The sequence below is a fragment of the Cupriavidus sp. FW305-F7 genome (assembly GCF_058782875.1).
Genome location: NZ_JBYSYC010000010.1, coordinates 71,758 through 129,428, shown reverse-complemented (window position 1 = coordinate 129,428; position 57,671 = coordinate 71,758). Strand labels below are relative to the sequence as shown.

General features: G+C 62.0%; 40 protein-coding genes and 4 tRNA genes (1 of these 44 running past the window's edge). 24 read left to right on the top strand and 20 right to left on the bottom strand.

The window, feature by feature from the left end:
- The 13 genes from AC3WL8_RS12015 to AC3WL8_RS11955 form a co-directional block, all read left to right on the top strand.
- A protein-coding gene (locus tag AC3WL8_RS12015) for an acyl-CoA dehydrogenase family protein (protein WP_153953829.1) crosses the window boundary here: on the top strand, positions 1–308 show its 3' portion. Its footprint begins 760 nt before the window's first position; 308 of the gene's 1,068 nt are visible here — the last part of the coding sequence; the start codon falls outside the window, past its left edge; its stop codon occupies positions 306–308.
- Between the two features lie 20 nt (positions 309–328).
- Positions 329–1,480, top strand: coding sequence for an acetyl-CoA C-acetyltransferase (locus tag AC3WL8_RS12010; protein WP_153953828.1), 1,152 nt, complete (start codon positions 329–331; stop codon positions 1,478–1,480).
- Positions 1,481–1,490: 10 nt separating this feature from the next.
- Positions 1,491–2,366, top strand: coding sequence for an SDR family oxidoreductase (locus AC3WL8_RS12005; RefSeq protein WP_013952305.1), 876 nt, complete (start codon positions 1,491–1,493; stop codon positions 2,364–2,366).
- Between the two features lie 11 nt (positions 2,367–2,377).
- Positions 2,378–3,541 carry an acyl-CoA dehydrogenase family protein gene (locus tag AC3WL8_RS12000; RefSeq protein ID WP_211979697.1) on the top strand — a complete coding sequence of 388 codons (1,164 nt, stop codon included), beginning with the start codon at positions 2,378–2,380 and terminating at the stop codon, positions 3,539–3,541.
- Positions 3,538–4,740, top strand: a complete 1,203-nt coding sequence (locus AC3WL8_RS11995) for an acyl-CoA dehydrogenase family protein (RefSeq protein WP_492378310.1) — start codon at positions 3,538–3,540, stop codon at positions 4,738–4,740. Before AC3WL8_RS12000 ends, AC3WL8_RS11995 begins: the two co-directional genes overlap by 4 nt.
- Positions 4,737–5,540 carry an SDR family oxidoreductase gene (locus AC3WL8_RS11990; RefSeq protein WP_013952308.1) on the top strand — a complete coding sequence of 268 codons (804 nt, stop codon included), beginning with the start codon at positions 4,737–4,739 and terminating at the stop codon, positions 5,538–5,540. The genes AC3WL8_RS11995 and AC3WL8_RS11990 overlap by 4 nt, the downstream gene beginning before the upstream one ends.
- 40 nt (positions 5,541–5,580) lie before the next feature.
- Positions 5,581–6,036 (top strand): MaoC family dehydratase, encoded by a 456-nt coding sequence (locus AC3WL8_RS11985; protein WP_010813969.1) that lies wholly within the window; start codon positions 5,581–5,583, stop codon positions 6,034–6,036.
- 13 nt (positions 6,037–6,049) lie between these two features.
- Positions 6,050–7,252, top strand: a complete 1,203-nt coding sequence (locus tag AC3WL8_RS11980; protein WP_492378309.1) for an acetyl-CoA C-acyltransferase — start codon at positions 6,050–6,052, stop codon at positions 7,250–7,252.
- Between the two features lie 71 nt (positions 7,253–7,323).
- Positions 7,324–8,289, top strand: a complete 966-nt coding sequence (locus AC3WL8_RS11975; RefSeq protein ID WP_013952310.1) for a WD40/YVTN/BNR-like repeat-containing protein — start codon at positions 7,324–7,326, stop codon at positions 8,287–8,289.
- A gap of 38 nt (positions 8,290–8,327) precedes the next feature.
- Positions 8,328–10,769, top strand: a complete 2,442-nt coding sequence (locus tag AC3WL8_RS11970; RefSeq protein WP_211979699.1) for an efflux RND transporter permease subunit — start codon at positions 8,328–8,330, stop codon at positions 10,767–10,769.
- A 71-nt stretch (positions 10,770–10,840) separates the two neighbouring features.
- On the top strand, positions 10,841–12,034 hold the full coding sequence (locus AC3WL8_RS11965) for an NADH:flavin oxidoreductase (RefSeq protein ID WP_492378319.1): 1,194 nt from the start codon (positions 10,841–10,843) through the stop codon (positions 12,032–12,034).
- 75 nt (positions 12,035–12,109) lie between these two features.
- A complete protein-coding gene (locus tag AC3WL8_RS11960) occupies positions 12,110–13,210 on the top strand; it encodes a 3-ketosteroid-9-alpha-monooxygenase, oxygenase component (RefSeq protein WP_013952313.1) in 1,101 nt (366 codons plus the stop codon).
- Between the two features lie 26 nt (positions 13,211–13,236).
- Positions 13,237–14,028 (top strand): SDR family oxidoreductase, encoded by a 792-nt coding sequence (locus AC3WL8_RS11955; RefSeq protein ID WP_153953821.1) that lies wholly within the window; start codon positions 13,237–13,239, stop codon positions 14,026–14,028.
- Between the two features lie 71 nt (positions 14,029–14,099).
- Here the strand turns inward: AC3WL8_RS11955 and AC3WL8_RS11950 are convergent, their stop codons facing one another.
- The 4 genes from AC3WL8_RS11950 to AC3WL8_RS11935 form a co-directional block, all read right to left on the bottom strand.
- Entirely contained in the window at positions 14,100–14,222 is a 123-nt protein-coding gene (locus AC3WL8_RS11950) for a hypothetical protein (RefSeq protein ID WP_013952315.1), read from the bottom strand.
- A 106-nt stretch (positions 14,223–14,328) separates the two neighbouring features.
- Positions 14,329–15,708: a DUF1329 domain-containing protein gene (locus AC3WL8_RS11945; protein ID WP_013952316.1), complete on the bottom strand. Its 1,380-nt coding sequence runs from the start codon at positions 15,706–15,708 to the stop codon at positions 14,329–14,331.
- 309 nt (positions 15,709–16,017) lie between these two features.
- Entirely contained in the window at positions 16,018–17,145 is a 1,128-nt protein-coding gene (locus AC3WL8_RS11940) for an acyl-CoA dehydrogenase family protein (RefSeq protein ID WP_492378308.1), read from the bottom strand.
- A 13-nt stretch (positions 17,146–17,158) separates the two neighbouring features.
- The gene (locus tag AC3WL8_RS11935) at positions 17,159–18,352 is read right to left on the bottom strand and encodes an acyl-CoA dehydrogenase family protein (RefSeq protein WP_492378307.1); all 1,194 of its coding nucleotides are present in this window, start codon (positions 18,350–18,352) and stop codon (positions 17,159–17,161) included.
- 344 nt (positions 18,353–18,696) lie between these two features.
- Here AC3WL8_RS11935 and AC3WL8_RS11930 point away from each other — a divergent pair, with 344 nt between their 5' ends.
- The 3 genes from AC3WL8_RS11930 to AC3WL8_RS11920 all read left to right on the top strand — a co-directional run bounded on the left by AC3WL8_RS11930 (position 18,697) and on the right by AC3WL8_RS11920 (position 22,527).
- Positions 18,697–20,217 (top strand): class I adenylate-forming enzyme family protein, encoded by a 1,521-nt coding sequence (locus AC3WL8_RS11930; RefSeq protein WP_492378306.1) that lies wholly within the window; start codon positions 18,697–18,699, stop codon positions 20,215–20,217.
- Between the two features lie 57 nt (positions 20,218–20,274).
- Positions 20,275–21,246 (top strand): Bug family tripartite tricarboxylate transporter substrate binding protein, encoded by a 972-nt coding sequence (locus AC3WL8_RS11925; RefSeq protein ID WP_211979704.1) that lies wholly within the window; start codon positions 20,275–20,277, stop codon positions 21,244–21,246.
- Between the two features lie 103 nt (positions 21,247–21,349).
- A protein-coding gene (locus AC3WL8_RS11920; protein WP_492378305.1) for an IS3 family transposase occupies positions 21,350–22,527 on the top strand; the annotation gives its coding sequence in 2 pieces (ribosomal slippage) (positions 21,350–21,617 and positions 21,617–22,527; 1,179 coding nt in all).
- 3 nt (positions 22,528–22,530) lie between these two features.
- Here AC3WL8_RS11920 and AC3WL8_RS11915 read toward each other — a convergent pair.
- From AC3WL8_RS11915 to AC3WL8_RS11895, 5 genes are all read right to left on the bottom strand, one after another.
- On the bottom strand, positions 22,531–25,275 hold the full coding sequence (locus tag AC3WL8_RS11915; protein WP_492378304.1) for a hypothetical protein: 2,745 nt from the start codon (positions 25,273–25,275) through the stop codon (positions 22,531–22,533).
- A gap of 401 nt (positions 25,276–25,676) precedes the next feature.
- Complete coding sequence (locus AC3WL8_RS11910; protein WP_492378303.1) at positions 25,677–26,240, bottom strand: Wadjet anti-phage system protein JetD domain-containing protein; 564 nt, start codon at positions 26,238–26,240, stop codon at positions 25,677–25,679.
- A 133-nt stretch (positions 26,241–26,373) separates the two neighbouring features.
- Positions 26,374–27,867, bottom strand: coding sequence for a hypothetical protein (locus AC3WL8_RS11905; RefSeq protein WP_492378302.1), 1,494 nt, complete (start codon positions 27,865–27,867; stop codon positions 26,374–26,376).
- Positions 27,868–32,766, bottom strand: coding sequence for an AAA domain-containing protein (locus tag AC3WL8_RS11900; protein WP_492378301.1), 4,899 nt, complete (start codon positions 32,764–32,766; stop codon positions 27,868–27,870).
- Positions 32,767–32,909: 143 nt separating this feature from the next.
- Positions 32,910–33,119 (bottom strand): hypothetical protein, encoded by a 210-nt coding sequence (locus AC3WL8_RS11895; RefSeq protein ID WP_492378300.1) that lies wholly within the window; start codon positions 33,117–33,119, stop codon positions 32,910–32,912.
- Positions 33,120–33,968: 849 nt separating this feature from the next.
- Between AC3WL8_RS11895 and AC3WL8_RS11890 the strand changes: the two genes are divergently transcribed.
- The 3 genes from AC3WL8_RS11890 to AC3WL8_RS11880 all read left to right on the top strand — a co-directional run bounded on the left by AC3WL8_RS11890 (position 33,969) and on the right by AC3WL8_RS11880 (position 38,778).
- Positions 33,969–34,889, top strand: a complete 921-nt coding sequence (locus tag AC3WL8_RS11890; protein ID WP_492378299.1) for an HNH endonuclease — start codon at positions 33,969–33,971, stop codon at positions 34,887–34,889.
- 104 nt (positions 34,890–34,993) lie between these two features.
- Complete coding sequence (locus AC3WL8_RS11885; RefSeq protein WP_492378298.1) at positions 34,994–37,111, top strand: DUF4357 domain-containing protein; 2,118 nt, start codon at positions 34,994–34,996, stop codon at positions 37,109–37,111.
- Positions 37,112–38,475: 1,364 nt separating this feature from the next.
- Positions 38,476–38,778 carry an XRE family transcriptional regulator gene (locus tag AC3WL8_RS11880; RefSeq protein ID WP_492378297.1) on the top strand — a complete coding sequence of 101 codons (303 nt, stop codon included), beginning with the start codon at positions 38,476–38,478 and terminating at the stop codon, positions 38,776–38,778.
- A 1,534-nt stretch (positions 38,779–40,312) separates the two neighbouring features.
- On the opposite strand, the gene AC3WL8_RS11875 is transcribed toward AC3WL8_RS11880, so the two are convergent.
- Positions 40,313–40,948, bottom strand: a complete 636-nt coding sequence (locus AC3WL8_RS11875) for a hypothetical protein (protein WP_492378296.1) — start codon at positions 40,946–40,948, stop codon at positions 40,313–40,315.
- A 387-nt stretch (positions 40,949–41,335) separates the two neighbouring features.
- Here AC3WL8_RS11875 and AC3WL8_RS11870 point away from each other — a divergent pair, with 387 nt between their 5' ends.
- Positions 41,336–41,986 carry a recombinase family protein gene (locus AC3WL8_RS11870; protein ID WP_492378295.1) on the top strand — a complete coding sequence of 217 codons (651 nt, stop codon included), beginning with the start codon at positions 41,336–41,338 and terminating at the stop codon, positions 41,984–41,986.
- Positions 41,987–42,152: 166 nt separating this feature from the next.
- On the opposite strand, the gene AC3WL8_RS11865 is transcribed toward AC3WL8_RS11870, so the two are convergent.
- Positions 42,153–42,590, bottom strand: a complete 438-nt coding sequence (locus AC3WL8_RS11865; RefSeq protein ID WP_492378294.1) for a hypothetical protein — start codon at positions 42,588–42,590, stop codon at positions 42,153–42,155.
- A 2,065-nt stretch (positions 42,591–44,655) separates the two neighbouring features.
- On the opposite strand from AC3WL8_RS11865, the gene AC3WL8_RS11860 reads away from it, so the two are divergent.
- Complete coding sequence (locus tag AC3WL8_RS11860; protein WP_492378318.1) at positions 44,656–45,651, top strand: peptidoglycan-binding domain-containing protein; 996 nt, start codon at positions 44,656–44,658, stop codon at positions 45,649–45,651.
- Positions 45,652–45,756: 105 nt separating this feature from the next.
- Positions 45,757–46,875 (top strand): plasmid replication initiator TrfA, encoded by a 1,119-nt coding sequence (gene trfA / locus AC3WL8_RS11855; RefSeq protein WP_492378293.1) that lies wholly within the window; start codon positions 45,757–45,759, stop codon positions 46,873–46,875.
- Positions 46,876–47,256: 381 nt separating this feature from the next.
- Here the strand turns inward: trfA and AC3WL8_RS11850 are convergent, their stop codons facing one another.
- From AC3WL8_RS11850 to AC3WL8_RS11835, 4 genes are all read right to left on the bottom strand, one after another.
- Positions 47,257–49,035, bottom strand: coding sequence for a hypothetical protein (locus tag AC3WL8_RS11850; protein ID WP_492378292.1), 1,779 nt, complete (start codon positions 49,033–49,035; stop codon positions 47,257–47,259).
- Between the two features lie 841 nt (positions 49,036–49,876).
- Positions 49,877–50,515, bottom strand: a complete 639-nt coding sequence (locus AC3WL8_RS11845) for a hypothetical protein (protein WP_492378291.1) — start codon at positions 50,513–50,515, stop codon at positions 49,877–49,879.
- 159 nt (positions 50,516–50,674) lie between these two features.
- Positions 50,675–52,123: a hypothetical protein gene (locus AC3WL8_RS11840; RefSeq protein WP_492378290.1), complete on the bottom strand. Its 1,449-nt coding sequence runs from the start codon at positions 52,121–52,123 to the stop codon at positions 50,675–50,677.
- Between the two features lie 76 nt (positions 52,124–52,199).
- Positions 52,200–52,502: a hypothetical protein gene (locus AC3WL8_RS11835; protein ID WP_492378289.1), complete on the bottom strand. Its 303-nt coding sequence runs from the start codon at positions 52,500–52,502 to the stop codon at positions 52,200–52,202.
- Between the two features lie 814 nt (positions 52,503–53,316).
- Between AC3WL8_RS11835 and AC3WL8_RS11830 the strand changes: the two genes are divergently transcribed.
- Positions 53,317–53,403 (top strand) — tRNA-Leu (locus AC3WL8_RS11830).
- A 93-nt stretch (positions 53,404–53,496) separates the two neighbouring features.
- Here the strand turns inward: AC3WL8_RS11830 and AC3WL8_RS11825 are convergent.
- Complete coding sequence (locus AC3WL8_RS11825) at positions 53,497–54,591, bottom strand: YeiH family protein (protein WP_013957349.1); 1,095 nt, start codon at positions 54,589–54,591, stop codon at positions 53,497–53,499.
- Positions 54,592–54,689: 98 nt separating this feature from the next.
- Here AC3WL8_RS11825 and AC3WL8_RS11820 point away from each other — a divergent pair, with 98 nt between their 5' ends.
- Positions 54,690–55,619, top strand: coding sequence for a LysR family transcriptional regulator (locus AC3WL8_RS11820; RefSeq protein WP_211979957.1), 930 nt, complete (start codon positions 54,690–54,692; stop codon positions 55,617–55,619).
- An 18-nt stretch (positions 55,620–55,637) separates the two neighbouring features.
- On the opposite strand, the gene AC3WL8_RS11815 is transcribed toward AC3WL8_RS11820, so the two are convergent.
- The 4 genes from AC3WL8_RS11815 to AC3WL8_RS11800 form a co-directional block, all read right to left on the bottom strand.
- Positions 55,638–56,870, bottom strand: coding sequence for a cation:proton antiporter domain-containing protein (locus tag AC3WL8_RS11815; RefSeq protein WP_013957351.1), 1,233 nt, complete (start codon positions 56,868–56,870; stop codon positions 55,638–55,640).
- Positions 56,871–57,263: 393 nt separating this feature from the next.
- Positions 57,264–57,337: transfer RNA gene (locus AC3WL8_RS11810), tRNA-Cys, on the bottom strand.
- 120 nt (positions 57,338–57,457) lie between these two features.
- Positions 57,458–57,533: transfer RNA gene (locus AC3WL8_RS11805), tRNA-Gly, on the bottom strand.
- A gap of 61 nt (positions 57,534–57,594) precedes the next feature.
- Positions 57,595–57,670 (bottom strand) — tRNA-Gly (locus AC3WL8_RS11800).
- Position 57,671: the final 1 nt, after the last annotated feature.

Here is a 57,671-nt window from a genome sequence, read left to right as displayed (position 1 = left end):
AGCTTGAATTCGCCCGGCCGGTGCTGCTGCGCGCCGCCGCGGCGCTGGCGCATGGCCTGCCCGATGCGGGCCTGCATGTCTCGCACGCCCGCGTGGCCGCCGCGCGCTGCGCCTGGAGCGCGGCGCGCCAGGCCATCCAGGTGCATGGCGCAATGGGCTACACCTGGGAGCTGGACCTGCAGATCTTCACCAAGCGGGCCTGGGCCCTGGCGGGAAGCTGGGGCGACCGTGCCTTCCACAAGGCGCGCATTGGCGCGCACATCCTTGACGGCGCGCATGACATCGGCGCTGGCGCCACCTTCGCCTGAATCCAAAGAGAGCAAAGACCATGAAAGACGCCTATATCGTTGATGCCCTGCGCACGCCCACCGGGCGCCGCAAGGGCGGACTGTCGCACATGCACGGCGCCGACCTGGGCGGCTTCGTGCTGGCCGAGCTGGTGCGCCGCAACGGCATTCCCGCCGAGGACTATGACGACGTGGTGTTCGGCTGCGTCGACACCATCGGCCCGCTGGCCGGCAATATTGCCCGCAGCGCGTGGCTGGCTGCCGGCCTGCCGCTGACGGTGCCGGGCGTGACCGTGGACCGGCAGTGCGGCTCCTCGCAGCAGGCCGTGCACTTTGCCGCGCAGGCGGTGATGAGCGGCACGCAGGACGTGGTCATTGCCGGCGGCGTGCAGACCATGACCCAGATCCCGATCTCGTCGGCCATGCTGGCGGGGCAGGCGCTGGGTTTTGCCGACCCGTTCTCGGGCAGCAAGGGCTGGCAGGCACGCTTTGGCGATGCGCCGGTGTCGCAATTCCATGCCGCGCAGCGCATTGCCGATCACTGGAAGTTGTCGCGCGAGGCCATGGAAGTCTACGCGCTGGAAAGCCACCGGCGCGCCGCTGCGGCCATCGAAGGCGGCCGCTTTGGGCGCGAGATCGTGCCGTGCGAAGGCGTGAAGCATGACGAGACCCCGCGCCCCGATACCACGCTGGCCAGGATGGCTGCGCTGGAACCGCTGATGCCCGGCAGTTCGCTGACCGCGGCCGTGTCCAGCCAGACCGCCGATGCCGCCGCCGCGCTGCTGATCGTCTCGGAAGACGCGCTCAAGCGCTACCAGCTCAAACCGCGCGCGCGCATCGCGCATATGAGCGTGCTGGGAGATGACCCGCTGTGGATGCTGACCGCGCCTATCCCTGCGACCAAACGCGCACTGGAGCGCAGCGGCCTGCGCCTGGCCGATATCGACGTGGTCGAGATCAATGAAGCGTTCGCCTCGGTGGCGATGGCATGGCTGGCCGAGACCGGCTACGCGGCCGAGCGCACCAACCCCAACGGCGGCGCCATCGCACTGGGCCACCCGCTGGGCGCCACCGGCGCGCGCCTGATGACCACGCTGCTGCATGAGCTGGAACGAACCGGCGGGCGCTACGGCCTGCAGACCATGTGCGAAGGCGGTGGCCTGGCCAACGTCACCATCATCGAACGCTTGTAAGGAGACCGCCATGGGAATCTGCGACGCACGCACCGTCATCATCACCGGCGCCGGCGGCGGGCTGGGCCGTGCCTATGCGCTGGCCTTCGCCGCCGAGGGCGCCAATGTGGTCGTCAACGACATCCGGCTCGAGGCGGCCGAGGCCGTTTGCGCGGAGATCCGCGCGGCCGGCGGCAGCGCACTGGCCAGCGCTGACGACATCACGCAACTGGCCATCGCGCAGCGCATCGTCGATGCCGCGGTCGAGGCCTTCGGCGAGGTGCATGTGCTGGTCAACAACGCCGGCATCTGCCGCGACCGCATGTTTGTCAGCCTGACCGAAGCGGACTGGGACGACGTCATGCGCGTGCACCTGCGCGGCCACTTCTGCCTGGCCAACCTGCTCGCCAAACGGTGGCGCGATGCCGCCAAGGCCGGCCGCGCCGTCGATGCGCGCATCATCAACACCAGCTCCGGCGCAGGCCTGCAGGGTTCGGTCGGACAGTCGAACTACGCCGCCGCCAAGGCCGGCATTGCCGCGCTCACGCTGGTGCAGGCCGCCGAGCTGGGCCGCTATGGCATCACCGCCAATGCCCTGGCGCCGGCGGCGCGCACCGGCATGACCGAAGACGTGTTCGCCGACATGATGCGGGCGCCGGCCGCCGGCTTTGACTACTATGACCCGGCCAACGTCGCGCCGCTGGTGGTGTGGCTGGGCAGCGCCGCGTCCGCGCAGGTCAACGGGCGCATGTTCGAGGCGGCCGGTGGCATGGTCTCGGTGGCCGACGGCTGGCGCAGCGGACCTAAGACCGACAAGGGATCGCGCTGGCAGCCGGCCGAACTGGGCGCAGCCGTGGCGGAACTGCTGGCGCAGGCGCAGCCGCCCCAGCCGGTCTACGGCAGCTGAGCGCGACGGCCATGGACTTCTCCCTTAGCGTCGAACAGCAGATGGTCCGCGACAGCGCGCGCGACTACCTCGCCGCGCACAGCGATTCGGAGGCGGTGCGGCGCGTGACCGAGGTAGGCCCGGCGCACGACGAGGCCCTGTGGCAAGCGGTCGCGGGCGAACTCGGCTGGTGCGGCATCGCACTGCCCGAAGCCGTGGGCGGCGCCGGCCTGGGCGCGCCCGGGCTGGTGCTGCTGCAGGAACAACTGGGCCAGCGCCTGGCCTGCGTGCCGTTCTGGTCCGCCGTGTGCGTGGCCGCCCCCTGGCTGCAGGCCAGCCTGGGCCCGCGTGGCAGCGCGCAGTGGCTGGAACGGCTGGCCTGTGGCGAGCTTCGTGCCGCCGCGGTGCTGCCGGACGATGGCCGCTGGCAGTATGACGGCGCCGTGATTGGCGCGCAGGCAAGCACGGATGGCTTCGTGCTGCGTGGCTGCGCTGCCCAGGTGGCCGATGCCGTCGGCGCTGACTGGCTGCTGGTGCCGGCCCGACTCGAAGACGGCGTGCCTGCGCTGTTCCTGCTGGAACCGACAGCACTGGCACAGGATGCGCGATTCATGCTGGCGCCGCTCGATACGCTGGACCGCACGCGGCCGCTGGCCGCGCTGCGGCTGGACGGGCTGCCGGTGCCCGCCAGCGCTTGCCTGGCGCGCGCGGACGCGGCGGCCTCCGGCCTGGCCCATGCCTGGTGGCACGGCAAGCTGATGCTGGCGGCGGAGCAGCTTGGCGCGGCCCAGCAATGCCTGGACCTGACCGTGGCCTATGCCTCGGAACGGATCCAGTTCGGCCGCACCATCGCTTCATTCCAGGCGGTCAAGCACCGCTGCGCGCAGATGATGGTGCTGGTCGAGGCAGCGCGCTCGGCAGTGTATGGCGCGGCGCAGGCGTGGGAAACGAGCGATGTGGCCGATGGTACCGGCATCCGCCTCGACATCGCCGCCGCATCCGTGGCCGCCGACGATGCCCTGCGCTTCTGCGCGCAGGAGGCCATCCAGTTGCATGGCGGTGTCGGCTTCACCTGGGAGTACGACCCCCAGCTCTATTTCAAGCGCGCGCAGGCCGCCAGCCACTGGCTGGGCGGTGCCGGCGCGGCGCTGGCGTATCTCGCAGCAAATGGCCCGCACGCCTGGAGGACAGCATGACAGCGAATCACGAGGCGGCATTTCGCGCCGAAGTCGCGCAGTGGATGGCCGCCAACCTGGCCGGCGAGTTCGCCTGCCTGAAGAACCGCGGCGGCCCCGGCGACGAAGAGGCCTATCCCGAACTGCGCAAGGCATGGGAGCGCCGGCTGGCCGAAGGCGGCTGGACCGGCCTGGGCTGGCCGCGCGCGCATGGCGGGCGCGAGCTGCCGGTCATGCAGCAGGTGATCTTTCATGAGGAATATGCGCGGGCGGCGGGGCCGGGGCGCATGGGCCATATCGGCGAGGGGCTGATCGGCCCGACCCTGGTCGCCTTCGGCACCGAGGACCAGAAGGCGCGCCTGCTGCCCGGCATCCTGAATGGCACCGCGTTCTGGTGCCAGGGGTATTCGGAGCCTGGGGCGGGCTCGGACCTGGCCAATGTGCGCACGCGGGCGGAGCGCGATGCGGCCAGTGGCGACTGGCTGGTGAGCGGCCAGAAGGTGTGGACCTCGCTCGCGCACGATTCGGACTGGATCTTCGTGCTGGCGCGCTGCGAGCCCCGCTCGCGCGGCAGCAAGGGCCTGATCTTCCTGATGCTGCCGCTGGACCAGCCCGGCATCGAGATCCGGCCGATCCGCCAGATGGGCGGTGGCGCCGAATTCAATGAGGTGTTCTTCGACGGCGCGCGTGCCGCCGCCGCCGATGTGCTGGGCGCGCCCGGCGATGGCTGGCGCATCGCCATGGCGCTGCTGGGCTTCGAGCGCGGCATCTCCACGCTGGGCCAGCAGATGCAGTTCACGCATGAACTGGAATGGGTGGCGCAGACCGCGCGCGACAACGGCAGCAGCCGCGACGCGCTGGTGCGCCAGCGCATTGCGCGCGCCTGGGCCGGCCTGCGCGTGATGCGCGCCAATGCGCTGCGCATGCTGGCAGGCGCGGCGCAGGCAGGCCAGGACGGTGGCACCGCGCTGCAGCGCGAGGCGCTGATCTACAAGTACTACTGGTCCAACTGGCACCGCGACCTGGGCCAGCTGGCGCTGGACGTGCTGGGCCCGCTGGCCAATGTGCTGGACGCCGGCGACACGCGCCGCACGCGGCTGCAGCAGATGGCGCTGTTCTCGCGCGCCGACACCATCTACGCCGGCACCAACGAAATCCAGCTCAACATCATCGCCGAACGCGGCCTCGGCATGCCGCGCGAAGCACGAGGACAGCCATGACCCTGAACACCGAAATCCCCAGCGCCCCAGCCTATGTGCCGGGCCATCAGCTGCTCGCCGGCAAGAGCGTGCTCATCACCGCGGCGGCGGGCGCCGGCATCGGCTTTGCCGCCGCGCGCCGCTGCGCGGAGGAGGGCTGCCGCGCGCTGATGATCTCCGATGTTCACCAGAAGCGGCTGGACGAAGCGGTCGGGCGCCTGCGCGCGGAAACCGGCCTGCAGGCGATCCATGGCCAGCTTTGCGATGTGTCGGATGAAGCGCAGGTGCGCGCACTTGTGGCCGCCGCCGAAGAAGTTTTGGGCGGAACCGACGTACTGATCAACAACGCCGGCCTGGGCGGCTCGCGCCGCCTAGTTGATATGGACGATGCCGAGTGGTCGCGCGTGATCGATATTTCCCTCACGGGCACCTTCCGCATGACGCGCGCGATGTTGCCGCACATGCAGGCGCGCCGGCGCGGCGCCATCGTCAACAACGCCTCGGTGCTGGGCTGGCGTGCGCAGAAGGAGCAGTCGCACTACGCCGCGGCCAAGGCCGGGGTGATGGCGCTGACGCGCTGCAGCGCGATGGAGGCCGCCGAATTTGGCGTGCGCATCAATGCGGTGGCGCCCAGCATCGCGCTGCATGACTTCCTGAAGAAGTCGGCGCCGGCCGACCTGCTGCGCCAGCTCAGCGAGCGCGAAGCCTTCGGGCGCGCGGCCGAGGTGTGGGAGGTGGCCAATGTGATGGTGTTCCTGGCCAGCGACTATGCCTCGTACATGACGGGCGAGGTGCTGCCGGTGAGCAGCCAGCGGGCTTGAAGGGAAACAGTTGGGACCGGGAACAACGCAGGAACCAGACATGCCAAGAATCTTCCGTTCTGCCGAAGACATCCACGCCGCCGTCGGCCAGCGCCTCGGCGAAAGCGCCTGGACCCAGATCACCCAGGAACAGGTCAACCAGTTCGCCAATGCCACCGGCGACCACCAGTGGCTGCACGTGGACCCTGAGCGCGCCGCGCAGGGCCCATACGGCGCCTGCATCGCGCACGGCTACCTGACGCTGGCGCTGGTCAACCAGTTCCTGCCGGAACTGGTCACGGTCGAAGGCATGAAGTGGGGCGTCAACTACGGCTGCGACAAGGTGCGCTTCCCGGCGCCGGTGCGCGTGGGCGCGCGCGTGCGCGGCGTGGGCGAGCTGGTGCGGGCCGAGACCTTGCAGGGCGGCGTGCAGTCGGTGGTGCGCATGACCGTGGAAATCGAAGGCGGGGACAAGCCGGCCTGCGTGGCCGAGACCATCAGCCGCTATTACTTCTGAACAGGAATCCAGAATGAAAGAAGCAGTCATTGTCGCCGTCGCGCGCACACCGATCGGCAAGGCCTTCCGCGGTGCCTTCAACGACACCGAGGCCCCGGTGCTGGGCGGCCACGTGGTGCGCGCGGTGGTGGAGCGCGCCGGCGTGGATCCGTCCGAGGTGGAAGATGTGCTGATCGGCGCGGCCGCGCAGCAGGGCACCCAGGGCTACAACCTGGGCCGCCTGTGCGCGGTGGCGGCCGGCCTGCCGGACAGCGTGCCCGGCATGACCATGGACCGCATGTGCGGCTCGGGCCTGATGACGATCGCGGTGGGCGCCCGCGCGATCCAGTGCGGCGAGGCCGACATCATCGTGGCCGGCGGCGCGGAATCCATCTCGCTGACGCAGACCAAGCACAAGAACAGCTACCGCGCCCAGTCCGAAGCGGTGCTGGCGCGGCAGCCGGCAGCCTATATGGCAATGATCGAGACCGCCGAGGTGGTGGCACGCCGCTACGGCATCAGCCGCGCCGAGCAGGATGCCTACGCCTGGCGCAGCCAGCAGCGCACCGCCGAGGCACAGCGGCGCGGTGCCTTCGACGACGAGATCGTGCCGCTGGAAACGCGCCGCGCGCTGTTCGACAAGGCCGGCACGCTGACCGGCCACGAGACCGTGCGGCTTGCGCACGACGAGTGCAACCGGCCCGATACCACGGCCAGCAGCCTGGAGGCGCTGAAGCCGGTCTGGAGCGGCGGACAGGCTGTGGCCGCCGGCGAGCACATCACCGCCGGCAATGCTTCGCAACTGTCGGACGGCGCCGCCGCGGTGCTGCTGATGAGCGCCGACGAGGCCCGCCGCCGCGGCCTGCGCCCGCTGGGACGCTACCGCGGCATGGCGGTGGCGGGCTGCGCGCCGGACGAGATGGGGATTGGCCCGGTGTTCGCCGTGCCCAGGTTGCTCGAGCGCCATGACATGACGGTGGCGGATGTGGGCCTGTGGGAGCTGAACGAGGCCTTTGCCTGCCAGGTGCTGTACTGCCAGCAGAAGCTGGGCATCCCGGATGCGCGGCTGAACGTCAACGGCGGCGCGATCTCGATCGGCCATCCGTTCGGCATGTCGGGTGCGCGCATGACCGCGCACGCGCTGATTGAAGGCCGGCGCCGCGGCGTGCAGCAGGCGGTGGTGACCATGTGCATCGGCGGCGGCATGGGCGCCGCCGCGCTGTTCGACATCCTGTAATCACAAGCAGCCCCTGCAGGGACCGGCCCGCAACGAGGCCGCCTGCCATCACTCCAACCGGAGGAGACATCATGAAACGACTGATCGGCGTCGCCATGTCGCTGGCCGTGCTGGCCACCGCGGTATGGGCCTTCGCGCCGCGCCCGCTGCCGCCGTTCGCGGCTACGACGCTGCGCCCGGACGGCCTGCAGGTCAACGGCATCGCGCGCGCCGGCGAGCGCCTGGTGGCGGTGGGCGAGCGCGGCCAGATCCTGTTCAGCGACGACCAGGGCCGCAACTGGCGCACGGCCGTCGTGGATCATCCGCAAGGCGCCGCGCTGACCCAGGTGGTCTTTGCCGACAGCCGCCACGGCATGGCGGTCGGGCACAGCGGCTGGATCCTGCGCACCGAAGACGGCGGTGCCCACTGGCAGCAGGTGGCCTTCGACGCGCGCTCGTCCGATCCGCTGCTGGGCGCCTGGGCGCAGGCGGGCGGCCCGTGGTTCGCGGTCGGCAGCTTTGGCCGCTTCCTGGTCTCGCGCGACCAGGGCAGGCACTGGGAGGCGGCCGCAGACAAGGCCATGCAAGACCGCCACCTCAACGGCATTGCCGGCGATGGGCAGGGACGCCTGATGCTGGTCGGCGAAGCCGGCCTGGTGCTGCGCTCGCCCGACGGCGGCAGCCGCTGGGAGGTGGTGAAGTCCCCCTACGAGGGTTCGCTGTACGGCGTGCAGCCGCTGCGCGACGGCGCCTGGCTGGCTTTCGGCATGCGCGGCAACGCCTTGCGCAGCGAGGACTTCGGCGCCACCTGGCAGGCCGCGGACACTGGCCTCAAGACCTCGTTCTTCGGCGGCGTCGAGCTGCCCGATGGCCGCATCGTGCTGGCCGGGCAGGGTGGCACGCTGGTGATGTCCGCCGACGGCGGGCGCCAGTTCACCGCCTTGCCCGCCGGCAGCCCGCAGACCCTGGCCGCGCTGGCCCCTGCCGGCAAGGACACGCTGGCGCTGGGCGGCAATGGCGGCCTTGCCGGCGCCACGCTCGCCGCCAACCCCCGCTGACCCTGCCTGACCCTGGCTAACCGAATGCGAGAACGATCATGACCCGCCCCCATTCCTCCGGCCGCCTGGGCCGCCTTGTCGATGCCTGTGCCAGCCTGCTGATGCACCGGCGCCGCCTGCTGCTGGTGCTGTGCCTGGCCGTGACCGTGGCGCTGGGCGTCTCGGCCACGCGGCTGCGGCTCGATCCCGGCTTCAACAAGATGATCCCGCTGCAGCACCGGTACATGCAGGTGTTTACCAAGTACGCGAGCACCTTCTCCGGTGCCAATACGGTGCTGCTGAGCCTGCGCTGGAAGGGCGACGGCGACATCTATAACGCGGCCTTCATGGACAAGCTGCGCCGCGCCACCGATGACGTGTTCTTCATTCCCGGCGTGGACCGGTCGCGCGTGTTCTCGCTGTTCACGCCCAATGTACGCTACACCGAGGTGACGGAGGCGGGCTTTCGCGGCGACGTGGTGGTTCCGGGGCGCTTCTCCGGCACGCCGGCCGAGCTCGATAAGGTGCGCCGCAACGTGGCGCGCTCCGGCCAGATCGGCCGCCTCGTCAGCAACGACCTGAGGTCCGCGCTGATTCGCGCGGAGCTGCGTGAGACCGATCCGGCCACCGGCAAGACCATCGACTACGGTTCGGTCGCACGCCAGCTGGAGAAGATCCGCGGGGAATTCAGCGGCACCGACGTCGAGGTCAATATCGTCGGCTTTGCCAAGCTGGTGGGCGATGTGGAAGAGGGCATCGCCGGCGTGATGGGCTTCTTCGCGCTGGCCTTCGCCGTGACTGCGCTGCTGCTGTGGCTGTACACGCGCTCGCTGCGCATCACGCTGCTGTCGCTGGTGGTGGCGCTGCTGCCCGTGGCCTGGCTGCTGGGCCTGCTGCCGCTGCTGGGCTACGGCATCGACCCAATGTCGATCCTGGTGCCGTTCCTGATCTTCTCGATCGGGGTCTCGCACGCGGTGCAGATGACCAATGCCTGGAAGCAGGAAGTGGTGCAGGGGCATGGTGCGCTGGACAGCGCCAGCGCGGCCTTCCGCAAACTGTTCATCCCCGGCACGGTCGCGCTGCTGACCAACGCGCTCGGGTTCATGGTCATCATGCGCATTGAGATCGACATCGTGCGCGAGCTTGGCATCACGGCCTGCCTGGGTGTGCTGCTGATGATCGTGACCAACAAGGTGTTCCTGCCGATCCTGCTGTCGTACACGCAGCTGGAGCCGTCGGCGCTGGCATCGGCGCAGGCCCGGCGCGCGCAGGGAACCGGCGGGCTGTGGCAGAAGTTCGGCGCGCTGGCGCGCCCGGGACCGGCGCTGGGGGTGTTCGTGGCCGCGCTCGCGCTGCTGGCGGCCGGCGCCATCGATTCACGCGGCCTGAAGATCGGCGATGTCGGCAGCGGCGCACCGGAACTGCGCGCGGATTCGCGCTACAACCGCGATAGCGCCAGCATCGTGAGCCAGTACAACATCGGCTCGGATGCACTGACCGTGGTGGTGGAGCCCACCGGCTTCGACGACGGCTGCCTGCACTACCCGGTGATGAGTGCGGTGGAACGCTTCGAGATGCATATGCGCGGCGTGTCCGGCGTGCAGTCGGTAGTGAGCGTGTCATCGCTGGCCAAGGTGGTGATCGGCGCCTACAACGAGGGCAACCCGCGCTGGGAGGCGCTGCCGCGCAGCAGCGAGGGCCTGAGCCAGGGCGCCAAGGCCTTCGACCCGGACAACGGCATGAATACCTCGAACTGCCAGGCCATCCAGGTGCTGATCTACACGGCCAACCATGAGGGCGCCACCATCGCCCACATCATCCGCGAGATCCGCCGCTTCACCGCCGCCGACAAGACCCCCAAGGTGGCGTTCCGCCTGGCCGGGGGCAATATCGGCGTGATGGCGGCCACCAATGAGGCCGTGGAGGAAGCCGAAGTGACCATGCTGCTGTCGATCTTCGGCGCGATCACGCTGCTGTGCCTGCTGACGTTCCGCTCGTGGCGCGCGGTGCTGTGCATCATCGTGCCGCTGACGCTGGTGTCGGTGCTGTGCAATGCGCTGATGGCGCGGCTTGGCATCGGGCTGAAGGTGTCGACGCTGCCGGTCATCACACTGGGCGTGGGCGTTGGCGTGGACTACGGCATCTACCTGTATGAGCGCATCCAGCACCAGATCCGCGAGGAAGGACAGGCCTTGCCGCAGGCCTTTGCCGAGGCCATGCGCCAGCGCGGTTCGGCGGCGCTGTTCACGGCGCTGACGATGTGCATCGGCGTGGGCACCTGGGCCTTTGCCGCGCTCAAGTTCCAGGCCGACATGGGGATCCTGCTGGCCTTCATGTTCCTGGTGAACCTGTTCGGTGCGGTATCGTTGCTGCCGGCGCTGGCTGCGTGGCTGGGGGTGGAGGAAGAAGAGCGTGCACGCGTGGCCGCCGGTGGTGCCGGTGGCGCCGCGCGCGGCGAGACGGTGCCGCCGGCGCACGCCTTGAAATCCGACGTGGTATAGGGCCGATGTCCCGGAGAAACAACATGCACGATAACCAGGCTTCCGCGGCGGCGGCATTCACGCCGGTCCGCATCGGCCCGCTCACGCTGCGCAACCGCTTGATCAAGGCCGGCGCCAACGAGGGCATGACGCCGCAGGGCCTGCCGACCCAGGCCCTGGTCAGGCACCACCGCGAGCTTGCCGCGGGCGGCGTGGGCATGACCACGGTAGCGTATGCGGCGGTGGCCGACGACGGCCTGACTTTCTCGCACCAGCTCAGCATGCGCCCGGAGCAGGTTGCGCCCCTGCGCGTGCTGACCGATGCCGTGCATCGCGATGGCGCTGCGGCCTGCCTGCAGATCACCCATGCGGGCTCGTTCACCACCATGCGCCACGGCGGCAGCCGCGCGCCGGGCAGTGCTTCGGCCGGACTCAATGCCTTTGGCATGCTGCATGGCGTGTATTTCCAGCGTGCCATGCGCGAGGCGGACATGGCACGCGTTGCCGGCCAGTTCGCCGCGGCAGCGCGTCTGGCGCGCGAAGCCGGCTTCGATGCGGTGGAAATCCACATGGGGCACGGCTACCTGCTCAACCAGTTCCTGTCGCCGCTGAGCAACCGGCGGCGCGATGCGTTCGGCGGCGGCGTGGAGAACCGCACCCGCTTTCCGGCCGCGGTGCTGCGCCAGGTGAAGGACGCGGTCGGCGCCGAGCTGGCGGTCTGCTGCAAGCTGAGCGTCAGCGACGGCGTGCCGGGCGGCAACGAACCTGCGGATTCCGCCGTGACTGCGCGCCTGCTGGAGGCGGAAGGCGCCGACCTGCTGACCCTCAGCGGCGGGCGCAACGTGGAGAGCCCGTGGGCGCTGTTCGGCAGCCCCATGCCCACGGCGCAGATGAAGGCCGCCGCACCGACCGCGGTGGCGCGCTTCGGCATCACCATGCTGGAAAAGCGTACGCCGCGCGCGCTGGCCTTTCGCGAGCTGTATTTCCTGGAAGCGTCGCGCGTGGTGCGGCGGGCGGTGCGCATGCCGCTGGCCTATATCGGCGGCGTCAAGTCGATCGGCAATGTCGCGCAGCTGATGGAAGAGGGTTTCGACTGCGTCGCGCTGGCGCGCGCGCTGATCCACGATCCCGCGCTGGTCGCCAACTGGCGCAGCGGTGCGGTGGCGCATTCGGCCTGTGACAGCTGCAATGGCTGCGTGGCCCGGATCTACGATCCGGCCGGCGTCAGTTGCGTGCACGGCCCGGGCAATGATCCGGCTCTGACCAGGATTGCCGCGCTGCAGTAGTCCGATGGGACGATGAGCCGCCGGCCAGACGCTCTTATCTTGAAGGTCCCACGGGAATTCAAGGAGACAGACGCCATGACCGCTGACGGCAACCAGACTGGCTACAAGGCCGGCTACAAAATCGAATCACGCCCGCCCGAGGCCCGCTTCGCGCGCGGCTGGCATTGCCTCGGCCTGGCCGATGGCTACCGCGACGGCGTGCCGCACACGCTGAATATCTTCGGCCGGCGCCTGGCGGCATTTGCCGACTCGACCGGCGCGATTCGCGTGATCGACGGCTACTGTCCGCACATGGGGGCGGACCTGAGCACCGGCACCGTGCAGGGCGACAACCTGGTCTGCCCGTTCCACGGCTGGCAATGGGGCGGCGACGGCGGCTGCAAGTCCATCCCTTACTGCAAGCGCGTGCCGCCCAAGGCCCGCGTCGGCGCCTGGGAGACCTGCGAGCAGAACCGGCTGCTCTTCATCTGGCACGATCCCGAAGGCCGCCCGGCCCCCCCCGAGGTGGCGATCCCGCGCATCGAGGCCTGCTTCTCATCGGATTGGTCGGACTGGGCCATCGACGAGATGCTGATCCGCACCAACTGCCGCGAGCTGGTCGACAATATCTCTGACATGGCGCATTTCGGCACGGTCCATGGCGCGCCGGTGGACTACTTTGCCAACCTGTTCGAAGACCACAAGGCCACGCAGCTGATGATCGGACGCAGTGCTCGGCTCTCCGGCGATGCACAGCTGACGGCGCTGTCCACGTACTTCGGGCCCGCGTACCACATCACCGAGATGAGCGGACAGATGGGCGACCAGCAGATCCACTCGATCCTGCTCAACTGCCATGTGCCGATCGACCTCAACAGCTTCGCGCTGCGCTACGGCGTGCTGGTGAAGAAGATCCCGGGGCTGTCCGAGGAACAGAACCGTGCCATGGCGCAAGCCTATGTGGAGCAGGCCAAACAGGCCTTCTACGAGGACGTGGCGATCTGGGACAGCAAGATCCGCATCGACAACCCGCTGCTGTGCGAAGGCGACGGGCCCATCTACCAGATGCGTGACTGGTACCAGCAGTTCTACACCGACGTGGAACAGGTGCGGCCGTCCAGCGTGGCACGGCGCACGTTCGAGCTGAACCCGGGCGGCATCGAGCCGCCGGCGCTGCGGCATGTGTTCGAGGCCTGATCGACACCGTCATGGAACTCAACCACATGAAAACCGTAGTTATTACCGGAGCCGCGTCCGGCATGGGTGCGGCCGTGCGCCAGCGCATGCTCGCGGACGGCTGCCGGGTCATCGGCATCGACCTGCGCGATGCCGACATCCTTGCCGACCTGTCCAACCCGCAGGGCCGCGCTGCCGCCATCGACGCCGTACTGTCGCGGTCGGGTGGCCGCATCGATCAGCTGGTCTGCTGCGCCGGCCTGGGCCCGCATGTCGAACCCGCCACGCTGGTGGCATCGGTCAACTACTTCGGCGTGGTGGCGCTGCTGGATGGCCTGTTCGAGGCGCTGCGCCAGGGCTCGGATCCGTGCGCCGTGGTGGTGTCGTCCAATTCGGCCACGCTCCAGTCCTGGGAGGGCAGCCCGCTGCGTGATGCCTACCTTGCCGGCGACGAGTCCGGCGTGCGCGCGATGGTGGCAGCCGCCGCGGCGGCGGAAGCCACCCGGGACCAGGCTGGCTATATTGCCTATGCCAGCTCCAAGCATGCGGTGGCGGCGGCCGCGCGGCAACGTGCTGCCGCGTGGGGCCAGGCCGGCGTGCGCCTCAACGTGGTCGCGCCGGGCGCGGTGGAAACGCCGCTGCTGCAGGCAGGGCTGAAGGACCCGCGCTATGGCGACGCCATCCGCGATTTCCTGCCGCCGTTGGGCCGCCGTGCCCAGCCTGAAGAGGTGGCCGCGCTGATCGTCTTCCTGTGCGGGCCGCAGGCGGCCTACATCCATGGCAACGTGGTGTTCATCGACGGCGGCCTGGATGCCGCGCAGCGACCGCTGAACTTCTGATCTCCTGGTCAATGGGGCATCCGCCGCGGCTCGCGGCGGATGCCCCATTTTTAATTGATGGCGTTCCGGACTTACGCGACCACGACATCGTCCTGCATCCGGCGTTCGCGTTCGCCGGGATACAGGGCTTCCTTTTCGAGGTAGAAGCAACCGGCGCAGCCCGGGTTGCAATCGGAGCGGCTGGGCTTTGCCATGTAAAAACCCCCAAAAGTCGTCTCCGACTTCTGGGGGCAGTTCAGGGCGGGGAGGGGAGCGCGACCGGGCGCCAAAGGCTGCGCCCGGCCGGATATCACGATCGGATCAGGTACCCGACCCACGCGCGGCGTCCGGGGAGAAGAACGCCTCGTTGAATTCCGGACTGTTGTTCAGCGTTGCCATCGGGCCTTCGTTGGTCAGGCGGTCCGCCAGGTAGGCACCCGAAATCAGGTCATGGTAGAACACCGTGGTCGGATAGTAGCGGCGTGCATCATAGGTGTACACCGAGGCCTGGAGATTGGTGCGCCACAACTGGCCGCGGCCATCGTAGTTGTCGGCCGCCAGGGCTAGCCAGCTGTCTTCGTCGAGATACAGGACGCGCTTCGCATACTGGTGCCGGAAACCGGACTTGAGCGTTGCTTCCAGTACCCATACCCGATGCGGTTCATAGCGCATGACGTCCGGATTAGCGTGGCCATTCGTGAGCAGCTCCTTGTACTTGACGGAAGTGCTCAGCAGCTTGTAGTTGTGGTACGGGACGAAGATCTCTTTCTTGCCGACGATCTTCCAGTTGTAGCGTTCGCCCGAGCCGTTGAAGAGCCGGTCGTCGTCCACGGTGCGGAAGCCGCCGGGGCCCTGGGGCTGGTCAAAGCCGAATTCCGGCGCCTGGCGCACCCGCCGCGTGCCCGGGTTGTAGATCCACGTGCGGTTGGTGTCAGAACCCTCCTGGTCCCAGACCGCGTAGCCAACGATCACCTGGCCGCGGTCACGCAACGGCAGGTCCGTGGCGGTGCGGAAGAAGGAGCGCTCGTTGATGGCGTTGTGCGGGTCGAACTTGCCGTTATTGCGCGGCGACAGGATGCTGTATGAGACGCGTCCCCACGCGATCGAGCCGTTCGGATAGACCACGGCCTGGTCGAACTGCGCCTTCTCGGTGCCGATGGCCGACGAGAAGCGCTGGTTCCACAACAGCTCCATCGCGGTTTTCGGAATCGGGTAGGGAACCTGGGGTCCCGCTTCCTTCAGGCCGTTGGCATCGCTCGTCATGCTGACGGTGGCGGCGTAGGTGCGGATGTCCTTGTAGACGGCGTCCTCATACCGGAAGTCGCGATGGCTGGGGTAGACCGGCATCTTGAAGGTGTCGGGGTACTTCTTGAACAGCGCCTTCTGCCCGTCGCTGAGCCGCTCGGCATACTGCGCCATGTTCTGCGCGGTGATGACGAACAGCGGCTTCTCATCGGCATACGGGTCCGGATAGCGTTCGCCGCGCTGGTATTTGACATGGGCCGGCGTGCCCAGCCACTTGCCGGACCATGCCGGGACCTCGCCGTCCTTGCTGGCGGCACGCTCGGCGCCCATCGGCGTGAGGGGGCCATCCAGTTGCTTGAGTTCCTCCGGGGTGACCTTCGCCCACGATGCCGCCGCCAGGGCCATGCTGGTGAGCAGCAGGCCACCGCGTATCAGTTGTCTTGTGCTGGATTTCATTGAAGTCTCGCTCCTTGTAAAGAGGAATTGCCGGCGCTGGCTGTGCCTGTGCCTGTGGTGACAGCGTAGTGATGGCGCGGCGGCGGGGAATCGTTGGAACGGACTAGTGGATTTCCCTAGCCTCCGGCGTGGCGGAGGGCTGGGTGTGGCGCGGGGGGCCAATCCGGGTGGCGTGCCAGCATCCCGCGAGGATTGCGGGAGCGTACCGGGGCGGTACGGGAAGGGGAGGGGGAGCGGGAGCTGAAACGGCGCGAGGCCGGGCAAGTGCCCGGCCTCGCGCCAGCGTGCGGCCAGCGGCCGCAGCCAGGGTCAGGCTTCCATCACTTCGCCGAAGCGCTGCAGATGGTAGTCGCTGTCGCCCAGCAACTGGTCCAGCATGGTCAGGCGCTTGAAGTAGTCGCCCACGGACAGCTCATCCGTCATGCCCATGCCGCCATGCAGCTGCACGGCCTGCTGGCCGACGAAGCGACCGGCACGGGCCAGCGTCACCTTGACCGCGGACAGCATGCGGCGGCGCGTGGCGGGATCGGCCTCGTCCAGCGCCTGGACTGCGACGTAGGCCATCGACAGCGCCAGTTCCTTCTGCACCAGCATGTCGGCCATGCGGTGCTGCAGTGCCTGGAAGCTGGCCAGCGGCTTGCCGAACTGCTGGCGCGTGCCCAGGTACTCGGCGGTGATCTCGATCAGCTTTTCCATGGCGCCGGCGCCCTCGGCGCACAGCGCGGCAACGCCATGCTCCAGGCCCACGCCCAGCGCGGCCAGGCCGTCAGCGGGCTCGCCCACCAGCGCGCTGGCCGGCACGGTCACGTCCTGCAGCGACAGGTCGGCGGCGCGCAGGCCGTCGATGGTGGGATAGGCGGTGACGCCCAGGCCCTTGCTGTCGCGCGGCACCAGGAACAACGCAATCTCATTGCTGCCGGCCACGCGCGCGGTCAGCAGGTAGGCGTCGGCGGCACCGCCGTGCCAGACCACGCTCTTGATGCCGTTGAGCACGTAGCCGTCGCCGCTGCGCTCGGCGCTGGCGCGGGCCGATTCCGGGCGGTAGCGGGTGGTCGGCTCCAGGTAGGCCAGCGTGACGATGCGCTCGCCCGAGGCGATCGCGGGCAGCCATTCTTCCTTCTGCGCGGCGCTGCCGTGGGCGGCCAGGATGGCCGCGGCCATCACGCCGCTGGGCGTGACCGGCTCCAGCACCAGGCCGCGGCCCAGTTCGCGCTGCACCACCAGCTGGCTGGCGGGGCCTTCGCCGAAGCCGCCGAAGTCGGCCGGCACGGTCAGGCCCAGCACGCCCATTTCAGCGAGCTTGTTCCAAATGCCGCGATCCAGGCTCTCGCCTGCGCGCGCGCTCTTGCGGCGGGCCTCGAACGTGTATTCGGTATCGATGAAGCGACGCAGGCTGTCCGCCAGCATCTGTTGCTCTTCGCTGTAGGTGAAGTCCATGTCAGCTATCCCTTCAGAAACCCAGGATCATCTTGGAGATGATGTTCTTCTGCACTTCGGTCGCGCCGCCGTAGATCGAGGTCTTGCGCATGTCGTAGTAGGTGGAGGCGGCAGGGGCGGCCCAGTCAGGGCCCGCCACCGGCTGCGTCGCGCCCGGCTCAAGCCATTCCGGCGAATACGGCCAGGCGTTGGGGCCGGCCACTTCCATCATCAGCATGCCCAGGTCCTGCTGCACCTCGGAGCCGCGGATCTTGACGATTGAGGCCTCGGGGCCGGGGGTGCCGGCGGCCTGCGTGGCGACGCGCAGCAGCAGCATTTCCAGCGCCATGATGTCCATCTCGACGCGGGCGATCTTGTCGCGCATGCGCACGTCTTCGATCAGCGGGCGGCCGGCGCCGTCGGTGGCCTGGCTGGCGTAGTGCTTGAGCAGGCGCAGCTCGCGGTGGCAGTGGCCGATGCCGGCAATGCCGGTGCGCTCATGGCCGAGCAGGTACTTGGCATAGGTCCAGGCGCGGTTCTCTTCGCCGACCAGGTTCTCGACCGGCACTTCCACGTCTTCGAACCAGGTCTCGTTGACGTCATGGCCGCCGTCGAGCGTCTTGATCGGGCGCACCGTCACGCCGGGCGACTTCATGTCGATCAGCAGCATCGAGATGCCTTCCTGGGCCTTGGCCTCCGGGTCGGTGCGCACCAGGCAGAAGATCCAATCGGCAAAGTGGGCCATGGTGGTCCAGGTCTTCTGGCCGTTGACGATGTACTTGTCGCCCTTGCGCACCGCGCGCGTCTTCAATGAGGCCAGGTCGGAACCCGAGCCCGGCTCGGAGTAGCCCTGGCACCAGAAGTCGTCGATACTGGGGATGCGCGGCAGGAAGCGCTGCTGCATCTCGGGGCTGGCGTACTTCATCAGCACGGGCCCGATCATGGTCAGGCCGAACGGCAGCATGCGCGGCGCGCCGGCGCGGAAGGTCTCGATCTCGAAGATCAGGCGCTGCAGCGCGGTCCAGCCGGTGCCGCCCCATTGCCTGGGCCAGGTCGGCGCACCCCAGCCGCGGGCCTGCAGGATGCGGTGCCAGCGGATGTAGTCGTCCTTTTCCACGCGCTGGTGGTTGAGTACCTTGTTGCGGATGTCTTCCGGCAGGCTGGCCTGCGCGAATGTGCGGACCTCCTCGCGGAAGGCCTGTTCCTCGGCGGTGAAACGCAAATCCATCTGAATGTCCCCTGTGGTACGCGGGCCGCGCGGCGCTTTTGGCTCAGCCTGGTTGTGCGGTGCGTCAAAGCGGCGGCCCTCACTGTGCCGGCCGATTGTAGGGGCCGGGCGCGATTCCTTGCTTCATCAATGATAAAGCCGTCCTTCGTGGAGGCGGAACCACCTGCGCCGGGTGGTGGCGGGGCGGACGGCGGCTGGCCAGTGGCGTTGACGAACACGGCCTTAGTGAATTCCAAATGGCTCCGGCACGGGGCTTGCCGCAAACTGATGCAGCCAGTTTCATGTGGCCGGGTGCATTCCGCCGCATATCCGACTCAGCCTGCATCGAGAGACCCACCAGCACCATGTCTTCCTTCCGCCCCGAATATATCCACGACATCCCCCGCTACTGGGCCGCGCAGACGCCCGACGCGCCGTGCCTGCACGAGAACGGCGCCGTCATCAGCTACGGCGAGCTGTGGCGGCGCATCGAGGCCGCCCGCGACTGGCTGGCGGCGCAGGGCGTGGGCGAGGGCGACCGCGTGATGGTGGTCGGCGAGAACTGCAACGAGATGGTGGTCACGCTGTTCGCCAGCAGCCTGCTGCACGCCTGGCCGATCCAGGTCAACGCGCGCCTGTCCGCGCGCGAGATCGACAATATCCGCGATCATGCGCAGCCGGCGCTGGTGCTGTTCACCGGCCATGTGTCCGACGTGGCCGCGGCGCACGGCGAGCGGCTGGGCGCACAGGCCACCGGCTGCCCAGTGTTCGACGCTGGCATGCGGGTGGTGCGCGCGGCCACCCCGCCGCAGCGCGAGCCGGCCGGGCTGGCCCGCAGCGTCGCCACGCTGATTTATACCTCCGGCACCACCGGTGCGCCCAAGGGCGTGATGGTGCCGCATGCGGGCCTGACGCAGTTTGCGCGCATCTCCGCCACCTCGCGCGACATGGGCCCGGCCGACGTGGCCTACGGCGCCTTGCCGATGTCGCATATCTTCGGCATTGCCACGGTGCTGATGGCCACGCTGTATGCCGGCGCCAGCCTGTTCCTGCGCCCTCGCTTCGACGCCAATGAAGTGTTCGAGTCGCTGGCGTCGCCCGGCGTCACTATCCTGCAGGGCGTGCCGACCATGTTCACGCGCATCATGGCGGTGGCGCCCACCGTCGGCGCGAAGCCCGGCGCCTATCCGCGCCTGCGCTACCTCTATACCGGCGGCGCGCCGCTGGACCCCACGCTCAAGCGCGAGGTCGAAACCCTGTTCGGCCAGGCGCTGCACCATGGCTACGGCATCACCGAATACGCCGGCTCGCTCTTCATCACGCGCATGGAAGCCCCGCGCGCCGACTGCTCGGCCGGCTATATCGTCGAAGGCGTGGAGATCGAGATCACCGATGCCGAAGGCAAGCCGCTGCCCGCCGGCGAGCGCGGCCAGATCCGCGTGCGCGGCCCGGGCGTGATGCTGGGCTACTACCACAACCCCGAGCAGACCGCCGAGGCGCTGCTGCCCGGCGGCTGGCTCAACACCGGCGACCTGGGCTACCTGGATGCCGACGGCGCGCTGTTTATCTCCGGCCGCTCCAAGGACCTGATCATCCGCTCCGGCTTCAACGTCTACCCGATCGAGGTCGAGTCGGTGATCAACGCCTTCCCCGGCGTGCGCCAGTCGGCCGTGGTGGGACGCACCACCGCCGACGGCAACGAGGAAGTGGTGGCCTTCATTGAAATGCAGGACGGCGCCGAGCTTGACCGCAAGGCGCTGGACACCTACCTGCGCGAGAGCCTGGCCCCGTACAAGCGCCCGGCCGAGGTCCGCACCGTCGAGGTGATTCCGACCACGGCGAGCGGCAAGCTGCTCAAGCAGCCGCTGCGCGCCTTGCTCGATTAAGCGCCCGCCGGGCATGCTGGCCCCGGGCAATATCAGCCATACCTGGAGGAGACAACAATGAAGACATGGACGACACTGGCAGCCCTGACCGCCACGCTGCTGGTGCAGGGCGCGGCGTGGGCCGCCGACGCCTACCCGTCGCGGCCGGTCAAGCTGCTGGTGGGCTACGCGCCCGGCGGCCCGGTCGACACCGCCGCGCGCATCTATGCCGAGCAGCTCGGGCGCGCGCTCAAGCAGCCGGTGGTGGTGGACAACCGTGCGGGCGCCAGCGGCGCGATCGCCGCCGACATGACCGCCAAGGCGGCGCCGGACGGCTACACGCTGTATTTCGTCGCCAGCCCGACCATGACCATGACCCCGCTGATCCAGCACTCGGTCAACTTTAACCCGGTCAAGGACTTTACCTATATCGGCCTGATCACCGATTACACCAACGTGTTGCTGGTGAACAAGGACTTCCCGGCGAAGAACGTGGGCGAGCTGGTCGACTATGCGCGCAAGCACCCTGAGGGGGTCTCGTTCGGCTCGGCCGGCATTGGGGCATCGAACCATCTGTCCGCGGAACTGCTGGCTCAGATGAACAACGTGAAGATGCTGCACGTGCCGTACAAGGGTAATGCGCCGGCCATGGCTGACGTGATGAGTGGCAAGGTGACGTTCATGTTCGACATTACCGGGACGGCCATCGGGCATATCAATGGCGGCAAGGTGCGTGCGCTGGCGGTTACGTCGAAGACCCGCAACCCGGCGCTGCCGAACGTGCCGACCATGATCGAGTCGGGGCAGAAGGGCTATGACCTGACTGGCTGGTATGCGCTGGTGGGGCCGCAGAAGCTGCCGGCGGATGTGGTGGACAAGCTGGTCAAGGCGCAGAAGGCGGTTGGGGAGGATGCTGCTTTCCGGCAACGTATGACGGCGGGGGGGTATGACGTCAATATCAGCACGCCGAAGGCGCTGGGGGATCGGATTCAGCGGGAGCTGGCGCTTTGGGGTGGGGTGGTGAAGGCGGCGAAGATTCAGGCGGATTGAGGGGGGAGGGGCTGGATGGGGGTGGGGGTCTTGGTGTGGTGGTCTAATTTCCTCGGACAGGTCGATAGGAGGACAATCCGGAATCGACGAGGAAAAAAGATAGATGACAAGAAGGCGCCGACAATTTGACGCCAGCTTCAAGCTGGAAGTAGTACGGATGGTGCGAGACCAAGGATTATCGGTCAGCGAGGTTTGCCGGTCGATGGAGCTTGGTGAGACGGCCGTTCGGCGCTGGATGGCGCAGTACGATGCAGAGTGCGCCGGCGGGCCTGGCGTGGGCAAGCCGCTGACGGCGGAACAGCAGCGCATCCGGCAACTGGAGGCGGAGAATCGGCAACTGCGCGAGGACAACGCCTTACTAAAAAAAGCCTCGGCCTTCTTTGCGCGGGAACTGAAGTGAGCTACCGGGTGGTAGCCCACTTGCAACAGGAGGCCGTATCGGTCAGTAACGCCTGCCGGGTATTGCAGGTGAGCCGCTCGGGCTACTATGCGCACCGCCGCGCCATGCCAAGCATGAAGACTCTGCAGGAGCAGACCCACGTCAAAGCGGCGTTCGCTGCGAGCGGCGCCAGCTACGGCAGCCGGCGTGTCATGCATGCGGTGCGGGAACAAGGGGTGCGCCTTGGCCGCTACCGGATTCGTAGGCTGATGCGCGAAGCGGGCTTGCGCGCGACCTGGAAGCGTAAGTTCGTGTCGACGACTGACAGCAAGCACACGCTGCCAGTGGCAGAGAACGTGCTGGACCGGCAATTCGACGTGGCCGAGCCGAATCGGGCCTGGACTTCGGACATCACCTATGTCCGCACGGCTCAAGGCTGGCTGTATCTGGCGGTCGTGCTGGACTTGTACTCGCGCAAGGTCGTGGGCTGGTCGATGGCGCCGACCATGCCGGCCGACCTGGTGATGTCGGCACTGAGCATGGCGCTGCAGCAGCGAAGGCCAGCGCCGGGACTGGTGCTGCACTCGGATAGGGGCAGTCAGTACGCGAGCGCGGAGTATCAGGCCTTGCTGGCACGCCATCAGATTGTTTGCAGCATGAGTCGAAAAGGCAATTGCTGGGATAACGCGGTGACGGAACGGTTCTTCCTAAACCTGAAGATGGAGCGCGTGTGGCAGCGTCAATACGCCAACCACGCCGAGGCACGGCGCGACATCACCCAGTACATCGTTGGTTTCTATAATCCGGTGCGCTTGCACTCAACCCTGGGGTATCTGTCGCCCGCTGCCTACGAGGCGCAATCGACAGAAAAAGAACCTATCTGCCTGTCCGAAATAACTTGACCACTACAGCGAAATCTCGCTTGGTGTTCCTCCGACCCCCACACCTTTCCACCGAGCCCGGTCCCAAAGAGGCAGGTTGATGGGGGACATGACTCTTATGTCTCGGTGCTTGATGGCATCAGCCCCGAAAAGGTGCTCGGATGGGTCGCCCGCTGCAAAAGTCGGCTTCTCATCGGAACCGGACTGGGTCTCGACCGCCGCCACGTGGGTCGGCTGCCAAGGAGCGTCACGCAATTGCGTGTATTCGCGCAATGTGGGGTCCTGCACCCAATCTTCCGCCCGGCCAGGGGGAGACTCCCCTAAAATGTTCGTCACCGCGATGATGGAACGAGCCACGAGGAAGGCTCGGTCCTGAGCCCGGTGCTTGGCGAACATTTCCTCGAAGGCTTGCTTGTCGGCGCCGAATTGCAGTTCGGCCGTGACGCGGGCGAACAGCTCCAGGATGGCCTTTTCAAAGCCGTTGCCCACCAGGTCCGCCGCAGGCGTAATCGGGTGAGTCACCACCAGCTTCGTTTCACCGCAGTTATCCTCCACCGTTCGAAGTGAGAAAGGCCCTTTCGCTCCATCCGACTGCCTTACTTCGATGAGGAGTTCCGCCCGTGGTGAGACCAGAGTTCTTGACTGAACTGCCGTGGAGTAGAAAGCCTCCAGGAACGCGATGATACTTTCACCAAGAAGCGCGGAGGTGACGCTGCCCCGGGCCGCGACATCGATTCGACAGCCTAGGACAACGGTGGTCATGGTCGTCGTTCCAATGTGCCAAGACGGTTCTTCAGGAAGGTCCTCAGCTGCCGGCGCTGTCAACCATTCGCCGAAGAACTCCTGGAAGTCGTCGTCCCCCGCGTCATAGTCGCTCCTGACAGTGTCTTCACGACCAAGCATGAACAGGGCGGCGGCGCGGGACATTTCCAGCTCAAGCGAATGCAGTAGGTCCGGCAGCCGAGTTAGCTGGGACCACTCCTCATGCGGCGTCTTCAAAATGAGGATGCCCAAAACGCGGTCGATGGCCCGCACTTCCTCGGAGACGTCGTTGACTTCCTCATCGCTCAGGCTTAGGGCTACCTCCATTGGAGGCATCCACTTCACCCATGCCAACGCGTAGGGGACTCGACCGAGCTGAAGCTCAAGCCAAGCGAGCTTCCTCAGCAGTGGCAAGGCTCGTGCGTCAACAGCCCCTTCCTTGAAGTAGGAGTAGAGGCACCGGTCCAGCGCGGAGACCAGACTGGCACGGGCGGCAAACAGCAGCCCGGCCGACTCATAGGCCAAACCAGTACCCGCGAGGGCTGCAATAAACTCTCCTCGCCGCTCTTCTTGAGCAAGCAGGAACTGGGCTTTGGCCAAGTCATCAATCGCCTCATACGACTTCTTGCGAGAGAGCTTCTGGAGGCCGCGCTCCAGGCGCATTTCACCCGCAGCGCGTTCGCCGTGCCTCTCGCGTTCAATCTCAATCACGCTGTCCAGCAGTTCGTCATACGCTGGAGAGTCGCCAATGACGACAGCAAGCTCCCGCACCAGGCGCACCACAGACTCCACCGGAAACTCAACCTGTTTGCGAACCTCTGCGAAGGTCTCCCGCAGGGCCTTGAGAGTCGGGTTGAGGGATTGGCCGGTGCGCAAGCCCGTAACCATGTCCATGAGGAGCAGTTGCGTGCGGGCCCATAGCGAGCTGGTCTCCTTAGCGCGGTCGTCCGCATGCCGCAGGAGCGCCGCGCGCAGCGCGGCCGTGCGGTCCGTCTCTGGCGGCTGCCCCGCTTGAAGAGCCAGCCAGAGATTGACCAGTTCCTCCAGGTCCCAAATCCAATCCGTCTGGAGCATCTCGGCCGCCAGTAGGTCATAGCGCCGGAGGGCCTCCGTAGAGTCGTTGAACCACCAAATGGCAGTCCACGCCCGCTGGTACCAGATTCGGTGTTGTTGTCTGCTGCTTCCGATAGCACGAGCCAGCCGCTCCGCACGCTCAAATCGGCCGTCAACCTCCGTTCGCGGCTTGTCTAGGCTCCTAGCGAGAAGGGCCACCTGCAGGCTTACCTCAACCAGTTCCAAGGTGACCGGGCTGCCTGCCGCGTCCTCGATATTTTTGTCTAGGACTTCCAAATCCCGCAGACGTTCAGCATCCAAGGGGCCCGGAACAGTCCTCATAGTGCCTTGAAGCTCGAACTGAAGCGTGTCGGCCACAAGCTGCCAGCGCTTGTGGCTGCAGACCTTCTCGACAATCCACGAGCGGTCAAGAATACGGACCTCGATGCCGTACTTCGCCTTTAGTGCGTCTTCTCTCTCGGCCCGGTCCTTGTCGCGGACTGCCTGGTTGGAGATGAAATAGACAAGGGAGTACGGGCGCCCCGTAGCAACTATTTTCTCGACGTCAGAGTCAATCTTCGGCTTCCACTTCGCCTTGGCGCTCACGGCAAAGGCCCATCTCTCCGCAGCGGATTTCGAGGGGTCACCCTCGAACCAAAGCGTGGCAATGGAGGCCGCGACAGGGTAGGTCTCGGTGTCGACCTTGCTGTCCCCACCCCCCGTGGGCCCGGTCTGTGGAATGAGATTGGGGCACAACTCTTTCTCAGCCAACGCGCGGGCGAAGTTTTCGAATGCCGTTTCCTCTTTGCGGCTGGTAAGGCTGTGGAGATGGAACTCAAACTGGCGCCGGTCCACCTCCCTTTCTTCGATGTTCAGCGTATCGGAGTAGAGTTCCGGACGACGCGCACGCATGAACTCGCGATAGCTTGGCTGATTGGGGTTGTTCTTGGGCATCGGAAGTCCTTGCTCAAGCAGCGCAATTCGCAGCTCAATAGTTAGTGGTAATGCTGTCGAAGAGTCTAACAGGTCCGCCAACATGAACCATGCGTGCGCGACGAAAGCGCTCCTTTTCCCTGGTCGGCGGGTATCTCAGACATTCTCCATCAACTGCCAGTCGGCAGCGGCCACTGTCGGCTTTGCGTCAGCCGACCTCCCCGCTTTCGGTGATGCATCTTCAGTGAGTTGGGCAATGGCCCCCAGCAGCAACACCGACATCGTTCGCACGAGCGCACAAACACCGATAGGTAGGCTTCGGCTACATATCCAGCTCCAGCCGACCTAGTATGAGTCGTATTCTAATAACCGGAATGGCAACCTCGCCCATTCCGCCGAGGCCTTCAAGAGTTAAGCAGCGCCTATAGAACCTCTTGGTCGACAAACTTGCTCCATTTTATTAACGCAGGAAGCAGTTGAGAATCCGCAAGCGAGCATCCGGTCTGGTCTATGACTTGCTGCCCGCCTTTTCCCGCCTCGGTCGGAGAGTGGCCTTCGCCCCTTTCCAATCGCGCAAGCATAGGCCCGTAGCCAGGCTGCCAAGCACCTAGCCCTTCGAAAACCGTTCGTAGGTTTGCCAAAATTTTCATGCCAGCGAAATCCAGGTCGCCCCAAAACCAAGACTGCAACTTAATCCCAGCACGCAACCACCCCAGAAACCTACTGGCGTCTTTCTCCTCAAGTGAGCCATAGGCTGCGAAGTAGACGGAAGCCCCGGTGGGCGACCGCAAACGTTTGGCGCTCCCCTTGAAGCCCGACGCAAACACAAGCCCCAAGCTATCGTAACGGCCGGTTGCGTCTCGTGTCGCCTGTTCGAAGGTGGCCTGATTCTCGATAAACAGCACCCCCGAAAACCCGCGTCTCGGCAAAAAGACCTGCAACTGGACAGGCATCTCGGGAACCCAACCAGTCCTTTCGGCGTCCATGCTCGCGAAACCACTAGCCGACCTTCAGCCTCCTTAGCAATTCGATTGAGGTATGCCGGTCAGGACCTTCCGCCCAAGCATCGGTATGCAAAGTGTCAACAAGGTGCAAATGTCCTAACGACCAACTCACTCCTCAGCCTTCGTCGTCATCATGGCTATGACTATTCAAGCCGCTGTACTGCAGGAAGGGGCACCCCTCCTCGAAAGACATTGGCCTCGTGCGGGCGTCCCTTTGGGTGAACTTGGCACGCCCGCCGTATCGTCGCCTGGACATGACACTCTGAATGAGCTTATGCGCGGTATCCAAGTGTTTCGGTACCGTTGAAATGAAGCCGATAGGTGCCCACAGGCCACCGCTGCCCGGAAGTGAGAGATGATAGGCAGCCGCCATGACCCCGGTGGGATACAGTATCAATTCGACCCTACCTTTCATCAGCGAACCTTCATTCAATGCCGGTCTCGAGAAATGAAGTTCACTGAGTTGTGGCACACGGAATTGAGCAACGATGTCGGTCTCCTGTCCTTGCTCAGCGTTTGCAAAGACGAACAGTGAATCGGAAATACCGCCCGTCCTGAGGACGCTTGTGAACTGTGCAACCGCCTTGGCGAAGGAATCGCCACGTCCCCAAAGTTCATAGTCTGGAGTCAACCAGGCCAGGGACGTCAGCAGCTTTCCATGGCGCCGCTTTCCTTCACGCCTATCTCGAATCCGAGCAACAATGCGCTCAACGTTTCCCTGGAGGTATATATTGCCGAACAAGGAATCCACACCCTTCTGGTACTTCACATTGCCAGTCACGTGCACGTCGGCCAAGTACCCTGCCAGGTCGAACTTCTTGCCGGTTAGGTATTGCCCCATCAGCTTCAGGTCAAATGCTTCAATGAACTCTTCCAGGCCTGGAGTACCCAGTACAATCGTCTTGGGGATGGCTGCCGTGACCTGCTCATTGACGAACTGGATGAGCTCTGCGGGAGCCGCACGCTCAAAGATTTCATCAATCCTTCGCTCAACCTGGCCGTCCTGGTCGATGGAAAACGACACCGGAATAGGCAAGTAACTGCGCCGCTTGCTCTCAATGTCCTCAATGGAGTGGACGCCGAAGGATTTCTCCCTGAGGTCATCGCGCATTGAGGCAATCTCTGGATAGCGCTGCCGGTAAGCGAGCCTTGCCCTCTCCTTACTCTCGCCCAAAGCATCCTCCGCCGCATTCAGTTTGATGATGTTGTCGGTGGGCAACTCACCAGTCACAGGGCGCAGCGGAGTGAAGGAAATCAAGTCAAACGTGACCGTGTCCTTCTTTAGTTCGACCTTGTTGAATCGTGGGTGGTCTCCACCGGCCTCTTCGAAACGCTCAATGGCGAACAAGCTCAGCTGAATGTCTTCTTCGACAAGCTCTATGAGCCCCTGCCTCGACAGCGATTCCACTACGGACAAGGCCTCGCTATCCGTAAAACCAAAGTAATTCCTGAGCGCCGGCATGGGGACCCTGCCGCAGACTCGCAGAAGCCGAAGGACAAATTCCGTAACGACAGGTAGGCGCTCATCGAGCGCAATGTAGGCCTCTACACGAAATGTCTCAATGGGGAGACCGAAGGTAACTCGATTGAATTCCGCTTGAATGGTCATTTAATTCCCCTGAAACTGCTTGGCAGACAAGATGCCGGCACGACCAGCCTCAGCCAGCGACCTAACCTTGGTCAATGCCCTACCCAGGGGCCGATTGATGTTTTTCCCACCCCACATCTTCGTCGCACCGACGATAAACAAGCGCTCCATTGCGCGCGACATGGCCACGTTAACTCGGTTGGGACTATTCAAGAACCCTGATGACTGCCGTACGTTGTTGCGTACTGTCGAGAGAATGATGATTCTGTTTTCCTTGCCCTGGTAGCTGTCGACGGTGTCGACCTTGACCAAGCGACGCGCGCTCCCCAGCCAAGTGGCCTCGGCCTTCAGTTGGTCGATGACCTGCCGTTGTTTCTCGTACATGCAGATGATACCGATGGGCGGTTCTTCTGGCTGTAGGTCCTCCTTCAAGGAGGCCATGAACTCGTCAGACTCGACAATCTGACGTAGCAAGTTCATAACGATGCGAGCCTCAGCCATATTCCACTTATCCTTGCCGCCGTCCGACGCCTGCTCGAAGCCGCGCTCGCCAATTGGGGATGTATCAATCCAAGTAACCTGATTGGAAAGATTCTCTGGCAACAGGTCATAGTACTTAGGTGGCGCTCCACGCCCGGTGTCGAGTTTCGCTTGGTAGAAACAAGATGAGACCACCTCACCGATGTCCGGCGCCATTCGGTACTGGCTCCACAGAGTTGCACCCACCTTCCGACCATACTCCGAATCAAAGATGCGCTCGAAATCGCTGCTAAACAGCTGTGAGTCTTCTTCTACAGAGAAGCGTTGGCAGATTGCGCCCTTGACCTCGTCGGCGAAAGTTGGTGGCAGCTGATGATGGTCGCCCACCAGCAGAATACGGTGACCGGCCTGCATAGCGACCGCGAGCTCGCTAGGTGCTGCGCGGCCCGCTTCGTCGATGATGACCCAGTCGAAAACGTTCTGGACGACGCCTGCACCGCGGTAGCCGATGCCAACCAAGGTCCCTGCTACGACAGTACGAGACTTTGCCAAGAACTCAGCAAAGTTCGCATCCGACGAACCAAGGGCGCTGACCCATTCATCAGAGAGATGAATCAGCCTTGTCAGACGCTCGATGGCATCTTTCGACCGCACCTCATACTTCTGGGCTAGCCTTTCCTGAAGCTGCACCACAGTCTCCGCTGGAGAGAGCTCTCCTTCAAAGTCATACAAGTCCGCAGCAATTTCATGAAAGGTCTCGACCAGGGCTCTGACCCTGGCCACCAAAGCCTGACTGGCATCTTCGCCCTCTGCAAGACTTCTCGCTTCGAGTTTGGCAATCCGTTCGCAAAGCATTCCCAACCGCAGGTACAGGTCAACGAACTCTGTAGTGAAATCACGAGGCAGCCCCAGCGCCGACGCGAGTCCAACCATACGCTCCTTTTGCTCAGCCTTGAACCTCTCCCGATAGGCTTGCTCGATGGAAGTGGCATGTAAGTGGCGGATAGAGTCGGACACGGCCGACTCGCTACCGAGGCGAACCGCATTGAACTCGATTCCTTTACTTCGACAGAGCTCCAACCCTTTTTCCAGAGCATTGTTGACGGCCTCATGAGCCTGGCTGACCAACAGAATTCGACGAGCGCTCTCCTTGGTCATCAAGTAGTGCAGCAATGAAGCGATGAACCATGTCTTTCCGGTGCCAGGAGGCCCCTGCAGCAGACTGATTGGGCCGTTGCCGAGTACCTTGCGAAATGCCTCCTTCTGGCTGGGATTCAGCTTCTTGTTACCCTCGGAATACGCTTCCAGGTCGTCATCGCTAGGCTCGATATATTTGTTTGACTCAAGGAAGGCCGCTTCCTGCCGTTCGAAGTATTCAATGAGGCCTGGGACAACAGCCTTGTCGCCAAGAATCCGGTCGACCGCGAATCTCCTGCGTGTAAATGACCCCTTCTCCAGGTTGCTGATGAGCCGGAGCTTGCTACCAATCTTGAAGTTGGCCTTCGGATACGGCTTATCAATCGCCAGTTCCGCCAGCTCCCCGAATGTGGTCTCTTTAAGGTTGAGCTGACCACAAGGCTTCCACACGCCGTCATTGGTCTGACTCTCGACAATGACGGTATCCGAGCGCTCGTAATCAATCACTCCATTGTCAGCGTGGTACGGAACCAAAATCTGACCGTCCTGCGATGGATTGCGACGCTTCTCTCCGGCAATAGTGACTGTCGTAAATGCGTCCTCTTCTGCATCCAAGAGCGCCTTCCAGAGTTCCGGAACTGGAATGGCAGATTCAGGGGAGGTTGCTTCCCCTACTGCCTCACATCCTTCCTGAACGGTTGCAGCAGGCTCTCCTACAGTCTCTCCCCCGGAAGCGATTGCCGGAGTCGGTACGGGGGTGGGCAGCTTCCTCTTGATGCGCTCGTCCTGAAGTAGGAACTGGACAAGTTCCCTGACATCGGAAACGGGACCGTCCACAAGATGTATACGAACTGGAATCTGCCCATCGGCCATTGTCTGGGAACGAAGCAACTGGCTCTGGGATATGGAGCTTGCTCTAACAAACTCGGCGGCGTCGTCAGCGAGTTTCCAGGAGAAAGACAGCTGCTTGCCAATACCAGTCACCCAGAAGCGCAAGCCACCCTTGTACTTCTTGTCCTCCTTGGCCTCCACATGAAACGTGCCGTTATCGGAACGCATCTCTCCTGAAACCACACCCGATTGTGCAAGCTTCTGGACGACCACGGTAACTTCCGGCAGTTCGGCCTCATCCGCCTGCCCCGCCACAGCGATAGCTCTCGACAACGGCTCGAGAGTGGACAGTGTCTTTTGCTCGAGAAGATTCGCAATCTCCTCGTAGATTCTAGGAATTGGATACTCACCGGAAGTGGGATTCTCCCTCGAGCACTGCAGGAGCTCAGTCAGAACAGCTGCAATGCCGTACCGGTCGCGCTCAAACGGAGTCAATGACTTGTAGTTTTCCGGCAAGTAGGCCGTTGTGTAGTGGTCATCGGCGTCGAGACGGAAGTCCAGCACATCAATCAATACAGCCGCTCCATCTTCTTTTACGATGATGTTCTGAGGATGAAGGTCACCATGAGCGATTCCCAATGCATGGATTCGCGTCAAGGTATTCAACATGGATTTGGTTACGGCCAGGCGTTCCTCATATGAGGGGGCACCGCTCAACCAGTGAGTCAATGTCCCCCCTTCGACCCATTCCAAGACGAGCAGCAAGCTGCCTCGTGATAGACCGAAGTCCAAGACCTGCGGCATTCCAGCTATCCCATAGCCCTTGATAAGTCTGGCGCGCTCGAGGAAGGACAGCAGGCGGACAGCTTGGTCCGGTTTCTTTGTGTCGGGGGCCACCCTGAACCACACCTTGACCAGCTTGGCCTCGCCGTTCCCCGCAGACTTAAAGAACCAAGCATCGTCGGTATCGGCCAGCGTCTCAGTTTCTTCGTAATCCCTGTCACGCGTAGCCGCCTTATAGGCCTCGAATGTAGTCAGGTCAATGATGCTCTCCTGCTTCCTTGCGGTAGCCGCATTGAAAGCCTCGAGCATCTCTCGAGCATTCTCGAACCGTTCCCCAGGTTCCTTGCAGAGCGCACGCTTGATGAACTCAGTGAGTGCTCCCTCGAATGGGTCCTCCGCTCGGCTAGACCATTCGTAAAGTCCGCCTACCTTGGGTGGCTTCTCCCCAAACAAGACGAGGTGTGCCAAGGCCCCAAGCATGAACACGTCGCGTCGATAGGGAGATGCTGGACTTGCACCAGAATCTTCAGGCAGCGTCGACTGCTCGACTTTCACTTTCTCGCGGAAGGCGCCGACTGTCTTCATCTCTGGATAGTAGGCCGCAGGGAATCCAGACAAGACAACCTTAGCTGGACGGTCAAGCCAGATGCTGTGGTCACCCACGTCACGGTGGGCGACACGAAGGTCATGCAGTTCCGCGAATTTTGAGAGTAACGCCTTGGTGAGGGTCAGGCGCTCTTCGGGAGACAGCTTAGGGAGAACACTATGGGTGAACTCCGCCAGGCGGGTTACCTTGCTCGGCAGGAAGAACAACTCAGAGAAGTCCAAGCTGACATCATTTGGACTCTTGCGTGCCACCGGCCGCAGCAGGCTAAGTGACAGTTCCTCGTTCCGGTCTGCTACGTACTCATAGACCCGCTGCTCCCGAAGTCCAATGAATGAGCGGTCCTTTTCTCCGATGAGCTCCAAGCCAATAGCCGTGAAGTCCCATTGGCGCAGCAAGGCAACCGTTGCCGGGTCATCCTTCGCCGCCGCGCGATACTCGTTGTAGAGCTTCCTAGGGTGCTCAAAGATTGGGTTCGCCTCGGGCCGGAAGCCATCGACGATGTATTCCCTAGGCTTGAAGGATGGCCCCTCGAAGAACAGGTCATACTTGGCTAGATAGTCGAGAGGGTTGAACAGGACTCTGCCCCAGAGATAGTCCTTGTAGCACGTCTGGTACCTGAGCGTCAGAAACTCAGTCATTGTCAGGACTGAGCGCTCTTCGTCGGACGTCAATTTCATTTCTTTGACGTCCCCATGCATCACGACATAAGAGCTGATGAACGGAGTTTTTTCCCGGCCAAGCTTCTGCTGCATTAAACCAGCTAATTTCTTAGCATTCAAATTGGCCTTGGCCACCGGCGAGGTCCCACGGCACTCTCCATCCAGGTACCACTGCTGCCCATCTGACTCAAGTAAAGTGCCATGCCAGTTCTTCAGCTCGACCACAACGATGTGGGCATGCGTCACGAGCACTAGGTCAAAATCGTCGTCCCCTGCCCCGCGCCCGCCCCGGGCGATGGCAAACGAAGCATAGCCTTTCCATTTCCTACTGAAGTCTGAAGAACTAAACTCTCGCTGTATCTGCTGATGCGCCTCCACTTCTGCCTTCGGAACGCCGGTCTTTTTAAGAATCTTTATTTCCATTTCGCTGTCTTGTAGTGGTAGCAGGCGCGGACCAGGAAGTCCAAAATTCAGCCAATCAGGAATAGCGTGCCGTCAGCAGTGCGACGATGATGCTCCGTGAACGCTTACAAGCGACGGATGGATTGTCCCCAATGTTATTCCGTTCATGACCTCTTCTTCTTCCCCGAGGAGACAGCCTTTTTCTGGCTGCAGACTTCATCTTCGCTAATGCCGTGCGTCCGGCAATAGTCGTCCACCAAGATTTCAAACATGTTGGTCAGACTCCTGCGCTCCTGCTCGGCGGCGGCCTCCAACTTGCGCTTCATTGTGGGGGTAACCCGAAAGCTCAGCCCAACAGTCTTTTCTGCTTCCATGGACGGCATTGGCGTTTGTATAGCAAACCACCATACATTCCCGCCCCCAAAAAGTCCAACCCCCAATCGGGGGAGGCTGATTCCCTTAAGTATGAGGAAGCCTCGTGGCGAGGCTCGCCGCTTGGGCGGACAGGTCTTGTCCTTGGCGGCAGTCAAGCGCCAGGCAATCCGTAGGCCGCTACCCGGAGACAACCGATAGCTGAAGTCGAGTAGCTCGCCGGACCCAGTCACCGGCCCTAACCGACCCTGTCACTGCTGGCGAGGCCAATCAAGTTCTCAAGGCCCACGTCGACACACGACTTTGCCCACCCAGACTTGCCAAGGCCGCCCGCGAACCAGGGAAAGGCGGCGGGGCGGTTAAATCGGAAGGTGAAACGAGCAGCGGAGCGCGGTGAGCGGCCCAATGCGGTGAGATAAGGAGGCCAAGTTGTTGGCTTCATAGCCCCAGCCCGGCCTCCTTGGCTGCCCTCAGCGCATACCCGCGGGGAACCATAACTTGTCGAAGATTCATAGGCGACAGTCGAGGAAGGCGAACGCTAGCGAGGCGGGTTAGCGCCGCAGGCGCTCCAAAGGGTACAACAGGGATTAGCCGTCATAAATTCTGAAAATACTACTCCAGTGGAGGTACGTTTTCTGGTAGTCCGTAGCCGCAAGTCCACCAATATTAGCCGCAAGCCCACTGCCTTAACATAACGAAGCGCACGACAGTCCCATCACTGGCTGGCCCTGCATTCGAACTCCCCGTTGGGCTATTATCGCTCCAGGCTGCCATTCGACTGCAAAGGCAATTGCATCCACACCGTGGCAGCAGATGCCACTGTCGCTAATTCCCGCACTGCCGGAGAATCTGTGTCGAAAACCTACTTCGCTTACCACCTATCCCACGTGTTCGGCCCTTTTGGACTGGAGAGCTACCACACCAACAGCGAGAAGCCAGCCGAAGGCGACCTTGTTTACGTACTGTCCGGCGACAAGGACCCGCAAGTTGCCGGTGTGGACTACTTCTTAGAGGGCGTTTTCCGAATTCGCCGCCGGAACATCGGCCCCTGGAAGCTGCGAAGTCTCGACGGTGAGAGCAAAGACTATCGGTTTCGGCTTTCGATGGAGCCACTTCGTCGGCCGGACGGGCCCATTCCTCTACCGAGAGCGCCGTGGTATTCGCGTGCAGAAATTCATCGCTACTTTTCAAGTGGGCAGAATTTCAACCCGCTGCCAACCGACTTGGACTACAAGTCACGGTTCGACGAACTGTTGGCTGGCTACGGGTCAAGTGAGGCCAACGACCTCATCGCGGACCTGGCACAACTAGACCGGGAAGTCGCGGATGACACAGAACGTGAAGTTTTGGCGAAGGCTCGAGTTGGGCAAGGACGCTTTCGTGCTGACCTAGTAAAAGCATGGGGAAAAGGAGAAACGTGTGCGCTAACGGGGCTCGGGGTATCGGAGATGTTGATTGCTTCCCATATCAAGCCTTGGCGTGATAGCTCAAACCGCGAGCGCTTGGACCCTATGAATGGACTGCTTCTGGTCGCACACGCTGACAGCCTATTTGACAGATTCTTGCTGAGCTTTCAGGAAGTACGGGGCACATTCACGAGCGTCCTGCATCCAAGAGTCCGCAGCAACCTGGCCAAGCTAGGGCTGACCCAGGGCATGAAGCTTGATACAAGCCGCCTCGGCTTCTCCGACGAGCATCGGTTCCGCGGTTACATAACTGAGCATCTTCGGCGCCACCAGGAGTTGGTACGACGGGACAAGCCCTCACCCTAGCATCGAGAGCTTCACCGCGAGATGGCCGTCCGCAGCCCAGAACCTCAGCCGTCACCGACAGCATCGACGCTCGCTAAACCCAAGAAAAGTCCGTGGAGACTGCATTGACACACACCCTAACCGCAAAAGAACAATCACTGGCCAAAATCTTCAGTGATGACTTTGTTTTCACCATCCCTGGCTACCAACGTCCATACGCCTGGGGCAAGGACCAAGCGCAGGAGCTTCTGGATGACTTGCTAGGTGCGTTGGCTATCTCGCCGGAACAGCTCAGCGAGGCGGCTCCGTACTTCCTTGGCAGCATTGTGCTCATCAAGGGCGAGGCGTCGGCGGAAGCCACCGTCGTCGATGGCCAGCAGCGACTGACCACGCTGACGCTTCTTCTCTCGGCTATCCGAGCCTCGGTGCACGACGCCGCTGTGCAAGCCGGCATCACCAAGCGCATCTATGAGCATGGCGACGTCGTGTCCGCAACTCAAGCACGCTACCGACTTTCATTGCGGGAACGCGACCGCGACTTCTTCCGTAAGTACATTCAGCATGAAGACGGTCTGCCTACGCTGATACACCTCAACACTCCACTGGCAGATGCACAGGCGCGCCTTCGTGGTAACGCGCAAATGTATATGGAACGGTTGGGCAAGTTGACTCAGCCCGAGTTGATACGGCTGGTACGGTTCATTATTACCCGGTGCTATCTGGTGACCGTGGCGACGCCAGACTTGGATTCTGCCTATCGCATCTTCGGAGTACTAAACAGCCGCGGCCTGGACCTGAGCGCAACTGACATTCTCAAGGCCGAAATCATCGGCGGCATTGCGCCGGCACTTCGCAGCGCATATACGGAGAAGTGGGAAGACAAAGAAGAAGACCTTGGACGAGATGAGTTTAACGACCTATTCGGTCACATCCGCATGGTCTTCCGCAAAGCCAAGCCTCAGGGTACTTTGCTCAAAGAGTTCAAGGAGCATGTCGCCCCAACCAAGCAGCCACGTGAGTTTGTCGATGAGATTCTGTTGCCAATGGCCCAAGCTTTTGGCGAGCTGCGCGACGCGGACTACGCTAGCCACAGGCATGCCGAGCAGGTTAACGAACACCTACATTGGCTCAACCGACTTGAGTTTAAAGACTGGGTGCCGCCCGCCCTTGCGTTCTTTGTAAGGTTTCGCGAACAGCCGGACTTGGTTCTGACGTTCTTCCGCGACTTGGAGCGCTTGGGGTATTCAATGCTAGTTCGAAAGTCGGGCGTCAACGAACGCATAGAGCGCTTCTCGTCCCTGACCAGCGCCGTTGAAAGCGACCAGGATTTATTTGGAGAGCAATCTCCCCTGCAGCTCTCGCCCCAAGAGCAGCATGAGACTTATGCCGCACTGAACGGTCCACTATATGACACTCATTCACCACGTGCTCTAGCCCTCCTGCTGCTACGGCTGGACCGCCTGTTGTCCGATGGGAGCGCAACCTACCAGCATGACGTGGTATCTGTCGAGCATGTTATGCCTCAGCAGCCGGCGCCGAACAGCCAGTGGCTAAATTGGGTGCCCGAAGCCGGTGCACACCAGCAATGGGTCCATCGTCTTGGCAACCTCGCGTTGCTGAGCCGCAAGAAGAACAGTGCTGCGAGCAACTACGACTTCGAGCGGAAGAAGTCAGCCTACTTCACCAAAGGCGGCGTAAGCACGTTCGCCCTAACAACCCAAGTACTGCAGCATTCAGACTGGACCATCGGAGTAATGCAGTTGCGGCAGAACAGCACGCTGAATATCCTCGAGATGCACTGGCGCCTACACAACCGCAAAAGCAGGGCAGACCTCGCCGAAGCTTTGCTGGCCGAACTCACAAAAGCCAGTGACGACGTGATTTTTGAATTGGAAAGCACTAAGCATGGACTCAGCGCCCTCGCTCGGGAGGGCGGCAAGGATTTCACTATCGTGTCCGGCTCCCAGGCCAAACTGGATTGGACTGGACAACCTCACTCCTATCAGCAATTGCGCGAAGAGTTGCGCCGTGAGGGCTCTCTACAGCCGTCAGCCGATGGCACTCATTTGGTATTCACTCGGGATGTAGCCTTCAGTAGTCCTAGCGGAGCATCGGCGACGGTGCTCGGACGTACAGACAATGGTCGCAATACCTGGCGCCTCAAGGGAACATCGATTACATATGCCGCCTGGCAAGACAATTTGCCGGCATCCCAGCCAGCCACTGGGCGCACGGAGGCCTAGCCGCGGCACCACTTCACGGAATCCATTTCGATATGGAGAACTCGCGCCGGGTTATCAGCCCATGGCCTGGCGAGTCGATGCACCGAAGACAAGCCGGCGGCCTTGCTCGACGGTACGTACGGCTCGTGATGAGACTTCCATCACGAGCGTATCTTCCTACCTATCTACCTATCTACCTATCTACCTATCTACCTATCTACCTATCTACCTATCTAGTCAAAGTTAGCCATATATAGGAATCTTCTTTACTGATAACCGGTATTATCAGGAAAGATTTTATGACCACTTTCCAGGATATGCGGGTACGTGGGCATTACAAGGTGTCGCTGCGATGCTCGATTTCTCTTGCCCAAAGCATTGCGATTGGTCGACAATACAACCCAACGCTTCGCAGACAGCGTTCCGCTCGCAAATGGAGAATCCCAGCTGGGCTCTGCATCTGGCATTTCCACATCCATGCACCAGCCTTCTGTAGCGGGTCGCAGGTGAGCGAGCAACCGTCGACCCGCATCACATCAAGAGCTCGACGTGCACAAACTCCCTTTCCACAGCACCGCTGAGGCCAAAGAGAACGCCTCCGCACTCCACAAGGCCTTTCAATTTTACTCGTTGCGCTACGCATCGGGCGAGGACTGCTCACCAAGCGCACTCGGCCTACAGCGAACTCAAGAGATTATGGCAAGAGCACTGGGTTGCACCGGCTGGCGCGATTTGACGAGGACCGTCAGCCTTGGGAGGCCGGCAGCTTATTTCAACTCCGAAGGGACTGCAGAACCGCGACATACCGAGCTTGCAGCTAAATTTCTTCCATTTCTGGAGCACGAAGATAAGGATAGGAGAATTTATGCAGCCTTATCCTTTTCCGCGTTTGGATGTAGCCCTTCCGCCAGAAAGGAGGCCATTTCGACAATAAAATTGATGCCATGCGAAACGGTTGAGCAATGGCATCAGCTACAGATGCTCGAAAGCGGGTACCGGCACGCCACAAGGTATAACCACGGATGGCCCGCTGAAGAAGCAGCCATGTTTCATTGGCAGTACGAAAGAAGGAAGGCAATAATCCTGGGAATTCCGGCTCCCCCGAAGCCGCGTATATCGAAGGGACGACGAAAAGCGTTCTGAGAAGCTGCCAGGCGCGCAATCCCGTGCCGGGAGGCTTCGTGGTCTGGATGTACCGTGAAGCCTCGAAGGTGGCTAGCCCACTACTGTGCCTCTGAGGGCTCCGTCATGACCGGCAGTATCTTGCCGCTTACAGCCAAACAACCGAGTTATTGGCAGAATGTTGCCGGTAATTGCAAAGCGAGTTCGCTGCTGAACTAATCGGAGTGACAATGAGGACGTCGACGACAGGTGCAATTAGACATTTGACGCTCGAGGAGATGGAAGCGGAGCTAGGCGAGCGACTGAAAGTGTACCGCGTGAATTTTTGCAGGCTGGACCAAGCTACCGTTGCAGCGCGTTCGGGCGTCAGCGTACGTGCTTTGCGAAATCTCGAAACCGGCAACGGCTCGTCCCTGCGTACCCTCATTTCCGTGCTCCGCACTCTTGGACGCGAAACTTGGCTGGATACCATTGCTCCCATGGCGACCATCAACCCCCTGATGTTGACCAGAAAGGCTCAACCGCGCCAGCGCGCCAGCAAGCCAAGACGTAAGACGCTGGGTTGACAACGTTCTCGCGGGAAGAATGGATGCTCGCGTCCTTTCGAGACTTGTAATGCTTAAAGTTACCGTTGAACTTCTGTCACCGGGCCAGAATGGCCGCGGCCGAGTAATAGCGACCGCAAAGCTGGGACGGCTCAATCGCGGCACAGCTCCCGACTATGTCGTTGAATTAGTAGAGGATTTGTACAACCATCCCGAGCGAGCGGTGATTAGCAAGTACCCGCGGTTCGCGGCTTCAGTGTGGGACTTGATTGCTCGCTCAATTGCAGTCGCATTGACGGGTAAAGAAGAGCTTCCGCCTCGACCTCAGCCTTTGACCGTACGTGTTCACCGCTCGGGAAACACCGATTACGTCCGCTTGAGCGAGATACCCGAACCAGCAGCAACAAAATTCAGAAAACGCATTGAACATTCGGGTTGTCCTGTCATAGAGGAGGACCCAACGCCGATGGACTGTGTCTACGCCTCAGATTGGTTCGACTTTCTGTCAGGCCGGAGATAAGCCCAGGCTCGAACTTTTGAGGACAACATCCTGCGTCGAGCTGGAGCCATACAGGGTGCTTCACTTCGCACGCCCAGGAAACGGCACCATTGGGCGGCGAGCGTGCGTGTTATTTCGGGCACGCGTCCAGGAAACGATGGATTACTAAAGTGTGTCAACCACAGTTGAGGTGTTCGGTGGTAGGTGCCGAGCCCACCATCATCAGGCGAACTACGGAGGGATTCGCCTGCGAAAGGTGCTCCGTTTCCGCGCGGTAGTCATATAGGTGATGGATTGCCATGGCAATTGCGCACGAACGCCGAGTAACTTACCACGTGCCTAATCGGAAAATGCAACGGCGTACTCCCTCACCGAGCGGAAGCGTCCGAGTTGAGACACATTTTCACTCGCCCCCTCAAGTGTCCGAGTTGAGACACTTTTTCACCCGCCCCACTCAAGTGTCCGAGTTGAGACACTTTTTCACCCGCCCCACTCAAGTGTCCGAGTTGAGACACTTGACCGTCAAGTGTCGGCGCAATCTGCCCACCGGCTTGTGATATTTAGCGTCCCAGCAATACGGCCCTTTTTCGCAACGCTTAGGCTCGTGTGGCCGGGTATCATCCCATCCAATCCAAGCCTGAAAAGCAGTAGGTCAAACTTGGCTTCGTGAGATTTCGTTCTAGCAAGGCCAATGCGGTCGCTACGTAGGTCGAGTGAACTGGTTTTGTCGCATATCCGCTATTGTAAGTGGGGGACTGTGTCCGGTGAATCAGGGGGCTGCTCCAATCAGCATCTCAAGCACATACGGATTGGCCTGAGAAAGATGCCTTATCTCGGCCTGGTAGCCATAGCGATGATGAATTGCCAGAGCTACCGCGCACGACCGTGAGTATATTTCTCGGACATTGGTGATGAACCCGCCGGACAGGTCCGGCCATCGCGACGGTTATCGCACAGGCCAGCATGGCCTACACCATGGGAATGGGCGTAAAAGCCCCACGTTCCCCTCGGCCAGGCGCGTCGTTCACGGCCCGGCGGACGGCTATGTCGAAGACCTCACCGAGTCGGTCGGCCATGCTGCAACCACCACAGAAAGCTTGGCGCCGGCCTGTCGTGCTGATTGATAGTTATCAGTTGACGGCCCTCCATGACCAGGGACAGACCTAGGGTGTCGTAGTTCAGAAACTTGAGGTGCCCACCATTGGCCTCCCTGTAAGACTCCGAGTCCGGTTTACCCAGCTTTTCAACGATGTAGTCCTCGGAGCCGTGGTGGTAAATGTCTGTGCGGACGCCGGCCACCGTGACACATCTCGCTTTCGGGTCGTTTCTATCCAGCGTCATGCACTGGACGGACCGCACGGACTTTTGAGTAGGGTCGAACTCTACGTTCAAAATGAATTCTCCAATATTGAGATAACTCCAACTCGTGAAGTCTTCAATCCGGGACCCATTAGGGAGCCCTATGGCGACGTTGAACGATTTCCCGTCAGTGCCGTCTCTCACAATTGAGGGTCGCCCGTGAGTGTAAAGGACCTCTTGTGGCGGCGTCCCAAACTTAATCCCTTTGAGGCCGGACAGAGTTTCTTTGAACCCCTTGTAATCATCCCAAAAGGCATTTCCTACCTTGAATCCCTGGAGGCCCCCTACGAAAACTATGAACGCAACCCCAACCCACACCAATACCCGCTTCATTTCAACCTCGTTGTGATGAGAAACGCCAATTGTATCGACCGTGACATGACAGGAAAGTGCAAGCGGCCGCGGGGTTTACTGATTTAATTTTGCCAGGCCTTCAGATAGCTTCTGAACCGTAGATGGGCCACACGCGAAGATTGCCCGCGCCATCAATCTCTTCGTGGAGGAAAGCACAACTCCGCTGGCTGGAGCGACCCCGCGAGGGTGGCTGTTGTCCGAGGAACTCGAATCACCAGAAACTGAATTCCGACCCACTCGGCAGGATACGTGTCCAGAAAACGATGGTTTTCTGGGCATGCACGAAATCATCGCCGCCAAGCCGCGCTATACCCTTTTAGATGTTCAACATTCCCTCCAACAATCAACATCCGGGAAAGGGTACGCATGACAGTAATTGGATACGCGCGGGTCAGCACTTTCGAGCAGACGCTCGACCTCCAGCGGGACACGCTGAAGGAGGCGGGAGCCACCTGCACCTATGAAGACAAGGCAAGCGGCAAGTCGACCGATAGGCCGGAGCTCGTTCACTGCCTGAAGGCGCTGCGCGAAGGCGACACCTTGGTCGTATGGCGGCTAGACCGGCTGGGGCGAAACCTGCAAGACCTTATCCGCATCGTCAACGACCTGGAAGGGCGCGGCGTCAAATTCAAATCCCTGAAGGAGTCCGTCGACACCGGCGGCCCTGCCGGCAAACTGGAGGTGTTTCATCTGTTTGCTGCATTGGCCGAGTTCGAACGTGAGCTCGTCAGAGAGCGAACCATGGCCGGCTTGGAGGCTGCTCGGGCTCGCGGTCGGAAAGGCGGTCGTCCAGCACTGCTGGACGGGAAGCAGCAACGAAAAGCTCTGTTGATGATGAAGAACCGAGAGATGTCGGTCGCTGAAATCGCTCGGTTTTTCGGCGTGTCTCGCTCAACGCTGTACAGCACAGCCTGCACGCCAAGAGTAGCAGTTGACCGCCTTCGCTCAGGAGCTGGCGCACGCCCTCCGCAAGAGGGTTCTATTAGAACACTCTTGCGTGGCCACAGGAGCAGATGAGGCCCTGTTGAGCAAAATCTGAGCAGATACTCGAGCAAGTACCAAGCTGCCGGAACTACTCGTCTTGGCCGGGAAGGCGAGGGCTTTGCACGACTGAACACGCATCGTGGCGAACCAGCGAGGTCTCGTGCCCAGAGGCCAACTCGACCCGGAGGCCAGCTCGAGCCTAGCAGGCGCCCCATGCCTTCGCGGCTTCCTTCGACTCGGCCTGCAACTGCTTGATGACGTCCTTAACGGGTTCAGCCCTGAAATTGGCTACGAGGTAGCCGATACGGGCAGCGCCCTTGGCCGTGACCACAAACGGTACGTCTCCCAGGCCCCAGACATCAATATCTCTTTCGTTCAGGGCTCTTTCGGCCTTCTTTGAGGCCGGCCTCGGGTACCCCCGGTCCATCAATTTCAGGATTCCGACCTCCGTGAAGATGTCACACTCGCGCGAATCAAAGATTCGGTACTTCCGGTAAAGGAGATTGGTGAAATTGCGGCTGTTGTATCTCTTGGTCAGGCACATCATGCCAAGCACAAGTGCCTCCATGGGCGGCAGTGCTGCCACAGCCTCTGTGCCGGCGCCAGGCGTCACCTTATCGGTGAAGTAAAGGCTCATCAGCGATTGCAGGAACGGCCAACTCGGGTCAGTCAACTTCTTAGGTGCCAACATAAGCTCTATAGTGATATATACACAACATTTGTTTTGTTCGTGACAAGACATCCTTATTGGCTCACGGCAATGGCGCTGTCTTCCTTGAATCCAATGCCGGCTTGCCGAGTCGATAGCCGAGCCGGCGTCCCTTCCTAAGGGGCCCAGTTGAGCCTCGCGTGTCCATCATGGACACTTCCATGCCAGCCCCCCAGGCCACCCTCGCGTGTCCGACTCGGACACTTTCTACCAGCCCCCTTTCGCCAGGACAGCCCCAGGACTCTTCAGAGTCAGAATGCCAAACGTCGAGCCCACCATACCTGCATAGTGGCTATGCATGCTGGTCACGAGGACGAACGATGATTTTCAATTGCGGCCCCTCCCTAGGTTTGTGGTGTGGAACGATGCCATCGCTTAGGGTTACTGGGCACCCGGGACCGATTGTTGGCGCGTAGCATGGCAGCGACCAGAAGCAACCTGCGGGCTCCCGTTCTGCTGGGCGGCAAACAGTGCTTCTTGCCACCGACGCACTGCGATTTCGGACCAGAGGACTTGTTTGCCGATACGCACAGGCGCAGGGAACGCATCGGCCTAGGAACACATGAAGCAGTTTGCCGTGGTCAGAAAAGGTAGGTAGATAGGTAGATAGGTGGATAGGTGGATTCGCGCGTTCTGATTTCTTAGCCGCAGCCCACCCACAATCTGAGTTATGGACACCCAGCCCACGCAGCGGTGAGCAGCCCAATCTGGCGAGGATGGGAGGCTAAGTGGTTTGCTTCTGGCCCCACTCCGGCCTCCCTGGCTGCCCTTGGTGCATACCCTCGGGACGTAATACCCTGCCGAAGGCTGACATGCTTCGCGTCAAAGATGGCGAGCGCCAGCGAGCCGGGGTTATTGCCGCATGAGTCTTGAGAGGATAAGGAATACAAAAAGGGTTAGCCTCCGTAAATCTTGGCAATAGTGCCCCGGCGGAAGTGAATTTTCGGAGTTCACATAGCCGCAAGTCCACCATTGTTAGCCGCAAGTCCACGGCTTTTGGTAAGGTCCGCGCTTTTCCATGCCCCATTCGAGGGGTATAAATATTCTTCGGAGAGGGTCGTTAGCCGAAGAGGCTTGATTTCCCCAAACACCTCCGGATACACAAAAACAGAAAATGGACGCCCCACGCACGGGTCAAGGAAGCGCGCTCCTTCAAAATCTTCGGCGTCTGTTCGGTGGGAACAACATACAGCCGAGCGAAATCACGCCAACCGGCGAGGTTGCCGAAAGCTACCTAGCGACCGCATCAGTCATTTGGCGATTCGACCACGAAGTCACAGAGACAACAAACAAAGGCAATGCCGCTGTCGCCGGGCGTCACTTTGACTACCGGGCCGCAGCCTTTCAGGCACACCTTCAGCGTCTTTGCGCTGAAGCCCGCACCAATCGCGACATTCGCGGGCCATTCATGCAACAGGTGGACCTAGCCGGGTCTGACGCGCTCGCATGGTCATCCGAAGCTAAGGTCGCCCATGACTTTGGCTCGTATTCTGTCTTCAGGCAGTGCGGCAGCTGCCGAGGGTCGGGACGCGTGTCCTGCAGCGGATGTGGCGGCGGCGGAAGACGAACCTGCACGAGCTGTGGCGGCGCGGGCTCGCGCAACCACCATGAGACCCATACCCGCTGGAATGGCCGCCATAACGAAAGCTACACGCAGGTCGTTCGACGAAGCTGCGTGTCTTGCGGTGGTGGCGGCCGCGTTGTATGTACGAGTTGCGGAGGTTCCGGACGGCAAACCTGTGGCGCGTGCTCTGGCCACGGGTTTTTCACCGATATAGCCCAGGTTCGGTCCCTTGCCAAACCTCATTGGCATGTTCCAACCCATTCCGGCCTGGCGTCGGACGCTCTGGTGCGCGCTCTAAAATGGCGAGGCCCCTCGCGGTCGCGCGAGTTGGTTTCCTTTAAGCTCGCGGGCACAGCCTACGACGAGCACGACCAGTGGGTGGCTCGATATGAAGGCCTAGCCGAAGTTGTAGAGCTAGGCTTGCTGGTCGTGAAAACCCCATATGCGGTCGCAGCGGTGGGCTCCAATGTGATACCCATCACCACCCCTGCAATCTTTGACCAGCTACTGCAACCAGAACTGAAGCAGGTTCTGCAGCTCGCCAGCGGGAGAGGTAGTCAACGGAGATTTCGCCGTCTAGCGAAAAACCTCTTCTCACACTTTCGAAGCCTTCCCATGCTTGACCGTGCCTTGCAAGGCGTGGCGAAACAGAAGGGAAGCACGCGGTCTGAACCCGAGGTTGCAGTCGCAAACGCTGCGCACGGTTTCATTTCGTCCGATGCAGCGAAAGCCCTTGGTTCGGCTATTCAGGCGGTACTCGACAAGGTCTCGCCCGCAAACTCCAGAATGGCGTGGACACTCATTGGCCTTCCGGTCGTGGTTGCGAGCTTCGCGCTGACGGCGAACGAATTCACTCGTCTCCATGGAGCGAGCCTCTGGAGTATGGCGTTTGCGCTGGGAACGCTTGCTGCGCTGTCGGCTGTCGCCATGCTATCCGTCTCCCCGGCCGGATGGGTCTTGAGCGCCATCACCAGTGCCTTGATGCGTCAGCGTGTCCCCAAAGAATATCGGCAACGAGGCCGAAACTGGGCGCCACTCAAGGGGGCTTGCCTAGCTGCGGGTTCAGCCTCGGTCATCGGGGCAGCATACGGCGGGGCCAGTGCCGCCCAATGGGTTCCGACTATCAAGGAGGCCGTTGCACCGGTGTTGACTTACGCAATGACCCACTTGGAGCCGGGCTCTGTCGCGTATCGCTATGTCGCGCAGGGCAAGCAACCCGAGCCGTTACCCATCGCCCCCGCATCAGACACCGAAACGTATCGAGAAATCCAACGACATCTGATTGGGCACGGCTACCTACGAGGCGCTATCGACGGAGCTTTGGGACCTCAGACGCGGGCAGCTATTGCTCGGTACGAACGTGATAAGCGACTGGCGCAGAGCATGTCGCCGCAGGAACTGCTGGCATACATGAGACAGCATTAGCCATAAGTCCACCGCCGAAGTCTGTCCGGCGACCATCCCCGCGTCGCCAACCTATACTCGTTGCCGGCCGGGTTGGTCGGCAATCAATCCGAGGATACTGACACGATGCTCCCTGCCCCCACCACCAATGCGCCGCTGTGGCCGAGCAAAGTTGCCGATAAAGGGCTCACGAATTTCATCACGCCGAATGCGATGGCTCGCAGCGCGATATTTAGCACCCAGGTTTTCCGTGGCCAAGCCGCTCGCCCGCGGCATCTGGAAAAAACGCCTCTTGCGTGCTTGGGCAGCATGTCGGTCTTCCAGTTGGCCGGAGAACAGCTGGACCAGAATGACGCCGATGTCTTCTATGAACTGCTGAGGCGAGCTATTGCGCAAGGAGCTGCTTCGGCAAGAGAGGCGCGCGTCCAATTCAATCGCCTCGAGCTATTGAAGGCACTTGGCCGGGCCAGGGGCGGCAAGACCTTCAAGCTGCTCAACGAATCTCTCGAACGACTTACTGACGCGACCTTCTACTTCGAGATTCCAGGACTCTTCACAGGTCGCTCGCGCCTCATCCTGAAGGCGCTCACCAGGGAGGAGATGCATGCCCAGGAGTACGACTACGATGTACTCATTGACGTCGAGCTCTCCAAACTCTTTGCCCGAGAACAGTGGGCTTTCCTACGGAAAAAGGAGCGCGACAGCCTGGCCGGCGACCCTCTTGCCAAGGGACTTCACGCCTACTACTCGACCCACAAGGAGCCCTATCCAGTTCTGGTCGACACACTCCAACGCCTGATGGGAAGGCAGACCATGCAGCCGAGCAAGTTCAAGAAGGCTCTATCGGCCTCGCTAGCCAACCTCAAGGCGGTCACCGGCTGGCACACCTGCGAAATTGCGAATGCCGGTGGTGATGCGGCCAAGGTGCGCGTCGTCAAGAAGCCGCCGCAAGCGGCGAGGAAACCCGTCAAAACCGCGTCTTCGTCGCAGCCCGCCGCGGACCACCGCATCGAGGCGATAAACTGGGATGCCATTGATACACCACTTGCCCTCATCCACCTTTCGGTCGACCAGCTTGTAGCACTCATGGACGGCCAAGCGAAATCCGAGTGGGCGGCAATTTTAGCCACGCGCAACTTCCGTGATGAAGGCATCGCCTGGGAGGCCGCTCGGCACATACTCGAACGACAATGCGTCGCCCTTCTAGCAGAGCGGAACCCAGGAAGCGACCCCTACGACATCTGAGGGCGACTTCCATCGTGCTCTTGGCCCACCCCCACGTCAGGAGCTTCGCTCGAATGGAGTCGCTGCCATCAGGTGCGGCCGCGGCACTGGCAGGCAGCAACAGGAAGAATCATGCCTGTTAAAACGAATATTGGCTGCAACAGGCAAGTTTCTACCGGTTGTTGCATTCGACCTCTAGTGGAAATGAGGCCTTGGACAGCTCGGTTTAAGACCCCACGTCGAGCGGTTGCCGTAGCCCGGCGCTCACCTCCCCTCGGTCTCGCTCAACGAGTCACCGCGCAGCCCACCGTGGCAGACCGCCCCCTCGAAACCCGCTCATAGTCTGCTGCAAATTTGCTGCACTTTTGCTGCCGAGGCCGTAGAGCAACAGGGGGTAGCGAATCAACTTGGCGTACAACCCTTACGAGCCAGTCCGTATACGTTCTTAAGCGACAGCGAGTTAGTTTGATTATCAGCATCGGAAGCCAGTGATTTGACCACCTTGGACCTGGCTCGTGTCAACCGGTTAGTGGCCTGCTGAGACAGCGTCCAGCCCAATGCAAGAGGGCCGGTGCTTTGCGGCACTTGTAGAGTGAGAAGTCCGCCGCCTAGTGCGCAGACTTGCCGCCGCAAAGCAGCGACCGCCGCTAAGTCGCGGACCCCATTAGCCTGCTTGACCCCCTTGAACAGGCCATACATCTCCGTGACGGGGCGGGCCGGGCTCGGTACTGTAGCATTCGGTTCACCTTCAATGGCTTTGTCGTCATCAGGGTTGCTGTTCAGGTCCAGAACTACGGGTACAACCTTGCCGGGCTTGGCTCTCGCAATTGCGTCAATGATGTCGCTTGCCGTTAAAGCGCCCGAGCCGTCGAGATAGCCACCATCGACTACATGACCACGTGCTTGACCGTTCTGGTGAATGAGCGCGCCTGGTCGGCTGATGCCAGGAAAGCGAGCACTGGAGTATGCCGCGTCGAGCAAGGACATGCTCCCGCCCAACACCTGATTCGCATCGATTGCACTAGGGAAGTCACGTTCCGAAAAATCTACTGAGGATTGAATGACTCTGGTGCCGGATTCGATATGGGTCGCTGTATAAATCAATCTGGGCAGGGGCCGGTCACCCACTGCCTTAGGGAAACTGCGAATTGGTGCGTTCACTATAGACGGCAAGCGGTTGCAGACCTCGCGGTATTCTGGAATGAGATATGGTGGAAGTTGTTCATGAGCGCACGTTAGATAGCTACCCCAGAGCTCCCGGAGTAGCTCACTGGGGGAGAGCACCAAGTCGTATGGAAATGCGGCGTGTAGTCCTTCAAGAGAGATGACTCGCGCCAACCACGGAGCCATCAAGTCGCGCTCGAGCACCGATTGGGCATTGTTGTACGCCACGAAGGTCGGCTCCCCTACGGCGCGGTTTACTTCGCGATGGCCGAGATGATATTGATACAGGGCCGCAAGATTGGCTAGGTAGCCAGTGGCGCCTAGCGCGCCACCTGATACACCAACGATTGCGTAGGTGTTACGAAGAATTTCGGCATTGCCGGCGCCGAACTGGAAGAGCATCTGGTTTGTCCACTGAGCGGCACGAATTCCTCCCCCCTCCGCCAAGACAATAACCACCGTCTGCGGCGTATCCGCGCCTTTGCTAGGGGAAGACCAAGCGATAAAGTCGTCGGCGATGGAGTTCGGCGACGAGCTCTCTCCCCGGGACCCACTCAGTGGTTTGGTGGCGTTCAATCCAACGGGTGGCTCCACGGCGCGCACCACATCAAAAGAGCCATACACTAGGTTGAGGATGGCTACCAGTAACACCCCTAACAGGCACAGACCTACAACTGGCAGGCGACAAGGGAGCAACAGAAAGCATGTCCATAGCAGCGATACGATGACGAGCCAAGCAAGTACGCCCGAATAGAGCACGAGCAGACTTCCCATGAGTTCGCCGGCTTTTACCGGCCAGGCCCCGAGGACGCACAGAACCAAAAAAGCCAGCGCAATAGTGGGCCCTGCGTCCGCAATACAAATTCTGACTTTTCGCCAATAGCCGGTGTTCGTTGTGGCTTCTCCGGCCGAAACATGTTTTGGCAGTCTAGCAATAAGTAGTGCTGCCGCGGCGCCAATGAGCACGGGCCCGTAGTCCTGAAAGGACGAGTGGTCTTTTGCGAGCAGGACGCTCACAAGCGAAAGCAACAGGAGTTGGATTAAAGACGGAGCGTGAAGCCACACGCGCACTACCCGCACTGTGCGCTGACTTAGTTTGTCTGAGAAAGCCGACCGACAATGCAATAGGAACGGAAGCAGGAGCAGAACGCTACTGTATCCGGCGACTTTTACTATGGGCCACCCAGGGCGACACTCTTCACCAGTTACCACCCTGAAGCACTCCGCTTCATCAAGCTTGAACTGAAGAAGCGGTATCGCGAGGATTACGAGGCCAGCGACCGTCGCCAGCAAAGCGTACAAAAAAGAGCGCCCCGTATTTACGTGCGTAAGCCTGCGGGAAGCTGAGCCAATCCGTGCGGTACGACGCAACATTTGCACGGAGTGCAGCAGTGCTGTGAATGCCAGTGGCGCAACGACAAATACAAGGTATGCCCATTCGTACCCAGTAATACCGTTCTCGATGACCTCGTGTCCCTGGTCCGGCATCAAAGCGGCTATAGGCAGCAAGAGTAATGCCAATAGGGGAAGGAACAGAACAGCTTGGTGTCCAAGATTGAGGAGCGCTCTACCTGAAGTTCGCATGAGTTTTGTGGGGTAAGTTGGAGCCGCTCGCGTAGTTGTCATTTGCTGATGGGTCTATCCGAGCAGCGCAGACGAGCTTAGGCCGAGCGCTACCAACGACCGCAAGATAGTCCAAGAGAGAGAAGAGGATGAGGGCTCCGCTCTCGGACGCGACGGTAGCCGCGAGAGGTCAATTGCGCTCCATGGGTTGCGGGAGAGCAACGGCATTGCTACCGGCTGGATGCGCCCGCATCTGATGCATCGCGCAGGCCTCTCGTCGGCGTCTCGTAGGCGTCTATTCGTCGTCGTTCGATTGCGTTACCGTTGCCGGGGGACTCCCCTTCTTTCCCTTGCGCTGGGTGTAGAAGGCTAGGGCTTCGATGGCTCGGATGCTGGAGACTTCGTACCCCATCCAGTGTTTCGCCCAGTCCTTTGCAGCATTGGCGGACTCGTCGCTGACCATAATAACGCCTGCCCAGTAGAGCTCGTAGCGTGAGAGTGCTTCCGATGCGCTCCAATTTTTCCACCACCAGGAGCCGACAACGGAGTCGAAGATTGGGAAGCAGTCCGGGTCGAAGAAATGCAGGAATTTCGAGGCCCCCACTACCGAATTGTTTATGCAACGGCTAGCGGTCTCTACAAGCGCACCACCGTCCGGTTCGTCTTCATTGAGCAGTGATACGAGCTGAGGAACAGCCTCTACGTTCCATTGCTGAATGCCGCGAGGCATCCAGCCGTAGATGCTACAGAAGCGCATAAGTACGTCGTCAACTGTCCAAGCACGCCGCTTTCGAATGTTGGCGAACTCAGCAATCTGCAAGGGATACGTGCGATTGTAGAAGTCAGAAGCATCGACTCTATCAGCGCGCTGCGATGCGTGCCTCGCGATAATTTCTTCTAGCAATAGACGAATGTCTGTATCAGTTATTGTCATGAATTGGCACAGAAGATGAAGGGATTCAAAGCACCCTGGTACACCATCACGAGCTCACGTCACCAAGTTGATAGGCGCAGCTGGTTCGGATACGGACGCTGCTTGACAGCGTGGGGACTCGAATCCTTCGCGTACTGATTGCCCGCGTGAGCCTCACACTTAGCATTTCGCCATAGCTGCTTCATGGTGATGTTGCAAGTTAGTATGCAGCGCCAGGAGTTCTCTGGACGTACGATTCTTCACAGCAAAGCTCAGCAGCTGCTGCACATGGGAGCGCTTGACGCTCGTGGTTTCTGCGTACTCGCGCACCTGCTCGGCGTGGAGATTCCATTCGGAATTGGCGAAGAACATCTGGCCGTAGGCCTGCATTAGAAGCTGGGCAGCATGTGGGGGCGGCTCATGTTGTTTGTCGTTAGCTGTCTTCCCGCGGGCAGGGAACACCGCGTAAGTGGAGTTGCTATTGCCCGTGAGCTCGTGCGCAGTGCGAGTTTTGCAGTAGAAGGCGGCCACCATTGCCATGGCAAAAATGAAGCGATTGCCCGGATTGCCATGAGCCTCTTGTGCCCGCTCTAGCCCCCCCTGGCGGCCGCGTGAGGAGACATACTGCTGCTGTAACTTTTGACTCCAACTCACAACCATCTCGACGTCCGAGTTCGTCATGTACCGGTTGAAGTAATCACTGGAACTAACCAACGAGCCACCGTGGGCAAACCAAGAGGTGAGCTGATTGCGTAAACATTGCTCGGCTTCGTCGGGACTGCAGTCGAGAGTCGTGGCCGGCACTGTCGTGACCCCGTGACGATTGAGCTCGTCTAGGAATGGCACGTTCATTTGAGCCGCTTCCAAACCAAGTGCCTCCATCGCGGCAAGTTCCAACAGCGCACGATTGACCGAAAGGTTGGCGCTAATGCGTGCCAGCAGACTCTCGGGCACCGTGGACGGCAGGGCGTCTGCCTCGGCCAACCAGCCTTCAATTATTGAGCCGAGGTGTTCCAAGGCCATCAACGAAGACGCGTGCGTCACCGCCCAAGGCGTAGCTTCGTCCATAGCCAACTTTTCTTCCTTCCGCCAGTTCTGGTCATAGATGAAAATCTGTTCGGATAGCAAGTTCTCGAGAAACACCAGGTTGTAGCCAAAGGCGCTGTCCGAGCTAAGCGGAAACTGCGCAACTTCAGCAGCGCCGAACTTGTCGGCATCCACCCAGCGCAACATTGACCGATACGCCAAACGACTCGACGTATCCATCTGATTGAGCAAGCCGTCCAGAAGCGCTCGACGGGCCTGCACCAATTTGAGGGACTTCTCTGCGGGCAGGACCTCGCGCGCGAGATAACGCAGGGAGGCAGAGCGACTCGGACTGATGTGCAGGGTATTACCGGGACCAGGCGTCCACGAGGACACCGGCACCTTGGCCAGCACGATGTCTTGCCACTTGTGGTGCAGCTGGTCGGAGACGGACATGAACACGTCGAACACCGTATTGACCTCTTCCGGGTGCTGTCGCAAGAGAGTCGATAAGACATCCTGCTCAATTGTCAAAATATCGGGGAGATTGCGCTTGAGGAGTTCGAGTTCGCTGGTCCCGTACTGCGCGCGTGGGCGAGGCATGGATACTCTCCTAATGAGTGGATGGTGGCCGGTCGGCATCTGCGGGCCGGCACACCTGGCTGGGCAACCGATTGATTTACGACAAGGCGAGACGCAGGTACGTGGATTGCGACTGCTGCAGCTCGCGCTCGCGGCGCAACTCTTCGCGCGCCATGCGATTGCCTTGGAAGCCCTCGATAGTCCAGCGCAGACGTTGGACCTCAAAATTCGCTAGTGAAAGAGCCTCTTCCTCGGTAGCCACCTTGCCCTCGCGCAGCAGGATGCGCGCAAACTTGTTGGCATGCGCCAGAGCGCCGTTCTCTTTGACGGACTGGACGCCGTGATACTGATTGTTGCCTGCGGTGAAGAAGCCGCGGTCAATCGGCTGTTTCTTTGCCATGGATTTCTCCTTGATTTGGCTGGGTTGAAGACATCCGCAGTGTCACAGCGCCCCGGTTCGTTTTTGCTGGTCAAAGTCACGCAGTGCCCTCTGCCCACGCGAGCCGAACAACTGTTGCAAAAATGCGACACAGATGCACGCCTGCAACGTGCCGCCAATGCAACCACATGGAGCTTGTCGGTCGAATCTTCGGTAACTGAACCCTGCCTTCGGGCGGGAGCTGCAATGTCCTAGGCCTGAACCCGCCCACTAGCGACGACCTGGGCATCTGGAAATGCCCGGCTCTGGCTATCAAGCACGCATCTGAAGCTTGACGTCGGAAGTGCGTTTGCTTTGGAACAAGGAAGGGAAAAGCCCGCGCGCAGGTGTTTGGACGGGCCTAGAGGTAGGGCAGCATTGGCAGGTCGCAGCAGCCCAGTGCCTGGAAAGCATGAAGTGGCTCAGGTCATCGCCTTGGGCAAGACGGTCTGCGATGCCACCACCGATTCGGCTGTGGTGGCGAAGATGCGGGCTGCGGCGTGCAAAACTCTGCCTGCTATTGCATGTGTCCGTGCAACCGAAGTTAGTCCGCAACTAAGCCGATAAGTACATACCTGGACTGGTTGCAGGCCAAATCGCTGGGATTCTTGCTCGCCGCTGGGTGCTCATCGTGGTGACTGAGCCGCTGCATTTTTGCTGCAAATTTGCTGCAATTTCGCTACGGCGACTGCCGCTGGCGCCGCAAATTGCGGTAAGATGTTGACCGACAGGGGTATAGCGTAACCACCTGATTTTATTGGGAAAAGCAGAGCCACCACAATACCGGGCTTGCCGTGCGGCCGTGGAGAAATTGGTAGACTCAGCAGACTTAAAATCTGCCGCCTTTCCAGGCTTACGGGTTCGAGTCCCGTCGGCCGCACCAGGGCGTACAGCCGCCCACCCCTTCGGCTCCCGGCCCCAAACAAAAAAGGGGGCCATCGCCCCCTCTTCTGATGCCTTCAGGTCCGCGCGCGCGTCAGGACATCGCGTAGCACATCAGCGCACCCACTCCCATCAGGAACACGAACAGCACACCGGCCAGCGCCAGCGGCTTGCGTCCGGCGCGCACCAGGTCGCCGATGCGGGTGTGCAGGCCGATCGCCAGCATCGCGCAGGCCAGCAGCCAGTTGTCCAGCGCGATCAGCGGCGCCTTCCAGGCGGTGGGCACGGTGCCGGCCGAGTTGACCGCCATCACTGCGACAAACCCCACCGCGAACCACGGCACCGACTTCAGGATGCCACGCAGGCGGCTGCCGCCGGCAGTGCCTTGCTCCGCTTGCGCACCGCCCTGCGGCCACAGCGCCATCACCAGCAGCAGCGGACCCAACGCCAGCACGCGCACCATCTTGGCCACCACGGCAGCGTCGGCGGTCGGCTCGCTGATCATCTTGCCGGCGGCGATCACCTGGGCCACCTCGTGCAGCGTCGCGCCGGTGAAAATACCGAACATGCGCTCGCTGACGGCCCAGTGCCAGTGGCCGGTCGCCAGTTCGTACAGATAGGGATAAAGCAGCATGCCGACGGTGCCGAACAGCACCACCGTCGCCACCGCCACGGCGGTCTGCTTGTCGTCGGTGCGCACCACCGACGATACGGCGATGGCCGCGGCGGCACCGCAGATGGCGCTGCCGGAGCTGACCAGGATCGCTTCGCGGCGGCTCAGGCCGAAGAACCTCGTACCCACCCAGGTGCCGAACAGTAGCGTGGCCACCAGCATGGTCAGCGGCACCACGATGCCCGGCAGGCCGAGCGCGACGATCGAGGCAAAGGTCAGGCGCAGTCCGTACAGCGCCACACCCAGGCGCAGCAGGTAGTGGCGTGCGACCTGCATTCCGGGCGCCAGCGGTGCCAGCCAGTGGCGCGGCAGCGTATTGGCCGCAACCATGCCGGCACACATGGCCAGCGTCAGCGCGCTGAGACCATAGCGCGCCACGGCCGGATGCTCGGCCAGCGCAATCGCCAGCCAGGCAATGCCGCCCAGCGGGACCAGCGTCAGCAGGCGCTGCGACCACGGCGGCGGCAAGGCCGGCGCGGCGGCCGGGGTGGTGCGGGGGGCGGAGACGGAGGACATGGCAGGCTCGGGTCGTGTTCTTTAGTGACTCAAGCGTACTGGCGCCCAGCTAACCCGTAAAACGGGTAATATCGTTATGTGTTATTGATTATATCGATATGAACCACCGCCCCGACCCCCGGCCTGAACACCGCCCCCTGCGCCTGACGCTGCGCCAGCTGTCCGTCTTCGTCGCCGTGGCCCAGCATGGCAGCACCATGGCGGCGGCGCAGGCACTTGCGATGTCGCAGTCGGCTGTCAGCGCCTCGCTGGCCGAGCTGGAGCGCGCGCTCGACAGCCCGCTGTTTGACCGCGTGGCCCGCCGGCTCAGCATCAACGAGACCGGCCGCCAGTTTTTCCCGCGCGCGCTGTCGCTGCTGGACCAGGCCCAGGAATTGGAGCGCTTTGCCACCCAGACCGGCGTGCAGTTGCGCATCGCGGCCAGCAATACCATTGGCAGCTACATCCTGCCGCCGCTGCTGGCGGGCTTTCGCCATTCGCGCAGCGGACCGTGCACGCTGGATCTGCGCATCGGCAATACCCGCGAAGTGCTGCAATCGTTGCTGCAGTTCGACGCCGATATCGGCCTGGTCGAAGGCGCCAGCCATGAGCGCGACCTGCGCAGCGTGCGCTGGTGCGATGACGAGATGGTGGTGGTGGTCGGCCCCTCGCATCCGCTTGCGGCCGTGCCGCATGACCTGGTGGCGCTGCGCGATGCCGAGTGGATCGTACGCGAGCCCGGCTCGGGCACGCGCGAGGTCATCGAGGAACGGCTGATGCCGCTGCTGGGCGAACTGCGCTTCGCGCTGGAACTGGGCAACGCCGAAGCCATCAAGCGCGCCGTGATGAGCGGCTTCGGCGTCAGCTGCCTGTCGCTGCATGTGGTGCGCGATGAGCTGGAACGCGGCACGCTGGTGGCGATCCGCGATGGCCTGCCACGCATCGTGCGGCCGCTGCAGCTGGTGGTGCACCAGGACAAGTTCCCGACCCAGGGGCTGCTGGCCTTTACCGAATACCTGCGCACCATGGCGCCGAGGATCGGCGGCTGAGCCGCACCCGGGCTCCGGTCAGGCCGGCTGCGGATCCGCGCTGCGATTGCGCCGCGCCGTGTACAGGTCGAGCAGGTGGAACAGCACCGGATTGAGCATGATCGACAGCAGCGCCCCGGCCAGGATCAGCGCCTGGCCGCGCTCGGGCAGGATCTTCAGGTAGACGCCGAGGCTGGCGAGAATGAACGAGAACTCGCCGATCTGCGCCAGGCTCACGGCAATGGTCATGCCGGTCTGCCCGGAATGCCCGAAGGCACGCACGATGGCCAGCGCCGCCAGCGACTTGCCCACCACGATGATAAACACCGTCGCCAGCACGCCCCACGGGTCGTTGACCAGCACCATCGGGTCGAACAGCATGCCCACGGATACGAAGAAAAGCACGGCGAAGGCATCGCGCAGCGGCAGCGACTCTTCGGCCGCACGATGGCTGAACTCGGACTCCGCCAGCACCATGCCGGCAAAGAACGCGCCCAGCGCGAACGAGACGCCAAAGAGCGCATAGGCGCCGTAGGCCACGCCCAGCGCCGTCGCCAGCACGCCCAGGCGGAACATCTCGCGGTTGCCGGTCCAGACGATGCGCTCCAGCATCCACGGGATAAAGCGCCGGCCGATCACCAGCATCACCGCGACGAAGGCAGCCACCTTGCCCAGCGTCGCGAAGATCGCGAACACCACCTCGCCGGTAGCAGGCGCGGCCTCGCCCGATGTTTCGCCGGCCCCCGCCAGCAGACCTGCCATGGCCGGCAGCAGCACCAGGGCCAGCACCATCGCCAGGTCTTCCACGATCAGCCAGCCGACCGCGATGCGGCCCTGCGGCGACTCCACCAGGTCGCGCTCCTGCAGGGCCTTGAGCAGCACCACGGTGCTGGCCACCGACAGCGCCAGCCCGTACACCAGCCCCTGCCCCCAAGACCAGCCGAAGCCCCAGGCCACCAGCATGCCCATCAGCGTGGCGATGCCAATCTGCACCACCGCCCCCGGAATGGCGATGCGCTTGACCGCCATCAGGTCCTTGATCGAAAAGTGCAGTCCCACGCCGAACATCAGCAGGATCACGCCAAGCTCGGCCAACTCCGGCGCCAGGGCCTGGTCGGCGGTATAGCCGGGCGTATGCGGTCCGACCACGATGCCCGCGCACAGGTAGCCGATCAGCGGCGGCAGGCGCAGCCGGCTGGCGATGGCGCCAAGGATAAAGGCCAGGACGATACCGCCGACGATGGTACTGATAAGCGGGGTGGCGTGATGCATGCGTGCGGGATTCCTCGTGTCAGGGGCTGAACGGCTAACCCGCTCCCTGCCCTGGCAACCGCGACAGCGCATCCGGCGCGCACCAGCGGTCAGCGCGGGAAAGTCGCCGCAACAATCGGCAGCAGCATCGGAACGGGGAAGAACGGGAAGTGCCGCAGCGGCCCCGGACACGCCAGCGGCGCGTCACGGATCGGGGATGGCGATTGACATGCGGCCCCGCTATCCATCACGCGGAGCCCCCCGAAAAGCGTACGACAGGAGTAATGTAACATGCCCGCCACGTGCCCGAGGCGCGGAGATGGCGGACGATCCGGTGCCTGCTTGCCTGAACGCGAGGTGAGAACTGGCCCGGAAAACAAAAACGGCGCCGCGAGGCGCCGTTCTGCATGCAACTGGAGGCGGAGGTCGGAATCGAACCGGCGTACACGGCTTTGCAGGCCGCTGCATAACCACTCTGCCACCCCGCCAGGTGACGTGCTGCTGGATTGTATCCGCATTCAGCCGATGCTGCCGGAGCCCAGCTTCCGGCAATGTCTTGCGGCGATTCAACCCAAACAAAAAGGGAAGCGGTGCTTCCCTTTGGGGATTGGAGCGGGAGACGAGTCTCGAACTCGCGACCTCAACCTTGGCAAGGTTGCGCTCTACCAACTGAGCTACTCCCGCATACAACTTTTTACTGCCAGCCCCGCATCGTGCGAGGCACGCTGCCGGACCTTCTTTAACCTGGAGCGGGAGACGAGTCTCGAACTCGCGACCTCAACCTTGGCAAGGTTGCGCTCTACCAACTGAGCTACTCCCGCA

Excerpts from the sequence above, each read along its gene's own strand:
- AC3WL8_RS11820 (WP_211979957.1), top strand. The coding sequence starts at position 54,690 with ATGAACCACCGCCCCGACCCCCGGCCTGAACACCGCCCCCTGCGCCTG.
- AC3WL8_RS11870 (WP_492378295.1), top strand. The coding sequence starts at position 41,336 with ATGACAGTAATTGGATACGCGCGGGTCAGCACTTTCGAGCAGACGCTC.
- AC3WL8_RS11950 (WP_013952315.1), bottom strand. The coding sequence starts at position 14,222 with ATGGCAAAGCCCAGCCGCTCCGATTGCAACCCGGGCTGCGCCGGTTGC.
- AC3WL8_RS11840 (WP_492378290.1), bottom strand. The coding sequence starts at position 52,123 with ATGCCTCGCCCACGCGCGCAGTACGGGACCAGCGAACTCGAACTCCTC.
- AC3WL8_RS11825 (WP_013957349.1), bottom strand. The coding sequence starts at position 54,591 with ATGTCCTCCGTCTCCGCCCCCCGCACCACCCCGGCCGCCGCGCCGGCC.
- AC3WL8_RS11905 (WP_492378302.1), bottom strand. The coding sequence starts at position 27,867 with ATGACCATTCAAGCGGAATTCAATCGAGTTACCTTCGGTCTCCCCATT.
- AC3WL8_RS11845 (WP_492378291.1), bottom strand. The coding sequence starts at position 50,515 with ATGACAATAACTGATACAGACATTCGTCTATTGCTAGAAGAAATTATC.
- AC3WL8_RS11900 (WP_492378301.1), bottom strand. The coding sequence starts at position 32,766 with ATGGAAATAAAGATTCTTAAAAAGACCGGCGTTCCGAAGGCAGAAGTG.
- AC3WL8_RS11960 (WP_013952313.1), top strand. The coding sequence starts at position 12,110 with ATGACCGCTGACGGCAACCAGACTGGCTACAAGGCCGGCTACAAAATC.
- AC3WL8_RS12000 (WP_211979697.1), top strand. The coding sequence starts at position 2,378 with ATGGACTTCTCCCTTAGCGTCGAACAGCAGATGGTCCGCGACAGCGCG.
- AC3WL8_RS11915 (WP_492378304.1), bottom strand. The coding sequence starts at position 25,275 with ATGCCCAAGAACAACCCCAATCAGCCAAGCTATCGCGAGTTCATGCGT.
- AC3WL8_RS11975 (WP_013952310.1), top strand. The coding sequence starts at position 7,324 with ATGAAACGACTGATCGGCGTCGCCATGTCGCTGGCCGTGCTGGCCACC.
- AC3WL8_RS11895 (WP_492378300.1), bottom strand. The coding sequence starts at position 33,119 with ATGGAAGCAGAAAAGACTGTTGGGCTGAGCTTTCGGGTTACCCCCACA.
- AC3WL8_RS12010 (WP_153953828.1), top strand. The coding sequence starts at position 329 with ATGAAAGACGCCTATATCGTTGATGCCCTGCGCACGCCCACCGGGCGC.
- AC3WL8_RS11970 (WP_211979699.1), top strand. The coding sequence starts at position 8,328 with ATGACCCGCCCCCATTCCTCCGGCCGCCTGGGCCGCCTTGTCGATGCC.
- AC3WL8_RS11910 (WP_492378303.1), bottom strand. The coding sequence starts at position 26,240 with ATGGACGCCGAAAGGACTGGTTGGGTTCCCGAGATGCCTGTCCAGTTG.
- AC3WL8_RS11875 (WP_492378296.1), bottom strand. The coding sequence starts at position 40,948 with ATGAAGCGGGTATTGGTGTGGGTTGGGGTTGCGTTCATAGTTTTCGTA.
- AC3WL8_RS12005 (WP_013952305.1), top strand. The coding sequence starts at position 1,491 with ATGGGAATCTGCGACGCACGCACCGTCATCATCACCGGCGCCGGCGGC.
- AC3WL8_RS11865 (WP_492378294.1), bottom strand. The coding sequence starts at position 42,590 with ATGAGCCTTTACTTCACCGATAAGGTGACGCCTGGCGCCGGCACAGAG.
- AC3WL8_RS11925 (WP_211979704.1), top strand. The coding sequence starts at position 20,275 with ATGAAGACATGGACGACACTGGCAGCCCTGACCGCCACGCTGCTGGTG.
- AC3WL8_RS11990 (WP_013952308.1), top strand. The coding sequence starts at position 4,737 with ATGACCCTGAACACCGAAATCCCCAGCGCCCCAGCCTATGTGCCGGGC.
- AC3WL8_RS11815 (WP_013957351.1), bottom strand. The coding sequence starts at position 56,870 with ATGCATCACGCCACCCCGCTTATCAGTACCATCGTCGGCGGTATCGTC.
- AC3WL8_RS11835 (WP_492378289.1), bottom strand. The coding sequence starts at position 52,502 with ATGGCAAAGAAACAGCCGATTGACCGCGGCTTCTTCACCGCAGGCAAC.
- AC3WL8_RS11935 (WP_492378307.1), bottom strand. The coding sequence starts at position 18,352 with ATGGATTTGCGTTTCACCGCCGAGGAACAGGCCTTCCGCGAGGAGGTC.
- AC3WL8_RS11995 (WP_492378310.1), top strand. The coding sequence starts at position 3,538 with ATGACAGCGAATCACGAGGCGGCATTTCGCGCCGAAGTCGCGCAGTGG.
- AC3WL8_RS11945 (WP_013952316.1), bottom strand. The coding sequence starts at position 15,708 with ATGAAATCCAGCACAAGACAACTGATACGCGGTGGCCTGCTGCTCACC.
- AC3WL8_RS11940 (WP_492378308.1), bottom strand. The coding sequence starts at position 17,145 with ATGGACTTCACCTACAGCGAAGAGCAACAGATGCTGGCGGACAGCCTG.
- AC3WL8_RS11985 (WP_010813969.1), top strand. The coding sequence starts at position 5,581 with ATGCCAAGAATCTTCCGTTCTGCCGAAGACATCCACGCCGCCGTCGGC.
- trfA (WP_492378293.1), top strand. The coding sequence starts at position 45,757 with ATGCTCCCTGCCCCCACCACCAATGCGCCGCTGTGGCCGAGCAAAGTT.
- AC3WL8_RS11955 (WP_153953821.1), top strand. The coding sequence starts at position 13,237 with ATGAAAACCGTAGTTATTACCGGAGCCGCGTCCGGCATGGGTGCGGCC.
- AC3WL8_RS11980 (WP_492378309.1), top strand. The coding sequence starts at position 6,050 with ATGAAAGAAGCAGTCATTGTCGCCGTCGCGCGCACACCGATCGGCAAG.
- AC3WL8_RS11930 (WP_492378306.1), top strand. The coding sequence starts at position 18,697 with ATGTCTTCCTTCCGCCCCGAATATATCCACGACATCCCCCGCTACTGG.